At 71.8% G+C, this 57,252-nt stretch carries 51 protein-coding genes and 1 pseudogene (2 of these 52 only partly in view); 29 read left to right on the top strand and 23 right to left on the bottom strand.

The features are described from left to right. Positions 1-364, bottom strand: partial view of a CGNR zinc finger domain-containing protein gene (locus tag F4554_RS05055; RefSeq protein WP_179786294.1) — the 5' portion only. The gene continues 170 nt to the left of window position 1, outside the view; the window shows 364 of its 534 coding nt (coding positions 1-364); the start codon lies at positions 362-364; the stop codon falls past the left edge of the window. 86 nt (positions 365-450) lie between these two features. Between F4554_RS05055 and F4554_RS05060 the strand changes: the two genes are divergently transcribed. The 4 genes from F4554_RS05060 (at position 451) to F4554_RS05075 (ending at position 3,301) form a co-directional block, all read left to right on the top strand. Continuing rightward, on the top strand, positions 451-606 hold the full coding sequence (locus F4554_RS05060; RefSeq protein WP_179786295.1) for a hypothetical protein: 156 nt from the start codon (positions 451-453) through the stop codon (positions 604-606). A 10-nt stretch (positions 607-616) separates the two neighbouring features. Next, positions 617-1,063, top strand: coding sequence for a CBS domain-containing protein (locus tag F4554_RS05065; RefSeq protein WP_179786296.1), 447 nt, complete (start codon positions 617-619; stop codon positions 1,061-1,063). Beyond that, positions 1,060-2,343: an ArsB/NhaD family transporter gene (locus F4554_RS05070; RefSeq protein WP_179786297.1), complete on the top strand. Its 1,284-nt coding sequence runs from the start codon at positions 1,060-1,062 to the stop codon at positions 2,341-2,343. The genes F4554_RS05065 and F4554_RS05070 overlap by 4 nt, the downstream gene beginning before the upstream one ends. Positions 2,344-2,422: 79 nt before the next feature. Further along, positions 2,423-3,301, top strand: coding sequence for an HAD-IIA family hydrolase (locus tag F4554_RS05075; RefSeq protein WP_179786298.1), 879 nt, complete (start codon positions 2,423-2,425; stop codon positions 3,299-3,301). Positions 3,302-3,311: 10 nt separating this feature from the next. Here F4554_RS05075 and F4554_RS05080 read toward each other — a convergent pair whose 3' ends face one another. Together F4554_RS05080 and F4554_RS05085 are read right to left on the bottom strand one after the other, a co-directional pair. After that, entirely contained in the window at positions 3,312-4,262 is a 951-nt protein-coding gene (locus F4554_RS05080) for a DUF3152 domain-containing protein (RefSeq protein WP_179786299.1), read from the bottom strand. A gap of 66 nt (positions 4,263-4,328) precedes the next feature. Then, positions 4,329-6,611 (bottom strand): helicase-associated domain-containing protein, encoded by a 2,283-nt coding sequence (locus F4554_RS05085; protein ID WP_179786300.1) that lies wholly within the window; start codon positions 6,609-6,611, stop codon positions 4,329-4,331. A gap of 365 nt (positions 6,612-6,976) precedes the next feature. Between F4554_RS05085 and F4554_RS05090 the strand changes: the two genes are divergently transcribed. From F4554_RS05090 to F4554_RS05110, 5 genes are all read left to right on the top strand, one after another. Beyond that, the gene (locus F4554_RS05090; protein WP_179786301.1) at positions 6,977-8,143 is read left to right on the top strand and encodes a lysylphosphatidylglycerol synthase domain-containing protein; all 1,167 of its coding nucleotides are present in this window, start codon (positions 6,977-6,979) and stop codon (positions 8,141-8,143) included. Positions 8,144-8,244: 101 nt separating this feature from the next. Continuing rightward, positions 8,245-8,751 (top strand): type 1 glutamine amidotransferase domain-containing protein, encoded by a 507-nt coding sequence (locus F4554_RS05095; RefSeq protein ID WP_179786302.1) that lies wholly within the window; start codon positions 8,245-8,247, stop codon positions 8,749-8,751. A 110-nt stretch (positions 8,752-8,861) separates the two neighbouring features. Next, the gene (locus F4554_RS05100; protein ID WP_179786303.1) at positions 8,862-9,743 is read left to right on the top strand and encodes an META domain-containing protein; all 882 of its coding nucleotides are present in this window, start codon (positions 8,862-8,864) and stop codon (positions 9,741-9,743) included. A gap of 131 nt (positions 9,744-9,874) precedes the next feature. After that, positions 9,875-11,317 (top strand): ATP-dependent sacrificial sulfur transferase LarE, encoded by a 1,443-nt coding sequence (gene larE / locus F4554_RS05105; protein WP_337795879.1) that lies wholly within the window; start codon positions 9,875-9,877, stop codon positions 11,315-11,317. A 180-nt stretch (positions 11,318-11,497) separates the two neighbouring features. Then, positions 11,498-11,881, top strand: a complete 384-nt coding sequence (locus F4554_RS05110; RefSeq protein ID WP_179786304.1) for a cold shock domain-containing protein — start codon at positions 11,498-11,500, stop codon at positions 11,879-11,881. 20 nt (positions 11,882-11,901) lie between these two features. On the opposite strand, the gene F4554_RS05115 is transcribed toward F4554_RS05110, so the two are convergent. After that, entirely contained in the window at positions 11,902-13,593 is a 1,692-nt protein-coding gene (locus F4554_RS05115) for an MFS transporter (protein ID WP_337795880.1), read from the bottom strand. 143 nt (positions 13,594-13,736) lie between these two features. Here F4554_RS05115 and F4554_RS05120 point away from each other — a divergent pair, with 143 nt between their 5' ends. Next, entirely contained in the window at positions 13,737-14,543 is an 807-nt protein-coding gene (locus F4554_RS05120; protein ID WP_179786305.1) for a DUF3027 domain-containing protein, read from the top strand. Here the strand turns inward: F4554_RS05120 and F4554_RS05125 are convergent. Then, positions 14,519-14,860 (bottom strand): DUF2530 domain-containing protein, encoded by a 342-nt coding sequence (locus F4554_RS05125; RefSeq protein WP_337795881.1) that lies wholly within the window; start codon positions 14,858-14,860, stop codon positions 14,519-14,521. The genes F4554_RS05120 and F4554_RS05125 overlap by 25 nt on opposite strands. Positions 14,861-15,021: 161 nt before the next feature. Here F4554_RS05125 and F4554_RS05130 point away from each other — a divergent pair, with 161 nt between their 5' ends. From F4554_RS05130 to F4554_RS05155, 6 genes are all read left to right on the top strand, one after another. Continuing rightward, entirely contained in the window at positions 15,022-16,563 is a 1,542-nt protein-coding gene (locus F4554_RS05130) for an NCS2 family permease (protein ID WP_179786307.1), read from the top strand. A gap of 76 nt (positions 16,564-16,639) precedes the next feature. Then, complete coding sequence (locus tag F4554_RS05135) at positions 16,640-17,413, top strand: SDR family NAD(P)-dependent oxidoreductase (protein ID WP_179786308.1); 774 nt, start codon at positions 16,640-16,642, stop codon at positions 17,411-17,413. Between the two features lie 164 nt (positions 17,414-17,577). After that, positions 17,578-18,024 (top strand): MarR family winged helix-turn-helix transcriptional regulator, encoded by a 447-nt coding sequence (locus tag F4554_RS05140; RefSeq protein ID WP_202889154.1) that lies wholly within the window; start codon positions 17,578-17,580, stop codon positions 18,022-18,024. Continuing rightward, complete coding sequence (locus F4554_RS05145) at positions 18,021-19,757, top strand: MFS transporter (RefSeq protein ID WP_337795882.1); 1,737 nt, start codon at positions 18,021-18,023, stop codon at positions 19,755-19,757. Before F4554_RS05140 ends, F4554_RS05145 begins: the two co-directional genes overlap by 4 nt. A gap of 43 nt (positions 19,758-19,800) precedes the next feature. Further along, positions 19,801-20,406, top strand: a complete 606-nt coding sequence (gene thpR, locus F4554_RS05150; RefSeq protein ID WP_179786309.1) for an RNA 2',3'-cyclic phosphodiesterase — start codon at positions 19,801-19,803, stop codon at positions 20,404-20,406. A 219-nt stretch (positions 20,407-20,625) separates the two neighbouring features. Further along, a complete protein-coding gene (locus F4554_RS05155) occupies positions 20,626-22,215 on the top strand; it encodes a molybdopterin-dependent oxidoreductase (RefSeq protein ID WP_238341224.1) in 1,590 nt (529 codons plus the stop codon). 44 nt (positions 22,216-22,259) lie between these two features. Here F4554_RS05155 and map read toward each other — a convergent pair whose 3' ends face one another. After that, complete coding sequence (gene map, locus F4554_RS05160) at positions 22,260-23,030, bottom strand: type I methionyl aminopeptidase (RefSeq protein WP_179786310.1); 771 nt, start codon at positions 23,028-23,030, stop codon at positions 22,260-22,262. Between the two features lie 50 nt (positions 23,031-23,080). On the opposite strand from map, the gene F4554_RS05165 reads away from it, so the two are divergent. Beyond that, the gene (locus tag F4554_RS05165) at positions 23,081-23,395 is read left to right on the top strand and encodes a helix-turn-helix domain-containing protein (protein WP_179786311.1); all 315 of its coding nucleotides are present in this window, start codon (positions 23,081-23,083) and stop codon (positions 23,393-23,395) included. 43 nt (positions 23,396-23,438) lie between these two features. On the opposite strand, the gene F4554_RS33475 is transcribed toward F4554_RS05165, so the two are convergent. Together F4554_RS33475 and F4554_RS05175 are read right to left on the bottom strand one after the other, a co-directional pair. Beyond that, complete coding sequence (locus F4554_RS33475; protein ID WP_337795883.1) at positions 23,439-24,542, bottom strand: DMT family transporter; 1,104 nt, start codon at positions 24,540-24,542, stop codon at positions 23,439-23,441. Between the two features lie 78 nt (positions 24,543-24,620). Next, positions 24,621-25,256: a YesL family protein gene (locus F4554_RS05175; RefSeq protein ID WP_179786312.1), complete on the bottom strand. Its 636-nt coding sequence runs from the start codon at positions 25,254-25,256 to the stop codon at positions 24,621-24,623. A gap of 328 nt (positions 25,257-25,584) precedes the next feature. On the opposite strand from F4554_RS05175, the gene F4554_RS05180 reads away from it, so the two are divergent. Beyond that, positions 25,585-27,279 (top strand): hypothetical protein, encoded by a 1,695-nt coding sequence (locus F4554_RS05180; protein ID WP_179786313.1) that lies wholly within the window; start codon positions 25,585-25,587, stop codon positions 27,277-27,279. Between the two features lie 34 nt (positions 27,280-27,313). Here the strand turns inward: F4554_RS05180 and serC are convergent, their stop codons facing one another. Both serC and F4554_RS05190 read right to left on the bottom strand, forming a co-directional pair. After that, positions 27,314-28,459, bottom strand: a complete 1,146-nt coding sequence (serC, locus tag F4554_RS05185) for a phosphoserine transaminase (protein WP_179786314.1) — start codon at positions 28,457-28,459, stop codon at positions 27,314-27,316. Between the two features lie 128 nt (positions 28,460-28,587). Further along, the gene (locus F4554_RS05190; protein WP_179786315.1) at positions 28,588-29,232 is read right to left on the bottom strand and encodes a class I SAM-dependent methyltransferase; all 645 of its coding nucleotides are present in this window, start codon (positions 29,230-29,232) and stop codon (positions 28,588-28,590) included. A 46-nt stretch (positions 29,233-29,278) separates the two neighbouring features. Between F4554_RS05190 and pdxH the strand changes: the two genes are divergently transcribed. Continuing rightward, on the top strand, positions 29,279-30,388 hold the full coding sequence (pdxH, locus tag F4554_RS33480; protein WP_179786316.1) for a pyridoxamine 5'-phosphate oxidase: 1,110 nt from the start codon (positions 29,279-29,281) through the stop codon (positions 30,386-30,388). A 339-nt stretch (positions 30,389-30,727) separates the two neighbouring features. Here pdxH and F4554_RS05200 read toward each other — a convergent pair whose 3' ends face one another. Continuing rightward, complete coding sequence (locus F4554_RS05200) at positions 30,728-31,573, bottom strand: metallophosphoesterase family protein (RefSeq protein WP_179786317.1); 846 nt, start codon at positions 31,571-31,573, stop codon at positions 30,728-30,730. A gap of 65 nt (positions 31,574-31,638) precedes the next feature. Then, a complete protein-coding gene (locus F4554_RS05205) occupies positions 31,639-32,427 on the bottom strand; it encodes a DeoR/GlpR family DNA-binding transcription regulator (RefSeq protein WP_179786318.1) in 789 nt (262 codons plus the stop codon). A gap of 272 nt (positions 32,428-32,699) precedes the next feature. Between F4554_RS05205 and F4554_RS05210 the strand changes: the two genes are divergently transcribed. The 4 genes from F4554_RS05210 to F4554_RS05225 all read left to right on the top strand — a co-directional run bounded on the left by F4554_RS05210 (position 32,700) and on the right by F4554_RS05225 (position 36,703). After that, positions 32,700-33,605, top strand: coding sequence for an SIS domain-containing protein (locus F4554_RS05210; RefSeq protein ID WP_179786319.1), 906 nt, complete (start codon positions 32,700-32,702; stop codon positions 33,603-33,605). Further along, a complete protein-coding gene (locus tag F4554_RS05215; RefSeq protein ID WP_337795884.1) occupies positions 33,602-34,600 on the top strand; it encodes an ROK family protein in 999 nt (332 codons plus the stop codon). Before F4554_RS05210 ends, F4554_RS05215 begins: the two co-directional genes overlap by 4 nt. Before the next feature lie 89 nt (positions 34,601-34,689). Continuing rightward, the gene (nagA, locus tag F4554_RS05220) at positions 34,690-35,850 is read left to right on the top strand and encodes an N-acetylglucosamine-6-phosphate deacetylase (RefSeq protein ID WP_337795885.1); all 1,161 of its coding nucleotides are present in this window, start codon (positions 34,690-34,692) and stop codon (positions 35,848-35,850) included. A gap of 16 nt (positions 35,851-35,866) precedes the next feature. Then, positions 35,867-36,703 (top strand): class II fructose-bisphosphate aldolase, encoded by an 837-nt coding sequence (locus tag F4554_RS05225; RefSeq protein WP_179786321.1) that lies wholly within the window; start codon positions 35,867-35,869, stop codon positions 36,701-36,703. A 90-nt stretch (positions 36,704-36,793) separates the two neighbouring features. On the opposite strand, the gene F4554_RS05230 is transcribed toward F4554_RS05225, so the two are convergent. The 8 genes and pseudogenes from F4554_RS05230 to ngcE form a co-directional block, all read right to left on the bottom strand. Then, positions 36,794-37,120 (bottom strand): HNH endonuclease, encoded by a 327-nt coding sequence (locus F4554_RS05230; RefSeq protein WP_179785435.1) that lies wholly within the window; start codon positions 37,118-37,120, stop codon positions 36,794-36,796. A 790-nt stretch (positions 37,121-37,910) separates the two neighbouring features. Continuing rightward, positions 37,911-38,711 (bottom strand): annotated as a pseudogene (locus F4554_RS33955) (DUF222 domain-containing protein); the annotation flags it as partial. 384 nt (positions 38,712-39,095) lie between these two features. Further along, positions 39,096-39,962, bottom strand: a complete 867-nt coding sequence (locus F4554_RS05240; protein WP_179786322.1) for a TIM barrel protein — start codon at positions 39,960-39,962, stop codon at positions 39,096-39,098. After that, a complete protein-coding gene (locus F4554_RS05245) occupies positions 39,959-41,134 on the bottom strand; it encodes a dihydrodipicolinate synthase family protein (protein WP_179786323.1) in 1,176 nt (391 codons plus the stop codon). Before F4554_RS05245 ends, F4554_RS05240 begins: the two co-directional genes overlap by 4 nt. Then, positions 41,131-42,288, bottom strand: a complete 1,158-nt coding sequence (locus tag F4554_RS05250) for a Gfo/Idh/MocA family protein (protein WP_179786324.1) — start codon at positions 42,286-42,288, stop codon at positions 41,131-41,133. The genes F4554_RS05245 and F4554_RS05250 overlap by 4 nt, the downstream gene beginning before the upstream one ends. A 235-nt stretch (positions 42,289-42,523) precedes the next feature. Next, positions 42,524-43,474: a carbohydrate ABC transporter permease gene (locus tag F4554_RS05255; RefSeq protein WP_179786325.1), complete on the bottom strand. Its 951-nt coding sequence runs from the start codon at positions 43,472-43,474 to the stop codon at positions 42,524-42,526. A gap of 17 nt (positions 43,475-43,491) precedes the next feature. Beyond that, positions 43,492-44,412 (bottom strand): carbohydrate ABC transporter permease, encoded by a 921-nt coding sequence (locus tag F4554_RS05260; protein WP_179786326.1) that lies wholly within the window; start codon positions 44,410-44,412, stop codon positions 43,492-43,494. Positions 44,413-44,467: 55 nt separating this feature from the next. Beyond that, positions 44,468-45,907, bottom strand: coding sequence for an N-acetylglucosamine/diacetylchitobiose ABC transporter substrate-binding protein (gene ngcE / locus F4554_RS05265; RefSeq protein WP_179786327.1), 1,440 nt, complete (start codon positions 45,905-45,907; stop codon positions 44,468-44,470). 438 nt (positions 45,908-46,345) lie between these two features. Between ngcE and F4554_RS05270 the strand changes: the two genes are divergently transcribed. The 4 genes from F4554_RS05270 to F4554_RS05285 all read left to right on the top strand — a co-directional run bounded on the left by F4554_RS05270 (position 46,346) and on the right by F4554_RS05285 (position 50,624). Next, positions 46,346-47,380 (top strand): LacI family DNA-binding transcriptional regulator, encoded by a 1,035-nt coding sequence (locus tag F4554_RS05270; RefSeq protein ID WP_179786328.1) that lies wholly within the window; start codon positions 46,346-46,348, stop codon positions 47,378-47,380. 137 nt (positions 47,381-47,517) lie between these two features. Continuing rightward, positions 47,518-48,534 (top strand): hydroxyacid dehydrogenase, encoded by a 1,017-nt coding sequence (locus F4554_RS05275; protein ID WP_179786329.1) that lies wholly within the window; start codon positions 47,518-47,520, stop codon positions 48,532-48,534. 421 nt (positions 48,535-48,955) lie between these two features. Further along, positions 48,956-49,711 (top strand): iron-dependent transcriptional repressor DtxR, encoded by a 756-nt coding sequence (locus F4554_RS05280; protein WP_179786330.1) that lies wholly within the window; start codon positions 48,956-48,958, stop codon positions 49,709-49,711. 118 nt (positions 49,712-49,829) lie between these two features. Continuing rightward, positions 49,830-50,624, top strand: coding sequence for a methyltransferase domain-containing protein (locus F4554_RS05285; protein WP_179786331.1), 795 nt, complete (start codon positions 49,830-49,832; stop codon positions 50,622-50,624). Between the two features lie 130 nt (positions 50,625-50,754). Here F4554_RS05285 and F4554_RS05290 read toward each other — a convergent pair whose 3' ends face one another. Beyond that, entirely contained in the window at positions 50,755-51,819 is a 1,065-nt protein-coding gene (locus F4554_RS05290) for a LacI family DNA-binding transcriptional regulator (protein WP_179786332.1), read from the bottom strand. 233 nt (positions 51,820-52,052) lie between these two features. On the opposite strand from F4554_RS05290, the gene F4554_RS05295 reads away from it, so the two are divergent. After that, positions 52,053-55,280: a family 78 glycoside hydrolase catalytic domain gene (locus F4554_RS05295; RefSeq protein WP_179786333.1), complete on the top strand. Its 3,228-nt coding sequence runs from the start codon at positions 52,053-52,055 to the stop codon at positions 55,278-55,280. A gap of 106 nt (positions 55,281-55,386) precedes the next feature. Here the strand turns inward: F4554_RS05295 and F4554_RS05300 are convergent, their stop codons facing one another. Continuing rightward, positions 55,387-55,698, bottom strand: a complete 312-nt coding sequence (locus F4554_RS05300; RefSeq protein ID WP_330831710.1) for a winged helix-turn-helix domain-containing protein — start codon at positions 55,696-55,698, stop codon at positions 55,387-55,389. A gap of 313 nt (positions 55,699-56,011) precedes the next feature. Here F4554_RS05300 and F4554_RS05305 point away from each other — a divergent pair, with 313 nt between their 5' ends. Next, on the top strand, positions 56,012-56,803 hold the full coding sequence (locus F4554_RS05305; protein WP_179786334.1) for an aminoglycoside 6-adenylyltransferase: 792 nt from the start codon (positions 56,012-56,014) through the stop codon (positions 56,801-56,803). On the opposite strand, the gene F4554_RS05310 is transcribed toward F4554_RS05305, so the two are convergent. Further along, positions 56,736-57,252 carry the 3' portion of a methylenetetrahydrofolate reductase gene (locus F4554_RS05310; protein ID WP_179786335.1) on the bottom strand. 362 nt of this gene lie beyond the right edge of the window, so only the last 517 of its 879 coding nucleotides appear in the window; the start codon falls outside the window, past its right edge — the gene reads right to left on this strand; it ends in the stop codon at positions 56,736-56,738. The two genes, F4554_RS05305 and F4554_RS05310, sit on opposite strands and share 68 nt — an antisense overlap.

Genomic DNA, 57,252 nt, shown 5'->3' on the forward strand with positions numbered 1-57,252 from the left:
CCACGGTCGACAGCCCCATCAGCCCTTCTGTGGCGAGGGTTTCGGCCACCGAGGACCGGCGTTCGGCGACGTGCAGGTGCAGCCCCTGCCCGCCGTGCCCGGTGATGAACGGCGACACCGGGTGGCGGGCGAGGAGCTCGTTCAGCCGCTCGACCACCCGGTCCGCGCTCTCGCCGGCCTCCGGGGCCTCGGCGAACACCGGCCGCAGGTCGCGCCGCAGCCGGCGCAGGACGCGGACGTCGGCGGCGCTGACGCGTTCGGCCAGCCAGGGCCGGTCGGCGAGCTGCGCCCGCACGTCGTCCTCGTCCTCCAGCGACGCGTTGACCATCGTCGCCGCCCGCTCGGCGTAACGGAGAAAGTCCACTTGTGCACCTTACTCCACGCCTCCACTGTGTAATTGTCACAAGTCGTCCATGACTATTACTTCCGTCCAGAACGCGAGGAACGGCCATGGAAAACGACCGCGCGAGCTACCGAGCTCGCCGACGCGGTGGGGAACGCGACGCGATCTTCGCCGCCAGTCCGCTGACGACACTGACGACACCGCCGGCACCTCGGCCGGGCCGTACGGGCAACGACGGTGACCGGGGCGCCGGGTACGGGTAGCGTGCGGGGCATGCTGGCCCGTGATCTGGTCGAGGACTATCCGTCGGTGCACGTCGACGCCGACGCCCTGGAGGCCGCCCGGCTGATGGGCGAGCACCGGCTGCCCGGGCTGGTGGTGACCGGCGACGGCGGCCGCCCGATCGCCGTACTCCCCGCCTCGCAGGTGGTGCGGTTCGTCATCCCCGGGTACGTCCAGGAGGATCCCTCGCTTGCCCGGGTCCTGGACGAGCGGGCGGCCGACCGGATCGTCAACGAGTTGGCCGGCCGCCGGGTCGGAGACCTGTTGCCGCCGCGGACCAAGGACCTCCCGGTGCTGCACGGTGATGACACGGTGCTGGAGCTCGCGGCGGTGATGGCCCGGCTGCGCTGCCCGCTGGTCGCCATCGTCGACGACGACACGGTGCTGGGCGTGGTCACGGCGTCCAGGCTGCTGTCGTTGTCCCTGCACGCCACATGAGCCTGTGGATCGCGGTCGCCGCGTTCGTCGTCGCCTACACCCTGATCGCCACCGAACGAGTTCCCCGGCTGGCCGCTGCCCTCGGCGGGGCGGGTGTCGTACTGGCCCTGGGGATCGTGGGCGCGCACGACGTCTTCTACTCGCCGGACAGCGGTATCGACTGGAACGTCGTGTTCCTGCTCCTCGGCATGATGATCATCGTCGGGGTGCTCCGCCAGACCGGCATCTTCGAGTTCCTCGCCATCTGGGCGGCCAAACGCGCGCGTGGGCGGCCCTACCGCGTCCTGGTGCTGCTGTGCCTGCTCACCGCGCTGGCCTCGGCGTTGCTGGACAACGTGACGACGGTCCTGCTGGTCGCGCCGGTCACGTTGCTGGTGTGCCAGCGGATCGGCGTACGCCCCGAACCCTTTCTGGTCGCGGAGGTGCTCGCCTCCAACATCGGCGGCACGTCGACGCTGGTCGGTGACCCGCCGAACATCATCATCGCCAGCCGCGCCGGCCTGTCGTTCAACGACTTCCTCGCCAACCTGGCGCCGTTCATCGCGGTCCTGCTGGTGGTGTTCGTCGGGCTGTGCAGGTGGCTGTTCCGGCACGCGTTCGAGGCCGACCCCGAACGCGTGGCCGAGGTGATGTCGCTGTCCGAACGCGAGGCGATCAACGACGTCCCGCTGCTGCGCCGCTCGCTCGTGGTGCTCGCGGGCGTCCTGCTCGGATTCGTACTCCATCCCGTCCTGCACGTCGAACCCTCCATCGTCGCGCTGCTCGGTGCCGGGGTGCTCGTGCTTGTCAGCGGACTCTCGTCGGGCAGTTATCTGGAGGAGGTCGAGTGGGAGACGCTGGTCTTCTTCATGGGCCTGTTCGTCATGGTCGGTGCCCTGGTGAAGGTCGGCGTGATCGACACCATCGCGCACTGGCTGGCGGAGGCGACCGGCGGGAAGCCGGCGCTGGCGATCGGCGTACTCCTGGTCGGGTCGGCGCTGTTGTCGGCGATCGTCGACAACATCCCGTTCGTGGCGACGATGGCGCCGGTGGTGGCCGAGCTCACCGGGCCGCACGGCCCGCTCGCCGGGCAGACCGGCCTGTGGTGGGCGCTCGCGCTGGGCGCGGACCTGGGCGGGAACGCCACCGCGGTCGGGGCCAGCGCGAACGTCGTCGCCCTCGGAATCGCCAAGCGCAACGGCTTCCCGATCAGCTTCTGGGAGTTCACGAAGTACGGCGCGCTGGTCGCCGCGGTCTCGGTCGCGCTGGCGCTGCCGTACCTCCTGCTCCGCTACACCTGAGCGCCTGAGACGTCGCGGGGCGGCCCGCGGACCGGCCGTCGTGCGGCCGGGGGAGGTGCGCGTGCCAGGCTTGGCCGTGATGAACGAGACCCCGACCCCCGACTCCGCGGCCGTGCCCGATCCGGCGGCCGGCCTCGAGGCTGCCGCCGCACCCGAGCGGTGCCGTGCGGTGATCTGCGACCTGGACGGCACCGTCTACCTGTCCGGCCGGCCGGTGCCGGGCGCGGTGGAGGCGCTCGCCCGGCTGCGCGCGGACGGCGTGCGGGTGCTGTTCGTCTCCAACAACCCGCTGCGCGACCCCGGGTCGTACGCAGAACGCCTCACCGGTCTCGGCATCCCGGCAACCACCGACGACGTCCTCACCTCCGGTGTGGTGATGGGGCGCTGGCTCGCCGAGGAGACCCCCGGCGCGAAGGTCTACCTGCTCGGTGAGGAGAGCCTGCGCCGCGAGCTCACCGCCGCCGGTGCGGTGCTGGTGGACACCGGCGACCAGGCCGAGGTGGTGGTGGCGTCGTTCGACCGGACGTTCCGGTACGAGACCTGGCTGGAGGCGTTCAACGCGCTGCGGGCCGGGGCGCGGTTCGTGGCCACCAACCCCGACCCGACCTGCCCGGTCGAGGGCGGCGAGGTACCCGACTGCGGCGGCGTCATCGCGGCCCTGGAGACGACCACCGGACGCCGGGTGGAGGCGGTGGCCGGCAAACCGTCGCCACTCATGCTGACCGCGGCGCTGGAACGCCTCGGCTGCTCCCCCGCGGAGGTCGTGGTGGTCGGCGACCGGCCGGGCACCGACATCGAACTCGGCCGGCGCGGCGGCGTGGCGACGGCACTGGTGCTCACCGGCATCACCGACCAGGCGGCCGCCGCGGCACTGCGGCCGGCGCCGACGTTCGTCCTGGACAGCATCGCCGAGCTGCCGGACGCGCTGCTCGGCCAGAACGCCCAGGACACGCCCTAGAAGCCGGGGCTCACAACTCCGAGGGCAGCGGCCAGGAGTTGGCTTCGCAGGCGCCGACGCTCTTGGTCTGCTGCATCATCACCGGAGCCGGCCTGCCGGGGCCCGGGCAGGTTGCGTGGCTCTCGCCGAGCGCGTGCCCGACCTCGTGGTTGACGACGTACCGGCGGTACTTCAGGACGTCTCCGTGGAACGCCGGCACGCCACCCGCCCACCGGCGGGCGTTGATCGCCACGTGGTCGCCCATCCGGCAGGAGAGTTCTCCGCCGGTGCCCAGCGGCGCGCAGAGCTTGTCCGTGGTGTCCGGTGACGCGATGACGATGCGCAGGTCGTAGTTCTTGCCGGCGACGCGTTCGAACCTCGCCCGGCCCGCGGCGGCCCAGCTGCGCCGGTCGGCGAGTGTCGCGTCGACGACGCGGGCGACGTCGACCGGGCGCCAGGGCAGCGAGTCCTCGACCTCGACCCGGTAACGCACGACCCGGCCGGTTCCGAACGGCTCGGTGTGTCCCGGCGCGGCTGCCAGCACACCCGACCCGTGTTTGGCGATGGCCGACGGGCTCGACGGGTCCCCGGGTGCCGGCCGCACGGTCGCCGACGGAGACGTACGTCCGTCGCTGCGGGAGATCCGGTCCGGGGCACCGCGCAGTGCCGACCGGACCCCTTCCGACGCCGCGTTGCCGTCCGCGTCACCGGAGTCGGCCGCGTCGCCGGAACCAGCCGCGTCGCCGGAACCAGCCGCGTCGCCGGAACCGGCCGCGTTGCCGTGGCCGGCGCGCTCGCCGCCGGCCCGGTCCGCCGCGTCGAGCATCCGCGCGGCGGCGTCCCGGTCGAACGGATTCGTCGGCGCCAGGCCGCGCAGGCCGGCGATCAGGGCGACCGCGACCACCGAGGCCGACACGAGCACGGTGAGTGATCGCCGAAGTCGTCGGCGTCGCTGACGTCGCCACTCCTTACGACTGACCATCAACTCCGGCTCCCCTTCGTTCGAACCGTGGGGAACCCTAGTCGACCTCTGCCCGGCGCCGGCCGACTAGTCGACCGGAGCCGCACCGGTGATGCGGTGCAACGCGAACGTGCGCGCCTCACCGGCAGCATGGTCGTACGCCGTGAGCCAGCCACCATCGATGCGTACTGGATCGACGATGCGGTCCAGGGCACCCCCCTGCTGGTCGACATACCCCATCCACACCGACCAGCCACCTGCCAGTGCGGCCCGGAGGACGTCGACGGCCTCACCGGAGGGCGTCCGCCGTAACTGTCCGACAGCCGCACCCGCCGGCCGGGACGCGCGCGCCCGGTCACCGGCCCGGACGGCCCGGACTGCCGCGGCCAGCACCTCGGGTTCTGGCGTACGCGAACCCGCCGTGACCGGAGTGCGCTGCGGGGTTTCTGCCGTACGCCCGACCCGGGTCTCGCTGAGCATCAGCGCACCGTCGGCGGTTTCGGGAACGGGTGAGAAGCCGAGCGAGCGGAGCTCGTCGACCAGGGCCCGCACGGGTTGCCGGGCCACCACCACGGTCGGCGCGATCCGGCGCAGTCCCAGGGCGGCCGTACGACGGTCGGCGAGCACGGCGTCCAGCAGCGCCGGGTCGTCGCAGCGCAGGTAGGCCGTCGCGGATCCGGCTCGCAGGTGACCGTGCCGGCGGGCGACGTCGTCGACGAGGTAGGACAGCGGCTGTGGCACCGGGGTCGCGGAATGATGGGCGAGGAGCTCGTGGAGTTCGGCGGCGGTCCGGCCGGCGTCCAGGGCACGGCGTACGGAGGTTTCGGTGAAGCGGTAGACGGTGGCGCCGCCGTGCGACTCCGCGTCCGCCATCGCTGCCAGCGACCTGGCGAGGTCCGGGCGCAGCGGTCCGGGTGCGATGGCGGTGAGGTCGGCCTGCAGGAGTACGTGGTCGACGGGTTCGGGAAGGTGCGGGCCGAGTTCGGCGGCGGCCGCCTCCTCGCCGGACGCGGCACCGGATGCGGCACCTGAGGTCAGCGCCCGCCCGTGGCCGGCCAGCGCGCCGAGCCCGGTGACGCCCCACGCCGACGCCTCCTCCAGCGTCCAGGCGACGAGCTGCTCCACGAACGCGGTCATCCGCCGGGGCCGCCGCCAGCGCACCCACGCGGTCACGGCTTCCGTGCTCGGCGCCGTACCCGCGTCGGGTTCGGCCAGCGCGGCGAGCACCAACCGGCGGATGCCGGGGGCGACGGAGCGTTCCAGCTCGGCCGACAGCGCCTGCCGCGGCCGGTCGCGTTCGTCCCGGCTGCCGACCAGGGCGGGTACGCGCGGGGAGTCCAGCCAGGCCGTGGCCAGCCGGGCCCAGCGGTGCTCGGTGTCCAGGGCGAGCCAGGTGTCGTACGCCGGCGTCGGCAGCCAGGAGTCGTCCTCGCCGACGGCCACCAGACCGGCCGCGAACGCCGTCTCCAGCAGCAGCGCCGCGCTGGGCTCGGGTACGCCGAGGACGCCGGCGGTGCGCCGCAGGTCGCGAACACCGAGGCCTCCCGCGCGCAGCACCGGCGGCGGGTCCGCGCCCCAGGCGTCCAGCAGTTGCTCGACCTGTCGTACGACCTCAAGGGTGGTGCCGGCCGCGGTGCGGTCGACCAGCGCGGGGTCGCGAGCCGTGCCGTCCAACGTGGGCGGGGTCAGCTGTTCGATCGGGTAGAGCCGGCCACCGCGCAGGTGCAGGCCGACCTCGCGCGGCAACACCACCGACCGTGCGTCCGCCGCGCCGAGCAGGCCGCGGGCACGCAACCGCTCGACGGGAGTACGCGCGGTCTCCGCCGTGACGGGCCGGTCGGCGGCGGTCACGATCCCGACGGGCGGCCCGGCGGCGAGTCGTTCGGCGACCGCCCGGGCTTCCGGCCCCGCCTCGGCCAGCAACGCGGCGATCCGCTCGTCGTCGGCGAGGTCGGCCGTGTCCGCGGGCGGGCCGAGGCCGGCGGGGTAGGGGCCGAGCAGGTCCGCGAGCGCGACGGGCACTTCCAGCGCGTCCTTGGGACCCCACACCAGGGCGAGCCCGCGCAGCTGCGCCAACGTCGCCTTGACACGGGCGTCGGTCAGGCCGACCAGCCCGCGGACCGAGGCCTCGGAGGCCGGCCGGGGAAGTACGACGAACGCCTCGAGCACCGCGAGTGCCCGCCGGTCGAGCTGGTCCAGCGTGCGGGCCAGCGAGCTGCGGGTGGTCGAACGGGACGCGAGCTGCGCCAGGTCGGACGGCAGCGGCGTCATCAGGTCGGGTCGGTTGCGGAACAGCTCCGCGAGCGCGTCGTCGTCGAACCCGCGCAACGTCTCGGGTAGCGTCGCGGGGCGCGAGGTGGATCTGGGCATCACCTCAACCGTAGAGCGCGGCGCAAGCTGGTCGCGTTCGGTGTGGCGTACGGCACCCCCGGCCGTCCCTTCGGCCGACGATCGACCCCGCACGCCCTACTCAGGTCGTAGCAAGGTCCCGACCAACGGGCGACGTCTCGGACGGGTTTCGACCGGCAGGATCGAGGCTGTGGATGATCGGCACCCCGCGTACGGACCCTGGGCCCCCCTGAGCAACCCGCCAGGGTCACGCGCGGTCGTTCCCTGATGTGGGCCGGCCGCTCCGGGCGGCAGCCTGGAACCAGCCCGACGTCCGTCCGAGCCGCACGAATCACCCGGTCCGTGCCGATGATCGACATCCGTCCCGTTCAGGTAGGAGATGACCGGTGACCACTCTCGCCCCGGTGCCCGTCCCGGCCCGCGCGACCTCACGTGCCCCGGGCACGGACGCGCGGCCGCGTCGTGACCTGCCCGCGGGCCGGGTCGCGGTGGCGGACCGGACGGAGACGCCGCTTCGCCCGTCCACGCTGACGCCCGCACCCACCGCCGTCGGCCCCTCCACCGCCGCCCCCTCCACGGCGGTCCCTTCGACCGCCGCGCCGGAACGCCGGCCCGGAATCCGGTTCTCCTGGCAGCCGCGCCAGGTCCTGCTGCTGGCAGCCGTGGTGGCGCTCGTGAGTGTGCTGGCCTACGACAACCGGCACGCGATCGACCTAGGACTGTGGCGTTCGCAGCTGAACCTCTGGTGGGCGGGCCTCGCGGTGTTCGGCGTGGTCGTCACCCTCGCCGGCAACGCGTGGAACCTCATGGGCGCGAGTCCGGTGCGGCTGCGTTTCGGCGCGACGTTCGGTGCCCAGCTGGCCGGCTCGCTGGTCCGGATCGTGTCGCCGGCCGCGGTCGGCTCGGCCGCGGTCAACGTGCAGTACCTCCGCCGCGCCGGCGTCGGCACCTCCGCCTCGGTCGGCACCGTCTCGGTGGCCCAGAGCGTGCAGGTGCTGCTGGCGCTGTTCCTGCTCCCACCGGTGGCGTACGCCGCCAACACCGACGTCGACCTCCTGCGCGGGGACGTGGCGCGGTTCGCCCCCTACGTCGTCGCCGGCCTGGCCGTCCTCGTCGCGGCCGGCGTCGTGCTCCTGCGCCGGTCGGCCCGGCTCACCCGCCGGGTGCGCGCGCTGGTGAAGGAGCTCACCAGGTCGCTGCGCACGATGGCCGCCCATCCGCTGCGGGCGCTGGTCAGCCTGGCCGGTGCCGTACTCATCTCCGCCGGTCTGATCACCGCCCTGTGGGCGTCGGTGCACGCGTTCGGCGGCCACCTCGGGGTCCTCACCGTCGCCGCCGTACTCCTCCTCGGCACCAGTGCCGGCAACGCCGTACCGGTGCCGGGTGGCCTCGGTACCGTCGACGCCGCCCTGGCCGCCGCGCTCGCCGCGACCGGCGTGGGCCTCGCGGTGGCGCTGCCCGCGGTCGCGTTGTTCCGCCTGGTCACGTTGTGGCTGCTGCTGCCGGCGGGAGCGGTGAGTGTCGGCGTGATGCGCCGGCGCGGACTGCTGTGAAAACGTCATCGGGGTCAGCTCGAACGGATGTGCGTGCGGGCGGACCCGTCGGGTAGGAAGGACGGGTACCGACCCGTTTTCCGAGCACGGAAGGAGCACCCATGGCGAAGGTCGCGTTCCTCCTCGCCGACGTCTTCGAGGACTCGGAGTTCCAGCAGCCCTACGACGCGGTCCGCGACGCCGGGCACGAGGCGGTCGTGGTGGGCAAGGAGTCCGGCAAGCAGGTCACCGGCAAGAAGGGCTCCAAGGTCAGGATCGACAAGGGCTCGGGCGAGGTGCGTGCCGACGAGTTCGACGCGGTCGTCGTACCCGGCGGCTACTCCCCGGACAAGGTGCGCACCGACGAGGCGTCGGTCGCCATCACCCGCGGCGTGCACGAGGCCGGCAAGCCGGTGGCGGCGATCTGTCACGCGGGCTGGGTGCTGGCCGAGGCCGACATCGTGCGCGGGCGCACGGTGACGTCGGTCGCCTCCATCCGTACCGACCTCAAGAACGCCGGCGCCACCTGGGTCGACCAGGAAGTCGTGGAGGACGGCAACCTCATCACCTCCCGTACGCCGGACGACCTGCCGGCGTTCTGCGCGGCGCTGCTGAAGCAGTTGCCCTGATGTCGCCGGCCTGATGCAACTGGCCTGACGCAACTGGCCCGACCCGACGCGAACACGTCGAACGCCCCGTCCCGGGCAACCCGGGGCGGGGCTTTCGCCGTCCGTACGACATGAACCCCAGGCGCTCCGCCGCCCGCATCCCCGGCATCCCCGGTGCGCGTGGTCGTGTCGGCTCTCCCGGGTTTCCCCTCGTCGCGCTGGCCCTGCTGGCCCTACTGGCCCTGGCCGGCTGCGGCAGGTCGACCAGCGCGACCACCTCGACGGCCGACGAGCCGACCGGCCACACGTACCTCTCCACCGGCGTGACCGAGGCGGGCACGCCACACGCGCTCGCGCCCGGCACCCGCATCCGGCTGGAGTTCACCGACGACGGCCGGATCCTCGCCGACGCCGGCTGCTCGTCCATGGGAGGTGAGGCCTCGCTGGGGAACGGGCGGGTCCGCATCGTCGGCGGGCTGTCCGGCACCGACATCGGATGCGACGCGGCCCGCTACGCACAGGACGACTGGCTGACCGACTTCCTGAGTGCCGAGCCGTCGTGGCGGGTCAGCGGGCACCGGCTCGTCCTGACCGCCGACCGGCCGCGCGAACACACCCGGCTGGTGTTACTCGACCGCGAGGTCGCCGACCCGGCCCGCCCCCTGCTGGGCACTCGCTGGGACGTGACGACGCTGGTCGACGGCGACATCGCGTCCGCGAGTGCCAGGCCGACCGGCGCCTACCTGGTCTTCTCCGAGGACGAGGACGAGATGATCGGGTCGACCGGATGCAACGGCATGGGCGGGCGGGTGACCCACACGGGTACGCGGCTGTCGTTCGAGCCGGTCCTGTCCGAGCTCAAGGGTTGCCGCGGTGAACCGGCCCGCGTCGAGCACCACGTCCTCGGCGTGCTCGACGGAGAGGTGACCTACCACATCGAGGGCGACCGGCTCACCCTCGACGGACCCGACGGCAAGGGGCTGGTGCTCACCGCGCACTCCGCCGGCCGCTGACGATCGACCACCGACCGCCCACCGACCGACCGACCACGGGTACTCGTGAATCGGCGGGGTCCGACGGTCCGGTTGTGGTCGTACAACGGGTGGAAGGTCGGCTACCGTCCGAAAGCCCGTAGGGTCAAGGGGTGGCTCCGGATACGTTCGTCGTCGGTTTCGACCTGGACATGACCCTGATCGACTCCCGCCCTGGGATCGCCGCGGTGTGGGACGCGGTGTCCGCGCGCACGGGCGTCGTCGTCGACAGCGCGCTGGCGGTGAGCCGGCTCGGCCCACCGCTGGAGTACGAAGCGGGACTGTGGTTTCCGCCCGAGCAGGTGCCCGACGTCGTCGCGCTGTATCGCAGCCTCTACCCCGAGACCGCGGTCGGCGCCGCCTCCCTGATGCCGGGTGCGGCCGAGGCGATCGCCGCCGTACGCCGGCACGGCGGCCGCGTGCTGGTCGTCACCGCGAAGAACACCGACCACGCGAAGCTGCACGTCGAGCATTTCGGGCTCGAGGTCGACGAAGTCATCGGCGGCGTGTGGGCGGAGCAGAAGGGCGAGGTGCTGCGCGAACACGGTGCGGCCATCTACGCCGGCGACCACCTCGGTGACGTGCGGGGTGCCCGCACCGCCGGGGCCCTCGCGCTCGGTGTCGCCACCGGCCCCGTGCCGGCGGAGGAGTTGCGCGCGGCCGGTGCCGACGTGGTGCTCGCCGACCTGGCCGACTTCCCGTACTGGCTGGAGGACCACCTGCTCGAGCAGCGGCTGACGGACCTCGACGCCCAGCTCGCGGGCCTGGGTTCGCTGCTGGTGGCGTTCTCCGGCGGTGCCGACTCGGCGTTCCTGCTGGCCGCCGCGGTCCGCGCGCTCGGACCGGAGAAGGTCGCCGCCGCGACCGCGGTGTCGCCGTCCCTGCCGGACGCCGAGCTCGACCCGGCGCGGGAGTTCGCCCGGTCGCTCGGGGTCGAGCACCACACGCCGCACACCGACGAGATGGCCCGCGACGGATACCGCGCCAACGCGGGGGACCGCTGCTACTTCTGCAAGGCGGAGCTGGTGGAGGTGCTCGGCCCGCTGGCCGAGCGGCTCGGGCTCACCCACATCGCCACCGGCACCAACGCCGACGACGCGCGGGCCGGATTCCGCCCGGGCATCCGGGCGGCCGCCGAGCGGGGCGCGGTCACGCCGTTGCGCGACGCCGGCTTCACCAAGGAACAGGTACGCGAGGCCTCCCGGCGGTGGGGGCTGCCCACCTGGGACAAGCCGGCCGCGGCCTGCCTGTCCAGCCGGATCGCGTACGGGCTCTCGATCACGCCGGCCCGGCTGGCGCGGGTCGAACAGGCCGAGGTGGCGCTGCGGGCGGTCCTGACCGACGCCGGTACGCCGTTTCGCAACCTGCGGGTCCGCGACGTCGGCGACACCGCCCGGATCGAGGTCGATCCCGACCTCGTCGACCAGGTGGCCGGGATGGAGGAGGCGGTCGAGGCCGTGCTCGCGGCCGGGTTCGACGTTGCCGAGGTCGACCCGAAGGGCTTCCGTTCCGGTGCGATGAACGAGCTGCTGCCCGATCCCGCGCGCTACCGCTGAGCGAGCCGGGACCGGCACCGAGCAGCCGGTACCGGCGAAGCTGATCTAAGTAGTGGAGTGCGGGGGCCGCGGCGTCTAGGCTGGGAGTGGCCTCCGTATGACGGGGGCCACTGTCATGGACGGGCGCGGGCATGGTCCGCGTTCTACGCAACCTTCGGGTTCAGCACGAGCGAGGTCGATGTGCCGGCTGGCAAGGTGAAGTGGTACGACGCGGACAAGGGCTTCGGCTTCCTCACCAAGGACGGTGGCGGTGACGTCTACGTCCGGGCAAGCGCCCTGCCCGCGGGGGTCACCGCGCTCAAGGCCGGTCAGCGGGTGGAGTTCGGCATCGTCGAGGGCCGCAAGGGCGACCAGGCTCTGTCGGTGCGGTTGCTGGAGTCCCCGCCGAGCGTCTCCAAGGCGATGCGCAAGTCGCCGGACGAGATGGTGCTGATCGTGGAGGACCTGATCCGGCTGCTCGACGGCCTGGAGACCACCTATCGCCGTGACCGTCACCCGGACCCGCGTACGTCCAAGAAGGTGTCCACAGTGCTGCGCGCGCTGGCCGACGAGCTGGAGCTCTGACCGGTTCGTCGAGCGCGGCGTCAGCGGTCGGCCGGGGTCGGCGTCCGCGGCGTCTCCGCCGGTGTCGGTGCCGACCCGCGTGGTGTCCGCAGTACGACAACCAGCCCGGCCGCCAGCCCGGCGGCGCACAGGCCGAGCCCGAGCTGGGGGATCAGCGGGAGCACGATCCCGATGCCGCCGCCGACCACCCAGGCCAGCTGGATCAGCGTCTCCGAACGCGCGAAGACGCTGGTCCGCACACTCTCGGGCACCTCGTGCTGGATAAGCGCGTCCAGTGACAGCTTGCCCGCCTGCTGCGCGAAGCCGGCGGCGAACGCCAGCACCGCGACGGTCAGCAGCCCGTAGAAGGTCGCGGCCAGGGCGGCCACCACGGCCGTGACGCCGAGCAGCACCGACACCACGAGTTCTGGCCGCCGGGCCCTGGCCAGCGCACCCAGTGCCGTACCCACCAGGTTGCCGGCACCGGCCGCGCCGACCACGGCGCCCACCTGCATGGTCGCCGACCAGCCGGGCAGCGGTACCTCCCGCAGCAGGAACGCCATGAACATCAGCAGGAAGCCCGACAGCACGCGGAACGCGACGTTCGCCCGCAGCGCGAGCCCGATGCTGGGGGAGATACCGCGCAGCCGGCGGCCGATGTCGGCGATCCGGACGTCCTCCTCGCCCTCGGCAGAGTCCACCCGGGCAGGCAGCAGGATGGCCGCGACGGTGCCCGCGGCGAAGACCACGAATGCGAACCGCAGCGGCCACTGCGGACCGAAGTACGCCAGCCCGCCCGCGGCCGCGCCGACGACGCCCGCGCCGATGCTGCCGGCGAGCGAGATCCGCGAGTTGGCGGTGACCAGCGCGACGCCGCCCGGCAGCAGCCGTGGCACCGCCGCCGCCCGGGTCACGTTGTGCGCCTTGGACGCGATCAGGCAGCCGAACACCAGTGGATACAGCCACAGCGCGCCGGTGGCGACACCGCCCGCCATCACCCAGCAGAAGAACGCCCGGACCGCCATCGTCGACCCGATCGCCCACCGGCGGCCCCGGCGGAAGCGGTCCAGGAACGGCCCGATCAGCGGTGCGACGACGGCGAACGGTGCCATCGTGATGAGCAGGTAGAGCGCCACCCGGCCGCGGGCCTCACCCGACGGCACGGCGAAGAAGAGCGTGCCGGCCAGCCCGATGGCCATCGCCGCGTCGCCGCCGGCGTGGAAGGCGTTCAGTTCGATGAGCTTGGCCAGCCCGGACTCGCCCATGCCCTGGGCGTGGGTCATCCGGCGGACCCGGCGGACGCCGGCGCCGCCCGCCCGTCGCGCACCCCGGCCGGCACCGGCGCCGGCCGCACCGACGGCGCCGGCGGTGCGGGTGAGCCCGTTCCGGACGGCGCGGGCGCGCGACCTCCGGAGCGTGGGGTCCGGGTCGGTCCGCGGCTGCGCGGATCCGTTCGGTGCGGATCCGTTCGGGGTGGACTCGTCCCGGCTGAACTCGTTCGGGGTGGACTCGTCCCGGGTGGAACCGTTCGGGGTGGATCCGTCCCGGCCCGCCGGCTGCTCGTCGAGTGGGCGGGTACGCGGCGGCCGGTCGGGACCGCCGTCGTGACCGGCCCCGGCGGGCTGGTCGACGCCGCCGTCGCCGGCACCGGGGGAGTCCGGGGTCGCCCGCTGCCCCGCGCGGCGGCCGGGCGGTCCGAGCGGCCGGCCCGGCGGGCGATCACGTGGTTCCACCGTCACATCCTCCCCCGGTCGCCGCGCCGGCGTCTCGTCCTCCCCCTGCTGCGACCGGACCGGAGGCGGACCCGGAAGGGCTGTTTCCGGCGGGGACGCGGCACCCGGCGAGGACCAAGGGGGAGCGTGCAAGAATCGCTGTCGTGAGTACCACCACCCGTCGACTTTCCCGGACCGCACGGATCGACGCCGTGTGCGCGGGTGCCGTGGAGTTGGCGCGAGCCGCCGCCCGCGAGGTCGCGGAAGGAGGCGAGGTCGGCTCCTACCTCGGCTGCGAGGCCGAGGGCGAGCGGGTCGTCACCCACTACTTCGCCGCCGATCATCGCGGCTACGTCGGCTGGCGCTGGGCGGTCTGCGTGGCCCGGGCGGCCCGGGCCAAGGTCGCGACCGTCGATGAGGTCGTACTCATCCCCGGTCCGGAAGCGATCACCGCGCCCGCCTGGGTCCCGTGGTCGCAGCGGGTGCAGGCCGGTGACCTGGGCCCGGGAGACATTCTGCCGACGGCGCCGGGCGACTTCCGCCTGGTGCCCGGTTACCTCGGCCCGGACGACTCCGAGGCCGCCGACTCGCTCCGCGTCCTCAACCAGGAAGTCGGCCTCGGCCGGGTCCGGGTGCTGTCGGTGGAAGGACGCGACGACGCCGCCGACCGCTGGTACGCCGGACCGCAGGGACCGGAGGACCCGATCGCGCAGGCGGCCCCGGCGGCCTGCTCCACGTGCGCGTTCCTGGTCCCGCTGTCCGGGCCGCTGGGCACGGTCTTCGGGGTGTGCACCAACGAGTTCTCTCCCAGCGATGCCCAGGTGGTGGCGTTCGACCACGGCTGCGGTGCGCACTCCGAGATCCAGGCGCCCACCCCCGCGTCGGCCGAGCCGATCGGGATGGCGTCGCACGTGCTCGACACCCTGGGCTACGACGACCTGGAGTATCAGCCCCGCCGCTCCGGCCGCTGAGCCGGCCGGGGCTGCTGCCCCTGCGAGTCCTGCGCCATCCGGTCGCGGCGATACCGGCAGTACGCCAGTCCGACCAGCCCCAGCACGATCCCGGTGACGCACGTCCACAGCCACCAGTCCATGCCGGCTCCGCGCAGCCGGGACGCGAACGGCAGCAGGCCCAGCAGGGCGACCGTCCAGACCAGGATGCCGACGGAGACCGTGCGCACGCCGTCGACGTCGAGCGGGTGCACCTCGCTGGCGAGCAGTCGCCCGCGGGCGGGCCGGCCGGACTCGTCCGTGGCTGTTTCGTCCGGGGTAGGTTCGTCCGGGTTCACACGCCGAGCGTAACCCGGGTGTTGCATGCGTAGGACATCATCCGTGGTTGGGGGCACCTGCGCGTCGGCCGAAGGGTCGGCGTCTGGCATGCTGCCGCCGGATCCCCAGGGCGCGCGCCGCGCGGGCGCAGGCTGCCCTCATCGCAAGAAAGGTGCCTTCGATGGCCGATGCGGCATCCGACACGGTCTCCACTGACAAGGGTGACAAGGGTGACAGAGGCGGCAGAGGCGGCAGAGGCGACAGAGGCGACAGCGGTTCGACGAACGGGATCGATCGCTTCTTCCGGATCAGCGAGCGCGGCTCGACGGTCGGCCGGGAGGTCCGCGGCGGGCTGGTGACGTTCTTCGCGATGGCGTACATCATCGCGCTGAACCCACTGATCATCGGCACCGTCAAGGACGCGAGCGGGCAGTTCCTCGGCGGCGGCACCTCGCCGAACATCGCGATGGTGGCGGCCGCGACCGCACTGGTCGCGGGGGTGGTCACGATCCTGATGGGCCTGGTCGCCAACTACCCGCTGGCGCTGGCGACCGGCCTCGGCCTGAACGCCTTCCTCGCGTTCGGCGTCGCGTCCTCGATGACCTGGGCGGACGCGATGGGGCTCATCGTGCTCGAGGGCCTGGTCATCCTGGTGCTGGTGCTCACCGGCTTCCGCAAGGCGGTGTTCCACGCCGTGCCCCGCGAACTCAAGACCGCGATCAGCGTCGGCATCGGGCTCTTCATCGCGCTGATCGGCTTCGTCGACGCCGGCCTGGTACGGCGTACCGCCGCGCCTCCGGTGCCGGTGCAGTTCGGCATCGACGGCTCCCTCGGCGGCTGGCCCGTGCTGGTGTTCGTGGTGGGCCTGCTGGCGATCACGATCATGGTGGTCCGCAAGGTGCGCGGCGCCATCCTGTACGGCATCCTCGGCGCCACCGTGCTGGCAATCGTGATCGAGGCGATCGCGAAGGTCGGCGCCGCCGGGCCCGGTTACGCGACCAACCCCAGGGGCTGGGGCCTGAACGTCCCGCGGCTGCCCGACCACTGGATCCAGGTGCCCGACTTCGGCCTGCTCGGCAAGTTCAGCCTGCTCGGGTCGTTCGAGCGCATCGGCATCGTGGCCGCGGTCCTGCTCATCTTCACCCTGATGGTCGCCGACTTCTTCGACACGATGGGCACGATGACCGCGATCGGCTCCGAGGCGGGGCTGCTCGACAAGGACGGCGTACCCCCGAACTCCCAGCGGATCCTCGTGGTCGACTCGGTGGCCGCGGCCGCCGGAGGTGCCGCGTCGGTGTCGTCGGCCACGTCCTACATCGAGTCCGCGGCCGGCGTCGGTGAGGGCGCGCGTACCGGGCTGGCCAGCGTCGTCACCGGTGTGTGCTTCCTGCTCGCCACGGCCTTCGCGCCGATCGTCGAGATCATTCCGTACGAGGCGGCCACGCCGGCTCTGGTCGTCGTCGGGTTCTTGATGATGACCCAGGTCACCGAGATCTCCTGGGACAAGTACGACATCGCGATCCCGGCGTTCCTCACCATCGTGCTGATGCCGTTCACGTACTCGATCAGCGTCGGCATCGGTGCGGGCTTCGTGTCGTACGTCGTGTTGCGCGCCGCCCGCGGCAAGGCGCGGGAGATCCACCCGCTGCTGTGGGTGGTCGCGCTGCTGTTCGTCGTCTACTTCGCGATCGACCCGATCAAGCAGGTGCTCGGCGTCTCCTGAGGTCCGCGCCGGAGCCTGGGCCGGACAACCCAGGTCCGGTCCAGCGCGAACCGGGAGCTTACGGGACACTGTGCCCATGCCGGGTTACGTGGAAGGTCTGTTCTCGCTGCACGGTCGGGTGGCGCTGGTCACCGGTGGAAGTTCCGGGATCGGAGCCGCGATCGCCACGGCCCTGGCCAGGGCCGGTGCCGACGTAGTGCTGGTCGCCCGGCGCGAGCCCCCACTGCTGGAGACGGTGGCGGCCCTGCGCCGGGCCGGTTGCCAGGCCGCGCACGTGCAGGCCGACCTCGGAGTCCGTGCCGAGGTGTTCCGGGCCGCCGACGAGGCGGTTGCGGTGTTCGGGGAGCCCGACATCGTGGTGCACGCGGCCGGAGTCAACCTCCGCCCGCCGCTGACCGAGCTCACCCCGGCCGACTGGGACCGCACGCTGGCGGTCAACCTCGACGCTGCGTTCCTGCTCGGCCAGCGGTTCGGCCCGGCGATGGCCGCCAGGGGGTGGGGCCGGATCATCAACGTCGGATCGCAGCAGTCGATCCGGGCGTTCGGCAACAGCGGTGGGTACGGCGTGTCCAAGGCCGGAGTGCTCGCCCTCACCCGGTCCCAGGCGGAGGCCTGGTCGGCGCAGGGGGTGCGGTGCAACGCGATCGTTCCGGGCTTCGTCCGCACTCCGCTCACCGAGGCCGTGATGAACGACCCCGAGCGCGAACACGCACTGGCCGCCCGGACGATGGTCGGCCGCAACGGCGAGCCCGGCGACTTCGCGGGAGTCTCGGTGTTCCTCGCCAGTGACGCCGCGGACTACGTCACGGGGCAGGCGATCTTCGTCGACGGCGGCTTCTCCGTCACCTGATCATCCCTGCACAAAGCGGTCACGGCGCTTCCGTCCACAATGTGGGAACGCAACCACATCCACGCTGGGAGAGCGCTTGCCCAGGGCGGAATCCCTTATCTGCAATGCGGGAATGATCGGCGTCGGGTGGTCGTTAGCAAAGGTAATGAGGTACGCTAACTTTCATGCCGTCATCAACCTTGCCCGTGAAGTCTGACGCGGGCCTCGCAAGTGTGTTGCGTATATCGGTGATGCGGTTGTCCCGTCGGCTGCGCAACCAGCGCGCCGCCGACCACCAGCTCACGGCGAACCAGCTCGGTGTGATGTCCACCGTCAACCGTCACGGCGCGTTGACGATCGGTGAGATCGCTGCCTTGGAAAAGGTGCGGCCCCCGTCGACCACCCGCACGGTGAGCTCGCTGGAAGCCCTCGGTCTCGCGGTGCGTGAGGCGCACCCCACCGACGGGCGCCAGGTGGTGGTCCGGCTGGCCGACGAAGGACGACGCATCCTCGCCGACGACCGCAAGCGACGCGACGCGTGGCTCGCCCGTCGTCTGCGCGAACTGTCCCCCGACGAGAGAGAGATCCTGCGCCAGGCGGCGCCGATCTTGGAAAGGCTGGCCGCAGCGTGATCGAGACGTTCCGATCCCTCCGGAACCGCAACTACCGTCTCTACGCAGCCGGCTCGGCAGTCTCCAACATCGGCACCTGGCTGCAGCGGGTCGCCCAGGACTGGCTCGTGCTCGAGCTCACCCACAACAGCGGCACCGCCCTCGGCATCACCACCGGTCTGCAGTTCCTTCCGTTCCTGCTGGTCGCGCCCTTCGGCGGACTCATCGCCGACCGCTTCTCCAAGCGCAAGGTGCTGCAGTGCACCCAGGTCGCGATGGGCGTCACCGCCGCCGCGCTGGCACTGCTGGACCTCACCGGCGTCGTCACCGTGTGGCACGTCTACCTCATCGCGTTCCTGTTCGGCGTCGCCAGCGCGGTCGACAACCCCGCGCGGCAGTCGTTCGTCGTGGAGATGGTGGGCAAGGACGACCTGGCCAACGCCGTCGGCCTGAACTCCGCGTCGTTCAACGGCGCCCGGGTCATCGGTCCCGCGGTGGCCGGTTTCCTCATCGTCCTGGTCGGCACCGGCTGGGTGATCCTGATCAACGCGATCACCTACAGTGCGACCGTCTTCGCCCTGGCCCGGATGCGTTCGTCGGAGCTCAACTCGGCCCCACACGTCCCGCGCAGGCCCGGCATGCTGCGCGACGGCGTTCGCTACGTACGCGGGCGGCCCGACCTGATGCTCGTGTTGTGGGTCGTCTTCTTCGTCGGCTGCTTCGGCCTCAACTTCCAGATGACCAGCGCCCTGATGGCCACCGAAGTGTTCGGCAAGGGTGCCGGCGAGTACGGCGTTCTCGGCTCGATCGTCGCGGTCGGTGCCGTGATCGGCGCCCTGCGCGCCGCCCGCACCGGACGGCCGCGGTTGCGCATCGTTCTCGTCGCCGCGGTGATCTTCGGGATCCTGGAGGCGCTGAACGGCCTGGCGCCGACCTACCTCACCTTCGCCCTCATGCTGCCGTTCCTCGGGTTCGCGCAGCTGACCATGATCACCTCCGCGAACGCGATGATGCAGCTGTCGGTCAGCCCGGAGATGCGTGGTCGGGTGATCTCCCTCTACAGCATGGTGTTCATCGGCAGCACCCCGTTCGGCGCGCCGATCGTGGGCTGGGTCGGCCAGACCTTCGGCGCCCGGTGGACTCTCATCGGCGGTGGTCTGATCAGCCTGTTCGGCACCCTTGGCGCCGCGCTGATCCTGACCCACCGGCAGGGACTGGTGATGCGGGCGCACCTGCGTCCGCGGCCGCACCTGCACATCTGGTGGACCCAGGACCGGCCTGAGGCGACCGGTGCCGCCGGGTTGCCGGCCGACGCCGCCGGGCCGGCGGGGAGCGCCAAGGAAGAGGTGGTCACCCAGGAACGCCCGATCGACGCCGAGCCGGTGGAGTCCGGGCCGGTGGAGGCCGAGCCTGTGGGCGTACGCACCGGGTCGAGCGGACCGGACGGCCGGGACGATCTGCGCGGCGAGGGCAGTACGCCGGACGCCGGCCAGAACGCGCGCCACGACGACAGTGCTCGGCGGGGGAGCCGGTCCGGACATGTATCCGGCCAGGACCGGCGCAGCTCGGGCGTACCGGCCCAACCGGCGGTGCGCCGCACCCCGGCGCTGGTCGGTGAGAGAGTGCCGGCATGGAGTTCGATCGCCACCACCCGTTGCTCGGGCCCGACCCCACAGGCCGTACGGCCGGGGCGGACGCGGGTCTCGGCGCGCCAGTCCCGGCACGGCGAGGCCGGACGGTCCTCGGCTCTGTAGTCCTGGCGGTTCATGTAGTCCACGTAGTTCGTGCGGTGAGCTGATGCGGTTGTTCGTCGCGGTGGTCCCACCGGCCGCGGTGCTCGACGACCTGGCCGGCGAGCTCGCCCTGGTGCGCGAGCGGTTGGCGTCGGACGGGCCGGCCGACAACTACCGCTGGTCGCTGCGGGCGCAGTGGCACCTCACCCTGGCCTTCCTGGGTGAGGTGCCCGACTCCGCCCGCACCGACCTCCATCGCCGCCTGGGGCGGGCCGCCGGACGGTGCCCGCCGCTGCGGCTTCGGGTCGCCGGTGGCGGGGGCTTCGGCTCGGTCCGCCGGGCCCGGGTCCTGTGGGCCGGGATCGACGGTGACCTGCGCCCGTTGCGGGAGCTGGCGGGTTCGGTGTCGGCAGCCGCCCGCCGCTGCGGACTGGACGTACGTGAGGGGCGGTTCAGGCCCCATCTGACCCTCGCCCGGCTGCGTGAGCCGGCCGACGTACGGGAGGTGACAGCCGCGCTGGCCGACTACGCGGGTCCGGAGTGGATCGCCGACCGGCTCGAACTCGTGGCCTCCCACCTCGGTCAGGGCGAGGGCCGGCACTCGCGGTACGAGACCGTCGCCGACTGGCCGCTCACCGGCGGGGCCGACCCCAAGAGCGCGGAGAGGTAGCCTCCCAGACGTGCATCCTCGGTACCGGCGGCTGGTGATCCCCGGCGTGCTCCTGCTCCTGGTGGCGATCGTCGTCGTGGCGGCGGTCAGCCGGGGCTGAGCCGTGACGCCCCGAACCGCTCCGGTGGTTCTGCTCCGAGGGTCACGGAATCCGAACTCTTCCACTCCGGACCTCACCCCGCGCTGGCCAGACAGGGCGGGCGGGGTGAGGATTCGAGGATGGGGATGACGAACTCCCGGCCCGGCTTTCGCGCGTGGGCGGCGGGCGCGGGTGTCGTGGCGGCCGGCGCGGGCCTGGCCCTCGCCCAGCTCGCGGCCGGCCTGATCGCCGAGCCCAGGTCCGTGCCCGTGGTGGCGGTGGGTGCGGCGTTCATCGACGTGATCCCGGCGTCCGTCCGCGAGTTCGGTATCCGGACACTCGGCACCGCCGACAAGCCCGTACTCGTCACCGGCATCGTGGTGCTCGTCGTGGCACTCGGTGCGCTGGCCGGCCTGGCCGGAGGTTGGCGCCGCCCACTGGGCTGGCTGGTCTTCGGTGTGCTCGGCCTGGTCGGCGTGCTGGCCGCGGCCAGTCGCCCGGACGCGGGAACGGCCGCGGTCGTTCCGTCGGTGCTCGCCGCGCTCACGGCCGGCGGCGTCCTCGCCTGGGCGTTGCGTGCCGTCGAACGAACCGCGGAGCGGGCCGAGGCGGGGAGAGCCGAAGGGGTACGGGGCGAGCCGGGCGCGGGTTCGGTGGCAGCACACGCGCCGGGTCGGCGGGACCTGTTGCTGCGTGGGGGGCTGGTCGTCGCCGGTTCCCTGGTCGCGGCCGGTGCGGGCTCCCTGCTGCTGCGCCGGCGAGGGGCGGTGGCCGACGCGCGGGCGTCGTTCCCGGTGCCGCGTCCGCCCACCACAGCCGTACCCGCCGGGGCCGATCTGCACATCCGCGACCTGACTCCGTGGCGTACCGCGAACGACGTCTTCTACCGCATCGACACCGCGCTGTCGGTGCCCGTGGTCGACCCGGCGACCTGGCGGCTGCGGATCCACGGCATGGTCGACCGTCCGCTGGACCTCACCGTCGCCGACCTGCGCAGCCGGCGGATCGTGCACCGCTGGGTGACGCTCACCTGCGTGAGCAACGAGGTCGGCGGGGACCTCGCCGGCAACGCCCTGTGGACCGGCGTACTCCTCGACGACCTGCTGAAGGAGGCCCGCGTCCGTCCGGGTGCGGACGCGGTGAAGTCGACGTCGGCGGACGGCTGGACGTGTGGCACGCCGTTGTCGGCGCTCACCGACGGCCGGTCGGCGATGCTGGCGTTCGGCATGAACGGCGCGCCGCTGCCGCTGGAGCACGGCTTCCCGGTGCGGATGGTGGTGCCCGGCCTGTACGGCTACGTCTCGGCCACCAAGTGGGTGGTCGACATCGAGGTGACGACGTTCGACCGGTTCCAGGCGTACTGGACGACCCGCGGCTGGTCGGCTCAGGGACCGATCAAGACCGCCTCCCGGATCGACGTACCCGCGTCCGGCGCGAACGTGCCGGCGGGAACGGTGACCGTCGCGGGGGTGGCCTGGGCCCAGCACCGCGGCGTGTCCCGGGTCGAGGTCCGGGCCGGCGGCGGGGCATGGCAGGTCGCGCGGCTGGCCGGGCAGCCGACGAAGGACTCCTGGCGGCAGTGGACCTGGACCTGGCAGGCGCCGAAGGGTACGCACCGGCTGCAGGTGCGGGCGTTCGACGGCACCGGGCAGGTGCAGACCGCGGCGGTCGCCCCGCCCGCGCCGAACGGCGCCAGCGGCTACCACACCATCGACGTCACGGTGGGCTGAGTCGGCTGGGCCGGCTGGGTCGGCTGGGTCGAGGAGCGCAGCGGTCAGGGCAGGGTGAGCACAACCGGGCCGTCCTCGGTGATCGCCACGCTGTGCTCCACGTGCGCGGCCCGGCTGCGGTCGTCGGTGCACAGCGCCCAGCCGTCCCGTGCGGCGTGGTAGCCGTCGTGGCCGCCGGAGATGAACATCGGCTCGATCGCGATCACCAGGCCGGGCCGCAGGGGAAAGCCGCGTCCGGGCCGGCCCTCGTTCGGAACTGACGGCGGCTCGTGCATCTGCCGGCCGATCCCGTGCCCGCCGAAGTCGGCGGGAATGCCGTACCCGGCGTCCCGGCCGATCCGCCCGATGGCGTGGGAGACGTCGCCGATCCGGTTGCCGGGCGTGGCGGCGGCGATGCCCGCGTCCAGGGCGGCCCGGGCGGTCTCGATCAGCTTCTCGTCGGCGGGATCGGCGGCCGCCCCCACCACCAGGCTGGTGGCCGCGTCGCCGTGGAAGCCGTCGAGCTCGGCGCCGAAGTCGATGCTCAGCAGGTCGCCGTCGGCGAGGCGGTAGTCGTCCGGGATCCCGTGCACGATCACGTCGTTCACCGAGGTGATCAGGACGGCAGGGAAGGGCGTGGGCGCGAAGTGCGGGTGGTAGTCGAGGAACGACGAACGCGCGCCGGCCGCGGCGAGCACGCCCCGGGCCACCTCGTCCAGGTCGCGGAGGGGGACGCCGGGCACGGCAGCCTGCGCGCAGGCAGCCAGCGCCTTTGCGACGACCCGGCCGGCGGCCCGCATCGCGGCGATCTCGTTCGCGGTCTTGAGTTCGACCATGGTGGGACCACTCCTTGGCCAATAGGAATACCGGTATTAGTATCACGCCTGTGGTACGCCAGCCGTTGAGCCCCGAGGAGCGCGAGCGCGGTCTGCGCCTCGGCGCGTCTCTGCGACACGCGCGTGGCTCCCGCAGCATGGTCGACGTCGCCGCCAGGGCCGGGGTCTCGGTGGAGACCCTCCGCAAGATCGAGACCGGGCGGATCCCCACCCCCGCGTTCTTCACCGTGGTCGCGCTGGCGGACGCGGTGGGTCTCCCGGTCGCGGACCTGTGTGAGCTTGCCGCGTCCCCGGAAACGTCCCCGGAGGCGTCGCCGACGACGACCTCCCGGCGCCCGGTCGCGCCGGCCGGGACGCCTACCTAGGGTCTCCTGGCTCGTCCGTCCGCGTAGCCCGTCGCGGCGCGGGTCAGCTGCTGGTCGCGGGGGTGCGCCTGCGAGCCGGCACGGCGGCGATGCCCACCGCCACCAGGGTGAGCAGGGTCCCGGTGATGGTGGTGACGGTCAGGTGCGCCGAGCTCGTGGGCAACGCCGCGTCCAGAACCAGCGCGCCGACGAGCTGTCCGGCCACCGAGGTCAGGCCGAGCAGGAGTACGCCGGTGATCTTCACGACGTACGCCGCCAGGCTGATGAACACGATCCCGAACAACCCGCCGACGTACAGCACCGGGTTGGTGGGCCACGCGGTCGGCATCCCGCGCAACCCGACGTCCACCGCGGCGGCGACCAGCAGTGCGGCCGTACCGACACCGAAGTTGGTCAGCGCGGCCACCAGCGCGGCGTGCAGGCCGTTGCCGTTGGTGCCCGTGGGCTTCGAGCCGGACAGTTGCGAGCCGGAGGGCGGACCGGCGGCGGCCCGCGCCACCCGGCCGTTCACCGCCTGCTGCCACGCGGTGCCCACCCCGGCCAGCGCGGGCAGGATCGCCAGCGCCGCGGTCGACGGCGTACCCAACTGGTGGGCGACGGTGAGTACGACCGCGCCGAGCGCCAGCATCGCGCCGACCATCCGTCGCGTCGTCACCGGCTGACGGCCCCCCGGACCCAGCCCGAGCCGGTCGACGACCAGGCTGCTGCCGGCCTGCCCGGCGACCACCGCCACGGTGAACACGGCCACGCCGACCAGGCCGACGGTCGCGGACTGGGTGACCACGAGGTACGCGCCGCAGACGCCGCCGAGCACCTGCCACGGCCGCAACGCCCATTGGGACTCGGGCGCGGTGGCACGGCCATCCCGCGCCTCCCGCCCGGCGCGCACGGCGGCCACCACCGAGCGCAGCCCGGACCGCATGCCCGGGACCAGCGCGGCGATGATCACCAGTACGACGAGTCCGGAACCGAACGACCAGGTGGCGGCCACGATCCCGTCATGGAGTTCCGAGCCGAGCTGGCCGTTCACCCGCGACTGGCAGGCGAGGAGGACACCGATCGCGAACGTGATCGCGATGCCCGCGGCGAGCTGGGCCGGCGGGGTGTGCTGATCGGTCCCGGTGGGGGAATTGCGCGTCTGGGTCACACCCCATCCTCTGTCGACCGGCCGCCGACCGGGCACGCCGCCCCCGCGCCTAGCCCGGTTGTGACCAGCCGGCCGTGACTAGCCTGCCGCGACCGGTCCGGTGCGTTCGGACCCGCGGGCGACCGCGTCCTGACGAGCCGCGAAGCGGCGGAACACCCGCCGGACCAGGCGGCTGATCACCCAGGTGAAGAAACCCGCGATCGCCGGCACCACCGCGGGCACGGTGATCACCAGCAACGCCGCCAGCAGCAACAGGAACAGGCTGAGCAGCGTCGTCAACGGATGCGCCGCCGCGAACAACGCGCTGTTGCGCAGCACCCGCCTCCATGGCGCGGGATAGGTGATCATCACCGGGAACAGGAAGACCAGGGTGCCGCCGACGGCGAGGATCCCGACGATCGCGGCGACCATGACCACGGCCCGCAGCGGCGCGTCGGTGGCCCGCAGGCCGTACAGCAGGTCGATCGTCAGCAACGCCCCGGCGACGGCGGCTCCGAACCCCAGGCCCAGGCTCTGCCGCAGATGACTCCGGAAGCCGCCCCAGAACGTCGACCACACCGCCGGCGGCCCGTCCTCGCCCCACTCCATCATCACCGCGGCGAGACCGGCCGTGCCCGGACCGAGGGTCACCAACGGAACGGCGGTGAGCACCCACAGCAACCCCGCGACCACCATGGTGAACAGGGCCTCGAGGGGTCTGGTGAGGATCTGCATCCGATCGTTCCTCCGGCGGGCTTGATGAGCGATCACCAACCCTACGGCCCGATCACCGACCGCGGACAGGTCGGCGGGCGGTGAATACCGGACGCGGCTTCCGTGGCGTCCCCATGGGTCCGGATCACGGGCCGGGGGAGATGGTCGACAATGGCGCGATGCCGGGCCGGGTGCATGCGCTCCGGGCCCGCCCCCGAACCCTTCGTGAAAGGCAGACGGTAGTGCGCACCGACGGTCTGACCGCCACGTTCCGAAGACTTGTGGGCCACCAGGTTGATGTGATGGAGTTCGTCGCTTCCGAGCACGACCTGCTGGAGGTACGACGGACGTGAGGGCGCATCCCGCACTCGACGGTCACCGGCCGGACCGACTCCGCCAGGCGGGCCGGCCGGTGCCCCGCCGCCTCGCCGCGGCGTTCGCTGCGCTGCTGCTCGGCGCGGTGGTGGTTCCGGCGCACGCGACCCCGTCGTACGCCGCCCCGGCGGATCCGGCCAAGGAACGCAGGCTGTTCAGCATCGGCGACTCCCGGATCACCGAGTCCAGCGGCCTCGCGGCGAGCGCGGTGCACCGCGGCTACTTCTACACCCACAACGACTCCGGCGACGCCCCTCGGGTCTTCCTGCTCGACCCGCGCGGGCAGGTGGCCGGCACGATCTCGCTCCGGACCGCGGAGAACGTCGACTGGGAGGCCATCGCGCCCGGCCCGGACCGGCGCATCTGGGTGGGGGACATCGGGGACAACACGCGCGTTCGTGACCGGATCACGGTCTACCGCTTCCGCGAGCCGGACTCGCCGGTCGACCAGCCGGTGGAGTGGAGCCGCTTCCGGTTCAGGTACCCCGACGGCGCGCACGACGCGGAGGCGCTGCTGGTCGACCCGCGTACCGCCCGGGTCTACGTCGTGACCAAGGACGCCAACGGCGGCGCGATCTACGCGGCACCGTCCACCCTCGTCGCCGGGACCACCGCCAACCTCACCAAGGTCGCCGACGCTCCACCGATGGTCACCGACGGTGCGTTCCTTCCGGACGGCTCGGCGATCGTGCTGCGGACGTACGCCGACGTGCGCGTGCTGCGCTGGCCCGGCGGCAAGCCCGAACGCACGATCTCGCTGAGCCGGCCGCAGCGGCAGGGCGAGTCCCTCGCCGTCGGCGCCGACGGGAAGCAGTTGTTCCTGGGCAGCGAGGGCGCCAACTCGGCGGTGTACGAGATGCCGTTCGCCGCGGCCGCGCCCGTTCCCTCGCGCCGAGGTCAGAACGCGACCCCGTCGCCCAGTCCGACCCCGACCGCGCAGGCGCCCACGTCCACCGGCAGTGACGGCTCCCTGCTGAGCGGTCTGCCGCGCTGGATCCTGCTCCTGGTGATCGCGGCCGCGCTGCTGTCCGGGCTCGCGGCGTACCCCGCCTCGCGCCGGCGACGGCGACCGGCTCCGGACCGAGGGTCGCGCCGCCCGCCGGTACCGGCCAGCCTGCCGACGGCCGATCCGGGTTCGGAGCCGCGGACGCAGGCGTACGCCCGCCCGCCCGGGTCGGTACAGGCGGCGGGATACGGCGACGTGGGCCGGGGACCGATCTGGCCGGCGGAGCCGCCCGAGGACCAGAGCAGGCGGCGACGTGCCGACGGGCCGGACCCGTGGTCAGCTGAGCATCCGGACCCGCGGTCAGCTCAGCATTCGGCCCAGCAGTCGGCCCAGTACGCAGGGCAGGACGACACTCCGCTTCCGTGGGAGGACGAGGACTGGCGGCGAGAGCGCGGGAACGACGTACCGCCACCCCGCCCGGCCGACCGGCCGCGGTCCTCCGGGCCGCCGCGCTCGTCTGGCCCGCCTGGTTCGCCCCACCCGTCGGGATCGGGCGGTTCGGCCGGTCGACGTGCCCGGCCACCCGCGGCCCGGCCGCCCGCCGAGAACGACTGGCCCGACGAGCCGGCCGCAAGCCCGCCGCAGAGGGGGGACGAACCCGGTCGGGGGCGGCGTCGCCGACCGCTGTACCGCGACGAGGACCGCGACTCCGAAGGGCCGTGATCCCGACGGGCCAGTGCCCGACAAGCCGCGCCGCTCAGCCGGCGCGGAGTTGCTCCACCACGTAGTCGACGCAGCCGGTCAGCGCCTCCACGTCGGAGGGCTCGACCGCCGGGAACATCGCCACCCGCAGCTGGTTGCGGCCGAGTTTGCGGTAGGGCTCGACGTCCACGACACCGTTGGCCCGGAGCACCTTCGCCACCGCCGAGGCGTCCACCGCGTCGTCGAAGTCGATGGTGCCGACGACCAGCGACCGGGCGTTCGGGTCGACCACGAACGGTGTGGCGTACTCCGACTTCTCCGCCCAGGTGTAGAGCCGGCTCGAGGAGTCGGTCGTACGGTCGACCGCACCGGCCAGCCCGCCGAGGCCCAGCAGCCAGTCCAGCTGCTCCGCGAGCAGCACGAGTGTGGCGATGGCGGGGGTGTTGTACGTCTGGTCCTTGCGCGAGTTGTCGATCGCGGTCGGCAGGTCGAGGAACGTCGGGACGTACCGGCCGGTCGCGGCGATCTCGTCCACCCGGGCCAGCGCTCGCGGCGACATCACCGCGAGCCACAGCCCGCCGTCGGAGGCGAAGCACTTCTGCGGCGCGAAGTAGTAGACGTCGGCCTCGTTGATGTCGACCGGTAGGCCGCCCGCGCCGGAGGTGGCGTCGACGAGGACCAGCGCGTCGTCGTCGGCGCCGGGCACGCGGCGCACCGGTGCCATCACCCCGGTGGAGGTCTCGTTGTGCGGCCAGGCGTACGCGTCGATCCCGGCCTCGGCCGTGGGGGAGGCGAGCGTGCCCGGCTCCGCACGGACGACCGTGGGCTTGCCCAGGAACGGCGCCCCGTCGGTCACCGACGCGAACTTCGCGGAGAACTCACCGAACGACAGGTGCTGCGCCCGGTCGCGGACGAGGTTGTGTGCCGCGATGTCCCAGAACGCCGTGCTGCCGCCGTTGCCCAGTACGACCTCGTAGCCGTCGGGAAGCTCGAACAGCGCGGCGATGCCCTCGCGTACCCGCCGGACGAGCTTGCGGACCGGCGCTTGCCGGTGGGACGTGCCGAGCAACGAGGCGGCCGGACCGGCGAGGGTGGCCAGCGCCTCGGGGCGGACCTTCGACGGGCCGGAGCCGAACCGGCCGTCGCCGGGCAGCCGGTCGGACGGGATGGTGATGCGTGCGGGATCGAGGGCGTCAGCCACGGTGCCACCTCTGCGGACGGGCGGGGAGCGGGACAAACGGGTCACCCAGACGTCTGTGTCCGGCTCCCGCCATTGTGTCAGCCGGGCGGTCGCGGCCGGCGGCGCCCGGCCATGGCTGGTTGGTACGGCTAGCCGGGCTCCGACGGGGCGCGGTGGGCCAGCCACGCCACCAGGCGGTCGCCCCGGTGCAGCTCGGCTGCCCCGAACGCCGTCCGCATGCTCGCCAGGATCCGGTCGAGTACGTCGTCGGGCAGCAGGATCCGGCGGGCGACGAACCTCGGCCGGCTGCCACCGTGCCAGGCGACCACGGCCCGGCCGCCAGGCCGCAGTACCCGTCGCAGCTCCCGCATCCCGGCGTCCAGGTCGGACCACATCGGCACGTTGTTCACCGAGACGACCGCGTCGAGGGTGCCGTCGGGCATGCCGGTGTGTTCGGCCGTACCTACCCGCAGATCGGCCAGGCCGGCGTCGACAGCGGCGGCGTTGCGACGACGCGCCTGGGCAGCCATCTGCGGCGAGGGGTCGACACCGGTGAGGCGGGCGCCCGCGGCCAGGGTCCGCTCCACCAGAACCCCGGGCCCGAACCCGACCTCCAGGACGTGCTCGCCGGGGCGGGCGGCGAGCAGGGTGCTCGCCTCGCTCTGCTCGTCGCCGTTCAGCCGGCCCATCAGCCAGCCCTGCAGCGACCCGATGCGGCCGGTGGGCAACGCGAATCCGGTCAGCGGCTTGTCCAGCAGCCAGGAACGCGGCGCCCCACGAGTGTGCTCGCTCATGGTGTCCACCGTTGCACTTCAAGCGCGCTTGAAGTCAATATCGGACATGGACACACCCCGGCTTCCGGTTCCGATCGGCGAGGCGGCCCGCCGGTGCGGTGTCGCCACGTCGACCTTGCGGTACTACGAGGAACGCGCGCTGGTCTCCCCGTCCCGCCGGTCCGGCGGGCGCCGGTGGTACGGCCAGGAGGACCTCCGCCGGATCGTGGTCGTCCAACTCGCGCAGCGACTGGCCGAGTCCCTGGACGCGTGGATCGCGCGTGGCGTCCCTGGGTCGGTTCCCGGCAGCGGACTAGCCTCGGGACTCATGGACGCACACGACGAAACGGGTGGAACGCGCCGCGGTCCGCGGTCCGCCGGTGATGAGCCGCCGTTCCGGCCCGAGCCGCCCCTGGGCGCGGAGCCGCCGTTCGGTTCGGAGCCGCCGTTCGGTAGCGAACCGGCCTCGTTCGAAGGTGCAGCGCACCGGAGTGCACAGTCACCGCAGCTGCCGTCGGCTGCCCGGCTGGCCGAGCTGCGTCGTCGTTACGGACGCGCTGAACTCGTGGAGAGCGAGATCCCCGGCGATCCGCTCGTGCTGTTCCACACCTGGTTGGCCGACGCGCTGGCCGAGGGGGTGCCCGAGCCGAACGCGATGGTGGTCGCCACCGTCGGCGTGGACGGCCTCCCGTCGGCGCGGACCGTACTCCTCAAGGGCCTCGACGAGCGCGGCTTCGTCTTCTACACCAACTACGGCTCGGCCAAGGCCGCCGACCTGGACGCCCACCCGAACGCCGCGCTGGTCTTTCCCTGGCACGCGATGGAACGCCAGGTCCGGGTTACCGGCTCGGCCGGTCGGGTGACCCGGGAGGAGTCGGCCGCGTACTTCGCCAGCCGGCCGCTGGAGAGCAGGCTGGGCGCGTGGGCGAGCCCGCAGTCCCAGGTGGTCGCCGACCGGGAGAGCCTGGACCGGGCGTACGCCGAGACGGCCGAGCGGTTCGCCGTCACCGAGGACGTGCCGATTCCGGACTTCTGGGGCGGATATCGCGTACGCCCCGAGGTGGTGGAGTTCTGGCAGGGCCGGCATGGCCGGATGCACGACCGGATTCGGTATCGGCGTACGGAAGGTACGGAACGTACGGGAGAGCGATGGATCGTGGAGCGGCTGGCGCCCTGAGCGCCTGACGCGGCCCGAATGATTCCGGGCATGGGACGACCCGCGGGCTTTTTGTGCTGGAGGGACTGGTTCCAGCGCCCGCGGGTCGGGTGGCTGCCCTGAAATTCGCCGACCGCCATCCGGTGCACACACACGCGTTGGCGCGGGCACCCTCAGGACGAGCCGGTGATCGGCAGTCAGTCCTTACTAAGGGGACAGCGGCTAGCGGACAGCCACCTCACGAGTCCCAAAGCTATGCATGCGTTGGACCACCTCCTTCCTCGTGTACGCCCGACCGTACGCGGTGCCGGCGCAACAGACAACAAGGTTTCCCCCCAGACGTCACCAGATGAGACGGCTTCACCAGGCAAGGCGGCCGGAGCGTTCGGCGCCGGTGCCGAGGGAGAACTCCCCGGAAAGGTTGGGGTCCATGGTGTGCCAGAACCCCAGCGGCCCCGCACCCAGCGCCGTGGCGTAGGTGAGTCCGGCCGGGTCCACGTCGTAGACGCGGTAGGTGCTCGCGCCCTGGCCGAGCGAGCCCGCGGTCACCTGGGTGCAGTGCGGCGCGAGCTGTCGTACGGACGTGACGTGCACGTGGCCGCACGCGTACAGGCGGACGTTCTGGTGCCGGCGGACCAGGTCGAGCAGCGCCGCGCCGGTGTGCGGCACGAACGCCTCCGACCCGAACTCCTCGTGTGGCTTGGGGTCCCGGGTCGGTACGAGCGGGTAGTGGCCGACCAGGATCACCGGCCGGGTGTCGGCGGCGAGCGTCTCCGCCAGCCGGGGGAGTACGCCGTCGGGGTCGTCCTCGCGCACCCCGACGCCGACGACCCGCAGCTCGCCCAGGTCGCGTACCTCCAGCGGGTCGGTGCGGAAGGTGCGGCCGTACCCAGTCTGTGCGTACGGCACGTCCTCGTACGCCTCCTGCACGGGACTGCGCTCGCCGCGGTCCGGGCTCGGCCCGAGATCGTGGTTGCCGGGCACGGTGAGGTACGGGACGTCCAGGGAGTCCAGCCATTCCCGGGCGAGGGCGAGGTGCTCTGGCCGGGAGCTGCCGTAGGTGGTCAGGTCGCCGGAGACGATCATCAGCTCGGCGCCGACGCGCCGCAGCGGGTCCCGGTCGCGGTCGAGGGAGGCCATCAGCCCGGGCAGGCGTTCTTCCGGCGCGGGCTCGACGTGCAGGTCGGAGATGTGCAGGATGCGCATGGCCCGACTTTCCCAGACCTCACGCGGACCGCTCACCGCCGGTCTCGGACCCCGTCTGGCCAGTCTCAGACGCGCATCACCTGGACGCCGGACTCCTCGAACTTCGCCACCGCGTCGTCGCCCACGCCGACGTCGGTGATCAGCATGTCGATCTCGTCCGGGCGCCGGATCCGGGCGAACGCCTGACCGCCGATCTTGGAGCTGTCGGCGACCACGACCACCCGCCGGGCGCGCGAGGCCATCAGCTTGTTGATGTCCGCCTCGCCCTCGTGGTGTGCGCTCGCGCCGTACAGCGGGTCGACCGCGTCCGCGCCGAGGATGGCGAGGTCGAGGCTCACGCCCTCCAGGATGTGGGTGGCCAGCGGGCCGGCGAGTTCGTACGACTGTGGCCGGGCGACGCCGCCGGTGACGACGATCTTGACGTGCGGGCGGACGGTGAGCTCGTTGGCGATGTTGACGGCGTTGGTGACGATGGTGATCGCCCGGCGTCCCTCGTTCGGTGACCGCAGGTCGGTGCGGGTGGCGATGGCGCGGGCCACCTCGGTGGCGGTGGTGCCGCCGTTGATGCCGATCACCATGCCTACCGCCACGAGGTCGGCCGCGGCCTGCCCGATCCGCTGCTTCTCGGTGGCCTGGCGGGCGGTTTTGTAGCGCAGAGGGAGGTCGTAGGCGACGCTGTGCGCGACCGCTCCGCCCCGGGTACGGGTGAGGAACTGCTGCTGGGCGAGGTGGTCGAGGTCGCGCCGGATGGTGGCGGTGGAGACGCCGAGTTCGTCGGCAAGGGTCTCGACGTCGATCCGGCCGCGTTCGGCGACGAGCTCGAGAATCGCGTTGAGCCGCTCGTAGCGGTTCATGGGCATCGCCTCTGTTCGGGACCGGCTCTTCGGTGGCTGCTTCGGGGCTGTTCGAAGCTGCGCGTGTGGTAGGAGAACCGATCATAGAGTGCCCGGAGGTTGCAAGGCTGGTGCTTGAACGCACATCCGGGAACAATCGCCCCGAGCAGGACCCGCAGGACTCCCGCGTCGGTGATCTTGCACGGGAGTGCTCATTTATGGCTGAAAGCATGCACAAATGGGCGTTCCATGCCCTATGCTGCGGGCAGCCGATTTCGCGGAAGGGACCAGGCATGGAATTCGTGACCGAGGAGATCGCCAGCCAACCCGGGTGCTGGCGGCGTGCCGTCGCGCTCGCCGAGTCCGCCGCGGCGGTGCTGCCCCGCCCGGGCGAGCGGGTCGCCGTGCTCGGCTGCGGCACGTCGTGGTTCATGGCCCAGGCGTACGCCAGCCTGCGGGAAGGCTCGGGCCAGGGTGAGACCGACGCGTTCACCGCCACCGAGCTGCCCGCCGACCGGCGCTACGACCGGGTGGTCACGATCACGCGTTCGGGCACCACGACCGAGGTGCTCGCCGCACTGACCCGGCTGCACGGCCGGGTGCCCACGGTCTCCCTGACCGCGGACCCGAACACCCCGGTGATGGAGCGCTCCGACGAGACCGTCGTCCTCGACTTCGCCGACGAGCGGTCGGTCGTCCAGACCCGGTTCGCCACCTCCGTACTCGCCCTCCTGCGCACCCACCTCGGCGCCGACCTCACCGGCGCGATCGCCGACGCCGAGACCACGGTGACCGAGCCGCTCCCGGTCGGCGCGACCGAACGCCGGCAGTTCACCTACCTTGGCACCGGCTGGACGATCGGGCTGGCCAACGAGGCCGCCCTGAAGATGCGCGAGGCATCCTTGTCGTGGACCGAGGCCTACCCCGCGATGGAGTACCGCCACGGTCCGATGAGCATCACCGACGGCTCGTCGGTGGTGTGGTTCCTCGGCACGCCGCCCAACGGTCTGCTGGACGAGGTGGAGAAGTTCGGCGCGCTGGTGGTCTGCGAGCCGGCGCGTGACCCGATGGCGGAGCTGATCCGGATCCAGCGACTGGCCGTGGAGATCGGTGCGGGCAAGGGACTCGACCCCGACCGCCCGCGCAACCTCACCAGGTCGGTCGTCCTGGACACCGCGAGCGACTCGGGCAAGGCGTGACCGACTCCGCTCCGCGTACCGGCCCGGCCGTGCGCGGCTGCGTCGCGGCGCTCGACGTCGGCGGCACCTCCATGAAGGGTGCCCTGGTCGACGCCGATCGCCGGGTACGCGCGCGGATGAGCTTCCCCACCCCCGTCGCCGACGGGCCGGACGCCGTGGTCGACCAGATCGGCACCGCGCTGGAGGCGCTGGCCGCGCGGGCACCCGAGACCGGACTGGACGCGCCGGTGGCAGCCGGCCTGGTCGTGCCCGGCATCGTGGACGAGGCCCGCGGGGTTGCCGTCGTGGCGGCAAACATCGGCTGGCAGGACGCACCCCTCGTGGCCACGCTGCAGGACCGGCTCGGCATCCCCGTCGCGCTCGGCCATGACGTACGCGGCGGCGGGCTGGCCGAGGGTGTTCTCGGCGCCGGTGCCGGCGCGCAGGACGTACTGTTCGTCGCCCTGGGCACCGGGATCGCCGCCAGCTGCATCGTGGACGGCCGGCCGCTGGTGGCCGGAGGCTATGCCGGCGAGGTCGGGCACGTCGTCGTCGAACCCGACGGCGAGCCGTGCGGCTGCGGCGGCCGAGGGTGCCTGGAGCGCGTCGCGTCGGCAGCCGCCGTGGCTCGCCGCTACACCGCCCGCACCGGTACGCCGGTGTCCGGAGCGGCCGACGTCGCTCTTCGGGTCCGCGACGGCGACCCCGACGCCCTGGCTGTCTGGGACGAGGCCGTCGCCGCGCTGGTGACGGTCCTGCACACGGCCGTCACCCTGCTCGGGCCGGAGGTCGTCATCATCGGCGGCGGCCTGGCCGAGGCCGAGGACCTCCTGCTCGACCCGCTGCGGCGCGGACTGGAGGAGCGGCTGACGTTCCAGCGGCGGCCGAGGCTGGTCCGGGCCGCGCTGGGTGATCAGGCAGGATGTCTGGGTGCGGCCCTGCTGGCCGAACGCACCACGCCGGCCACGCTGAGCCCGCCCGCCACGCCGACCCTGCCGACCATGCCGGCCGGCTGAGCCGGACCAACCAACCTGACTCCACCAACCTGACTCCACCAACCGACCCGACTCCAACCCGACTCCACCCTGACGCGACGGAGGAGCCCGTGACGCTGCTGGCCAACGCCAAGGTCGTGACACCGGAGGAGGTGCACGAGCCCGGCTGGGTGGAGGTGGACGGCGAGCGGATCGTCGCCGTCGGTACCGGAACACCGGACCGGCCCGTCGACGTGGACCTGTCCGGCCGGACCGTCGTACCCGGTTTCGTCGACACCCACGTGCACGGTGGCGGAGGCGGGTCGTACCTCCGGGCCGACCCGGAGGTGACCGCCCGGGTGGCGGCGTTCCACCGGGCGCACGGCACGACCACGACGTTCGCCAGCCTGATCTCCACGACCGCGCAGGAGCTGGAACGCCAGGTCGCCGCGCTGTCCGACCTCGTGCTCGACGGCGTGGTCGCCGGCATGCACCTGGAGGGCCCGTGGATCAGCGAGATCCGCCGCGGTGCGCACGACCCGGCGTACCTTCGGCCGGCCGATCCCGCCGAACTCGACCGGTTGCTCCGCCTGGGCAGGGGCACGGTGTCGATGGTGACCTTGGCACCGGAGCTGCCGGGCGGGCTCGACGCCGTACGTCAGGTGTCCGACGCGGGTGTGGTTGTCGCGGTCGGGCACAGCGACGCCGACTACGCCACCGTGATCGCCGCCGTCGACGCCGGAGCGCGGGTTGCCACGCACCTGTTCAACGGCATGCCGCCGCTGCACCACCGGGCACCGGGGCCGGTGGGTGCCCTGCTGGAGGACCCGCGGGTGACGGTGGAGCTGATCGCCGACGGCATGCACGTACACCCCGGCGTGATCGCGGTGGCGGCCCGCTCGGCCGGGCCGGGCCGGGTGTCACTGGTCACCGACGCGATGGACGCCGCCGGGATGCCCGACGGGATCTACGACCTCGGCGGACAGTCCGTGCGCGTCGACCACGGGCTGGTGAAGTTGGTCCACGGCGACTCGATTGCGGGCAGCACTCTGACCATGGACGCGGCGTTCCGGCTGGCGGTCCGCGAGGCCGGCTTCGACCTGCGCGACGCGGCGCGGATGGCGGCCACCACACCGGCAGCGACGTTCGGTCTGGCCGACGTGGGTGCTCTGGCGCCGGGACTGTTCGCCGACCTGGTGGTCCTGGACGACGACCTACGGACGGCCGCGGTGATGCGGCGCGGCAGCTGGGTGTCGCGCGAGCCGGCCTCCGACGAGCTGTTTTCCCACTGACGAAGGAGAATCTGCGATGCCGCTGGTGTCGACCGGACAGATCGTAGGCGACGCGGCGCGCGCCGGCCGCGGTGTCGGCGCGTTCAACGTGATCCAGCTCGAGCACGCGCAAGCGCTGGTTGACGGTGCCGAACGTGCGGGCGCGCCGGTGATCCTGCAGATCAGCGAGAACGCCGTGAAGTATCACCGCGCGCTGGAGCCGATCGGGCTGGCCACGCTCGCGGTCGCACGGACCGCGTCTGTGCCGGTGGCGGTCCACCTCGACCACGCCACCCGGCCCGAACTCGTGCGCGAGGCAGTCGCGCTCGGCTTCGGTTCGGTGATGTACGACGCGTCGGTCCTGCCGTACGACGAGAACGTCGAGGCCACAAGGAATGTGGTCGAACACTGCCACGCGGCCGGGGTGTTCGTGGAGGCCGAGCTCGGCGAGGTCGGCGGTAAGGACGGCGTGCACGCGCCAGGTGCGCGGACCGACCCGAACCAGGCCGCTGCTTTCGTGGAGTCCACCGGGATCGACGCGCTCGCCATCGCGGTGGGCACCTCGCACGCGATGCTGGAGAAGACCGCGTCGCTCGACCTCGACCTGATCGCCGCCAACCGCAAGGCGGTCCCGGTGCCGCTGGTGCTGCACGGCTCGTCCGGGGTGCCCGACGCCGACCTGACCCGGGCGGTGGAGGCTGGGATGACGAAGGTCAACATCGCCACCTCGCTGAACCAGGCGTTCACCGGTGCGGTGCGCGACTATCTCGCGGCAAATCCGAAGGTTGTGGACACCCGCAAGTACCTCGCGCCGGGACGCGACGCGGTGGCAGCCGAGGTCGCCCGCCTGCTGGGTGTTCTTCGCGCAGCCTGAGCCGATCCGTCAGTCGGGCGGGCCCGCCGGGCGGTCCCGCGCCCGATGCCCGAGGTCGGTGTCGGTGCCGATGTTGCGTGAGTGTCGGCCTCATGGTCGTTGCACTTTCTGGTGCGGGTCCACCCACTCCGGTGGGATGTACTCGGGGTGGCCGTGGGCGCCCATCCGCACTGTCCAGCCTTTGTGGTGGACGAACGTGTGATGCGACTTGCACAACAGCACGCCGTTGGCGAGGTCTGTCGGGCCGAAGTCGTCCCAGGCCATCATGTGGTGGGCGACGCAGCGTCGCTCGGGGACCTGGCAGCCAGGGAAGTGACAGTGGCTTCCGTCGCGGATGGCGAGGGCTCGGCGTTGGGGTTCGGTGAAGAACCGGTCGGCCATCCCGACGTCGAGGATCTCCCCGTTGCCGCCGAGCACCACCGGGATGATGTTGGGCGTCGCACGCCATCCTGCGGATCGTGGCCACCGACAGCGGTTCGCCGCGCAGGCCGAGGATCCGGGCCGACCCGCCACCGCCGCTCTTCTGGCAGCCGTCGTGGGGGTCGGTGGCAGCCTCCGGCCCCGCCGCACCCTCCTCGACTTCAGGATCGGCTTCGGTTTCCGGATCGGCTTCGGGTCTTCGGCCGGATCCGGTAGCGGTGTTCGGTTGTGGGAGTTGCCCGGGTTCTCGCGGTTCGGGGATCCGGTCCGTGACCCCGCCCGGATGGTGCGGGTCGGGTGGTCGTTTCTCCTTGACTGATTGAGCGTTCTGGTCAGTCGTCGTGTCGGCGTCAGTCTGGCGAAGGACGTCAGAACGGGCCGGGCCGGTGGGACCACCGGAGTCAGGCATCGCATCCGGGTCGGCGACGTCGCTACCAGTCCGGGCCTCGCGCTTTGTGTCGTTCGCGTCCGCGCTGCGGGCGGACTTCTTGGGCTCGGTGTCCCCGGTGCCATTGCCGCGGGCGGGCTTCGTGGGCTTGGAGTCCTCAGCCTTGGTGCCCGTGGTGCCGCCGGTGTCGCTGGTGCTCGTGTTCTGCTGTCGGGCCTTGCGCTGGGCCTGGCGTTTGGCGTCGGGGGTTTGGCAGGTGCAGGGCATGGGGCGGACGGGGTTGAGGTCGTCGATGGTGCCGAACCCGAGGCCGTTCATCAGCTGCTGCAGTCCGATGAGCACGGTGACGCAGTCTCGGCCGCGTCCGCGGTTGGGGGAGGCTTCCCACTCGGCCATCCTGGCGACCAGTTCGGCGAACGCGTCCCCACGCTTTTGGTCCAGAGGCCGTTCGTCGGGGTCGGGGCGGGTGTCGGAGGCGATGAGTCCTTCGATGATCTTGCGGAGTTGTTCCATCTCCAGCACCGGCAACTTGATCACCACGGTCTCGGAGCCGGGAATGCCGTTGGGCAGGTACTTCAGGGACCGTTTGCGTTCGGCGGCGCGTTCGTCCTTGGCCAGCTGCTCTCCCAGTCGGCGTTCCCACTCCTCCGGCGCGAGCACCTGCAGCAGGTGCCGTCCCAGCACCCGCACGTCGTCGGGGTTCCGCCGCTTCGACTCTTCGATCAGGTAATTCTCCGCCTCGTGGAGTTGGCCGGGGCTGATGTAGGCGGGCAGGTCCTTGATCGCGAACGCGATCACCTGCGCATGCCGAAACGACAACTCCCCACGGGCAAGAGCCCGCGCGGTCAGGGTCACCGTGCGGTCCAGATCCCTGGCCAGCATCACCGCCGCACCGGCGTCCCCGCTCGACATCCGCTGGGTGTTGCGTAGCCACACTCGGGTGGTCGCCGCGCCGGTCGTCTTACCGACGTCGCAGGCTTCGGCTCTGGCCACCATCGCCAGTTTCAGCGCGTCCATCATCGCCTCGTCGACCTGGTACAGGTCGAACAGACGGCCGAGCTTCTCTGGGCGAAGCGAGAGCATCGGCGCGGCCAGGGCGTCGCCGAGGATGGTGCGGACCTGGACCAACGCAGCCTCCAGCCGCTGCTCGGCGTCGGTGTCGCCGTCCCAGCCCGGAAGTTCCTGCGTCTTCGAATGCATGTTCGAAGTCTAGTGGCCACCGCCGACAGGAGATCCGTTGTCCACAAGGCGACCCGATGCACAACCCGATCCGCCACCTGTGGACAAAAACCTGGCGCCGCCCTCGTGGGCTTCGTACGGACGCCCCTGGCGGTCGCCGTAAATCATGGGGGAGTTCAGGCGGGGACTACGCCATGATGGCCCGCATGAACGATCACGGCAGGCCGGTCGCCTGGGTCATCGTGACCGGCCACGAACCACAGGAGCCGGGAACCGGCAGCAGGGTCGCCCACCTGTTTCCGTGGCACCTTGCCTGAGAGGCGGCTCGCGACGCCCACGCGCGCCACGGGGTACACCCGACGTAACCCCGACCGTTACGGCACTTCGGGGCCCTGACGGTACGACTCAGAGCACGAGGTCGGCGTACCGCTGGATCATCGTGGTGAGCACCTCGTCGGGGTCGGCGGCCCACACGTCGGCGTTGAAGATCTCCACCTCGATGTCGCCGGAGTAGCCGGCCGCGTCGACCGCCTCCCGGAACGGTCGGAAGTCGATCACGCCGTCGCCCATCATCCCCCTGGCCAGCAGCGCGTCCGCGGGGATGGGCAGGTTGAAGTCGCACACCTGGAACGACGCGATCCGCGCACCGGCGCGGGCGATCTGGGTCCAGACCTCCGGGTCCCACCACAGATGGAAGGTGTCCACGACGACGCCGACCTGTTCGACCGGGAACTGCTCGGCGAGGTCGAGTGCCTGCGCCAGGGTGGACAGCACAGCACGGTCCGCGCAGTACATCGGGTGCAGGGGTTCGAGTGCCAGCCGTACGCCACGCTCACCGGCGTACGGAGCGAGTTCGGCGACCGCCTCGGCCACCCGCTCCCGCGCGGCGGGGAGGTTTCGCGACCCGTCCGGTAGCCCGCCCACCACCAGCACCAGGCAGGGTGCACCCAGCGCCGCGGCCTCGTCGACTGCGAGCCGGTTGTCGTCAAGCGCGCGTTGACGCACAGCCGGCTCCGAGGCCGTGAGGAAGCCGCCCCGGCACAGCGAGGAGACCCGAAGGCCCGCGTCGCGTACGAGCTTGGCCGCGCGTTCAACCCCGATGTCCTGCACGGGTTCGCGCCACAGGCCGATGGCGGGGATTCCCTTGCGTACGCAGCCGGCGACCGCCTGCGCGACACCCCAGCTGTTCGTCGTCTTCTGGTTGAGGGACAACCGTGTCAGGTCGGGCTTGACAGGGCTCTCGACGTCGCGGTCGACGGGGCTGGTGCTCACGTGGCGACTCCGTGCAGGGCAAGGAAGGTTCGCATCCGGGCGACGGCGAGGTCCGGGTCGGGCAGCAGGCCCGCCTGGTCGGCGAGGCGGAACGCCTCCGCCAGGTGGGGAACGCTGCGTGCGCTCTGCAGCCCGCCCACCATCGCGAACGCGTCCTGGTGGCCGGAAAGCCAGGCCAGGAAGCAGATTCCGGTCTTGTAGTAGTACGTCGGAGTGCCGAACAGATGCCGCGACAGCGGGACCGTCGGCTCGAACGCCTCGTCGTAGGCGGCGGTGTCACCGGCGTCCAGCGCGGCCAGCGCGGTCGCGGCGGCCGGCGCGATGGCCGCGAAGATCCCGAGCAGCGCGTCGGAGCCGGAGGCGATCAGGCCGGGGTAGTTGAAGTCGTCCCCGGTGTAGAGGCGTACACCCGTCGGCAGGCCCGACCGCACCGCGATCTCGTGGTCGGCGTCCAGCAAGGAGACCTTGACACCATCGACCACGTCCGCGTGGTCGCGCACCAGTGAAAGGAACGTCTCCGTCGCGGCGGAGACGTCGGCCGAACCCCAGTAGCCGGTCAGCGCGGGGTCGAACATCGGTCCCAGCCAGTGCAGGATCGCCGGGCCGCGTACCTGGCCGAGCAGCCGGTCGTAGACCTTGCGGTAGTCGTCGGCGTCCCGGGCGACGGCAGCCAGGTGCCGGCTGGCCATCAGGATGGGCTGAGCCCCGGCGTCCTCGACCACGGCGAGCTGTTCCTCGTACGCCGCGACCACCTCGTCCAGGCTCGGCGACCCGGAGGGGCCCGAAGCCCCGAGGGCCGGTAGCTGGTCGGTGCCGGCGCCGCAGGCGACCCGCCCGCCACAGGCCACGGCCTCGGCGGCGCTGCGCCGGATCAGCTCGGACGTGGTGTCCCAGGTGAGGCCCATGCCGCGCTGCGCAGTGTCCATCGCGTCGGCGACACCGAGGCCGTGCGCCCACAGGTGCCGGCGGAAGGCCAGGGTCGCGTCCCAGTCCAGCCGGGCCGGCGCGCCCGGGGTGTTGTCGGCGAACGGGTCGGCCACCACGTGCGCGGCGGCGAAGGCGACCCGGGAGGTGAAGCCCTCGCTTCGCCGGACCCACTGTCGCGGTGCCGCCAGCTCGTACGGACGGGTCGATCCGTCCGCCTGGGGGAGGTTCAACCGCAGGCCGGTCATACGCCGACCTCCGGCACCTCGATCCGCCGGCCCTCGCGGGACGACTGGATGCCGAGCTCGGCGAGCTGAACGCCCCGGGCCGCGGCCAGGAAGTCGTACGGGAACGGCGCGGCGTCCTCCTCCAGCACGTGCCGCAGGAACTGCTCCCACTCCGCCTTGAAACCGTTGTCGTACACCTCGTTGTCCGGCACCGGCTGCCACTGCTCGCGGAACGGCTCGGTCACCGGCAGGTCGGGATTCCACACCGGCATCGGCGTGGTCGAGCGGTGCTGGATCCGGCAGTTACGCAGCCCGGCGACCGCGCTGCCCTCGGTGCCGTCGACCTGGAACTCCACGAGCTCGTCGCGGTAGACGCGCACCGCCCAGGAGGAGTTGAGCTGGGCGATGGTGCCGTCCTCCAGCTCGAAGATCGCGTACGCCGCGTCGTCGGCGGTGGCGTCGTAGGCCCGGCCCCGCTCGTCCCACCGCTGCGGGATGTGGGTCACCGAACGGGCGGTGACGGCGCGGACCCGGCCGGCGATCGACTCCAGGACGTAGTTCCAGTGGCAGAACATGTCCAGGGTGATCCCGCCGCCGTCCTCGGCGCGGTAGTTCCAGCTCGGGCGCTGCGCACGCTGCCAGTCACCCTCGAACACCCAGTAGCCGAACTCTCCGCGTACGGACAGGATCCGGCCGAAGAAGCCACCCTCGATCAGCCGCCGGAGCTTGCGCAGGCCGGGGAGGAAGACCTTGTCCATGACGACGCCGTTCTTCACCCCGGCCTCGCGGGCGGCCCGGACGAGTTCGAGAGCGCCGGCCACCGTGTCCGACGTCGGCTTCTCGCAGTAGACGTGCCGGCCGGCGGCGATCGCGGCGAGCACCGACTTCTCCCGGGCGCGGGTCGTCTGGGCGTCGAAGTAGATCAGGGTGGAGGAGTCGGACAGGGCGGTGTCGAGGTCGGTGGTCCAGCGGGTCAGGCCGTGGCGGTCGGCGATGTCGCGCAGCTTCTGCTCGGAGCGGCCGACCAGGAGGGGGTCGGGAACGACGCGGGTGCCGTCGCCGAGCTCGATGCCGCCCTGGTCCCGGATGGCGAGGATCGACCGCACCAGGTGCTGGTTGTACCCCATCCGGCCGGTCACGCCGTTCATGACGACCCCGACTTCACGCACGGCCATCGGTTCCTCCCGCTGAACGAAACCTGCTCTGGGAAACGTGGTGGAAAACGCTTTCCAGCGAGCCTAGCCGAGCCGGTCGACCGGGAGCAAGCCCGGCAACGGACACTGCCGAACCAGGCCGGGCAGGTCGGGCAAGGCAGGACAGATCCGGCAATCAGGCAATCAGGCAAGAACCGGGCAGGTCAGGTCAGGCAAGGGCCGGGCAAGGTCGGGCAGATCGTCCCGCCGCCCGGGACTACTTCAGGGCGCCCGCGGTGAGACCTTCCTCGACCCGTCGCTGGAACACGACGTAGACCACGAGGACCGGGATCATCGCGATCACCAGTCCCGCGAACATCTGTGCCAGCGACGTCGAGCTGGATTCATAGCGCGTACGCAGCGCGAGGTCGGCCAGACCCTGAGTCAACAGGAAGTTGCTCCGCTCGTTGTCCTTCGGCGTGTTGAGCACCAGTGGGAGGAGGTACTGGTTCCACTGGCCGAGGAAGTTGAACACCCCGATGCTGATCAGCCCCGGCTTGGCCAGCGGCAACATGATCGAGAAGAACGTACGGAAGTGCCCGGCGCCGTCGATGAACGCCGACTCGGCGAGCTCGTTCGGCAGCGACTGGAAGAACGCGGTGAGGAAGAACACCGAGAACGGCAGCGAGAACGCCACGTAGACGATGATCAGGCCGGGCAGGGTCTGCTGCAGGCCGAGGTTCTGGGTGACCTTGGTGAGCGGAACGATCGCGAGGAACAGCGGGAAGGTCATGCCGACCAGGAACAGGTAGTAGATAGCCCTGCTGCCCGGAAAGGCGTACCTCGCCAGCACGTAGGCGGCCATCGACGACAACAGCAGGGTGAAGAAGACCCCGCACACCACGACGATCACGGTGTTGAGGAAGAACCGGCCGATGTTCGCGGTCTGCCAGGCCTCGACGTAGGTGGACAGCTGCGGCGTGGCGGGCAGCCCGAACGGGCTGTCGTAGATCTCCTTGTTGGTCTTCAGCGAGGAGATCAGCACCCACGCCATCGGCAGGATCACCAGCAACGCCCAGGCGGCCAGGAAGATCTGCGGGATGCCGTCGCCGAGCAGCCGGGCTCCGCGGAAGGCGGGTGCCGGCAACTGCGGCGAGGGCGGCGTGGACCGGTCCGCGCCGGGAACGCCGTCAGCTCCGGTGGCGGTGGGCGTGGGGAGACTCGTCATGGAGGTCGTCTTTCGGTTCAGTACTCGAGGCGTTCCCGGCGGGTGATCCGGAACGTCACCACCGCCAGCAGGAGCGAGAAGATCAACAACATGGTCGCCATCGCCGAGGCGTACCCGAACTGCGAGTTGAGCGCGAACGCCGTACGGAACAACTGCGTGGCCATCACGTCCGCGCCGAAGTCAGCCGACACGCCGTTGCGCGCCATCACCGACAACAGCGCGAACATGTCCAGCGTCCCCACGCCGATGTAGACCAGCGACACCTGGACGTGCCCCCACAGCAGCGGCAGCGTGAGGTGGCGGAACATCCGCGGCCGGGTGGCGCCGTCGATGGCGGCCGCCTCGAAGAGCTCACGCGGGATCTGCTGCATCCCGGCGATGAACAACACCATGTAGAAACCGACCGCGGACCAGATCGCCGCGAACATGATCGCCCACAGAATGAAGCCCTGGTTGCCGAGCGGGCCGTTGGGGACGATCGACAGCAGGTCGATGTGGAAGAACGAGAGCGTCTGCTGGAGCAGGCCGCCCTGGGTGCTGTAGATGAACTGGAACAGGATGGCCACGATCACCACCGGGATGACCTGGGGGAAGAAGTAGACCACCCGGTAGAAGCGGGACCCGAACAACCCCTCCCGGGCCCCGCCCGTCCCACCGCGGGTGAGCAGCGTCGCGAACACCAGCGCCAGCGCCAGCGTGACCAGCGGGACGACCAGCAACAGCTTCACGTTGTTGAGCACCGCGTGCCACCACGCGGAGTCCTGGATCAGCGCGGTGTAGTTGGCCAGTCCGACGTACTTGAACTCCGGCGTGAACCCCGTCCAGTCGGTGAACGAGATCTGGATCCCCTGCGCGAACGGCGAGAGGACGAAGACCACGTACAGCGCCAGTGGTGGAGTGAGGAACGTGATGATGAACGGCACACGGCCCTTGCGCATCGCTTGCTGTCCCTGCCTTCTCGTCGCTTCTCGTCGCTTGTTGTCGCCCTTCGGCTCAGCGCTTGAACTTCTTGATGTTCGACTTCTTCACCTGGTCAGCCTTGCGCTGCACCCGGTCGACGAACCCCTTGGCGTCCAGCTTGCTGGTGAGCAGCACGCCGACCGCGGCCTCGGCCTCCTCGGTCAGCGGGCGATACCACGTGCCGTACGTCGGGGTGTCGAGCCGGTCGACCTTCTGGGCCGCATCCAGCGCGGCGAGGGACGACTTGAGCACGGGGTCCTGCGCCTGGGCCTCGTGCGCGCCCTTGACCACCGTCAGCGTGTAGGTCAGCTCGGCGAACTTCTGCGCGCCCTCCTTGGACAACATGATGCGGAGGTACTCCAGGCCGCCGGGGACGTTCTTGGCCTTGGACGGGACGATGAAGTTCTCACCCGGCGCGTTCGGAATCGCCTCGTACGGGAACTTGTCGCTGTCGTCCAGGGACGGCGTGGGCGCGATCGTCATCTCGAAGTCGCCCGGCACCTGCGACTTCATCTCGCTCTTCAGCCACGACCCGCAGGGGATGATGGCGGCCTTGCGCTGCAGCCACGCGGCCTGCGCCTGGGTGTGGCTGAGCGAGGCGGTGCCGGGAAGGATGTAGCCCTTCGACTTCAGCTCGAAGAACGCCTCGGCGACGTCGAGCACGGCCTGCTGCTGCCAGGCGCCGTCCTCGAGGTTGTCGATGTTCTTCAGCACCTCCTTGCCGCCGTGCTTCTGCACCATCGCGTTGAAGACGGTGAGCATGTAGGCGGGGTACTGCCCCTGGTAGGTCCACAGCGGGACGCCCTTGGCCTTGGTCTTCGCACCGAGCGCCATCAGCTCGTCCCACGTCTTCGGCGTCTCCCACTGGTTGTCGCGGAAGAGCTTGGCGTCGTGCCACAGACCGTTGATGTTGAAGGCGTACGGCAGGCCGTAGACCTTCCCGTCGAACGTCAGCGGGTCGAAGGTGCCCTCGACCACGGTGTCCTTGACCTTCTTGCCCGCCATGTCCCACGAGGGCGCCTCGAGCAGGTCGGCCAGCTCGGTCAGCTGGCCCTGGTTGACCAGGGTGGCGGTGTCGAGGTCCTGCGCGCCGGAGTTGTCGATGACGTCGGGCGGGTTGCCGTTGACGAAGCGGGGCTGCAACTGCGCGGTGATCTCCTGGGTGCCCAGGTGGTCGACCTTCGCCTGCGGGTAGCGCTTCTGGTACATCTTCTCGTGGTACTTCGCGTACTCGTCGCTGAAGCCGCCCTTGAAGATGACGACGTCGAGCGGCGCCTTCGGGTCGACACCGAAGGGGTTCTTCGCGTCCGTCTTGCCGTTGGACTTCGGCTTGGTGGCGCTGCCTCCGCCGCCACCTCCGCCGGTCGCGCAGGCGCCGAGTACGGACGAGCCTCCGGCCGCGGCGGCGAGCGCGGCCGCGCGGCGCAGGAACTGTCGGCGGTCCAGGCCGGCGAACGGGCGGTGCTCGGTCATCGTTCCTCCTGCTCACGTCGTGCGATGCGTCAGTACGTCGGTACGTCGGTACGTCGATGCGTCGATGCGTCGGTATGTCAGGCGATGCGTCGTTACGTCAGTGCCGCGGTGCGTCGGTGCGTCGTTACGTGGTGCGGTGCCGGCCCCGGCGGAGTCCGGGAGGGGGGCCGAGGAGTGGCCGTCGTGACGGTCGGTCACGGTCGCCGACTGATTGTGGAGTGCGAGCACTGTAGTGCGGCTCCGAGCACGCCAACAAGGGTTTACGACAAGCCGACACGTAAAGGTAATTTTCCTGCGCCGGCTGGCTCGCCGGTGCGTCTGCCTGCCCGCTCACGCGGTCGATCCGGCATGCTGGACCGCGTACGTCGGACCAGACCGGTGTACGCCGGCGTACACCGACGTACGCCGGAACGAACTGCGGGTGGAGACACGGAACACATGAGCTTTCCCACGGTGGTCACTCTCGGCGACGTCGCCCGGCGGGCCGGGGTGTCGCTGGCGACCGCGTCGCGGGTGCTCAACGGCAGCACCCGGCGGGTCAACGAGGACCTTCGGGTGGTGGTGCTGAAGGCGGCGCAGGAGCTGGGTTACACGCCCAACCTGCACGCCCAGGCGGTCGCGCGCGGGACGAGTTCGACCGTCGGGCTGGTCATGCACGACATCGCCGACCCGTACTTCTCCGCGATCGCCTCCGGGGTGATGCGAGTCGCCGACGAGCGCGGCCTGATCGTGACGCTGGGCACCACGTCGCGCAACCCCAACCGCGAGCTGCAGTACGTCGCGATGATGCGGGCGCAGCGTGCCCGGGCGGTGATCCTCGCCGGCACCCGCACCGCCGACAAGGAACAGACCGAACGGCTGGCCGCGGAAGTTACGGCGTTCCGGCGTTCCGGCGGCCGGGTGGCGTGTGTCAGCCAGCACAAGCTGCCCGCCGACACGGTGCTCCCGGAGAACCGCGCGGGGGCGCGGGAGCTGGCGGTGAAGCTGGCCGAGCTCGGGCACCGGCGGTTCGGCGTACTCGCCGGTCCGCGCCCGCTGCTGACCGCGCGCGACCGGCTGTCGGGGTTCAGGGCCGGCCTGGCCGAGAAGGGCCTGGAGCTCGCGCCGGACGCGGTGGTCGAAGGACCCTTCACCCGCGACGGCGGTTACCAGGCGGCGCGCGAGCTGATGGCCCGCGGGCTCGGCGTCACCTGCGTCTTCGCGGTGAACGACGTGATGGCGGTCGGCGCGATGGCCGCCTGCCGCCACGAGGGCGTCGACGTTCCGCGTGACCTCTCCATCGCCGGCTTCGACGACATCCAGACGTTGCGCGACCTGGTCCCGCCGCTGACCACGGTCCGGCTGCCGCTGGAGGAGATGGGTGTGCGCGCCGCGGAGCTGGCGCTGGAGCTCGACGCTCCGGAGAAGGACCGGCTGGTGCGCGTACGCGGCGAGGTCGTGCTCCGGGAGAGCACCCGCAAAGTCCGCGGCTGACCGCTCGGCCCGCTCTGCCCCCTCGGACTGTTCGGACTGTTCGGTACGAAGGTGTTCCGGCGCTCGCGCCGAACGCGGCCACCACCGCCCTCGCGAGCCTTGGGAAGCGCTTACCCACGCCCGCTACGCTGCCCCACATGGTCCAAGCGCACCGTCCCGCCGTGGTCCTCGCGATGTCCCCGGCCAACCTGCACCGCCTGCTCGACGACCACCAACGCCGGCGCATCGCGACGCTCGCGGACGTGGACCTCGACCTCGTTCTGGACGAGTACCGCAGTGCGCGCGCCCGGGCCGCGCTCGGCCGTGCGCAGGTGCTGCTCACCTGCTGGGGCGCTCCGCCCGTCGACGCCGAGGCGGTCTCCGCCGCGCCCGGGTTGGCCGCCGTCGTGCACGGCGCCGGCTCGATCAAGAGCCTGGTCACCCAGGCCGCCTGGGACCACGGCGTCCGGGTGTCCTCGGCGGTCGCCGCGAACGCCGTACCGGTCGCGGAGTACACCGTGGCCATGGTGGTGCTGGCCGGCAAGCGGGCGTTCCCGATCCAGGCGGCCTACCGCGCGGACGCGCGGCGACAGGACTGGGCGGCCCGGTTCCCCGGGCTCGGCAACTACCGCACCACCGTCGGGATCGTCGGCGCCTCGCACGTCGGCCGACGGGTGCTGGACCTGCTCGCGGTGTACGACATGGACGTCCTGCTCGCCGACCCCACCCTGACCGCGGCGCAGGCGTCCGGCCTCGGTGCCCGGCTGGTCGACCTGGACGAGCTCGCCGCCGGTTCGGACGTGGTGAGCATCCACGCGCCGGACGTACCCGCGACGTACCACATGTTCGACGCCCGCAGGCTGGCCCTGATGCCGGACGGCGCGACGCTGATCAACACCGCGCGCGGCCGCCTGGTGGACACCGACGCGCTCACCGCGGAGGCGGTGAGCGGGCGGCTGTCCGCGGTGCTCGACGTCACCGACCCGGAGCCGCTGCCCGCCGGTTCGCCGCTGTTCGGGTTGCCGAACGTCGTGCTGACCCCGCACATCGCCGGGTCGCTGGGCAACGAGGTCCACCGGATGGGCGCGCTCGCGGTGGACGAGGTCGAACGCTTCGCCCGGGGCGAGGACTTCGCGCACCCGGTCGACCCCGCGCGGCTGGAGCTGCTGGCCTGAGCGGACGAAGGGATAGGCTCCCGGGCATGGGACGAGGATCGCGAGCGAAGGTTCGTTGGACGAAGGAACGCACCCGCCGCAAGCGCGAGCGGGACCGGCGCAAGGCACAGGAGAGAGGCGAGGCGCGCAAGAGCGGGTGACCGCGATGCCGTCGCCCGCGGGGGTTCGCCGTGCGGCCGGGGCCATCCCCGGCGGCACGGCGATCTCCCGCCTCCGCATCTTCTTCGGCCAGTCCGTTCCCGCCCGGGAGCGGTACGGCGTGTGTGGGCGTCTTTCGGCCTATGATGCCGAGCCCGAGCGTCGATAGCCCGCTACGACGGTTACGGCGCACCTGCCAGCCTTTCGCCCGTTTTGACCGCGGCCAGGTCCGGACGTCGCCGCGTATCCTTTGGGCAGGCAGACCTAAGAAGGAGCACGCGGCGTGAGCCACAGCGATCTGATCGACACCACGGAGATGTATCTCCGCACCGTGTACGAGCTGGAGGAGGAGGGCATCGTCCCCCTCCGTGCCCGGATCGCCGAACGCCTGCACCAGTCCGGCCCCACGGTCAGCCAGACGGTTGCCCGGATGGAGCGTGACGGACTGCTCACCGTCCAGGGCGACCGGCACCTGGAGCTGTCGCCGAAGGGCCGGGCGCTGGCCACCCGGGTGATGCGCAAGCACCGGCTCGCCGAACGCCTGCTGGTCGACGTGATCGGGCTCGACTGGGAGCTGGTGCACGTCGAGGCCTGCCGCTGGGAGCACGTGATCTCCGACGACGTCGAACGCCGCCTGGTGTCGATCCTCGGCGAGCCGACGGTCTCGCCCTACGGCAACCCCATCCCCGGTCTTTCCGAGCTCGGCTACACCGGCGCGGTGGAGGACTTCCTGTCCGAGGTGGAGTCGCTGGAGCAGGTGGTCGCCAAGGCCGGGCCCGGCGAGGAGACCAAGGTGGTCGTACGCCGGATCAGCGAGCCGCTGCAGACCACGCCGGAGCTGATGGAGGTGCTGCGCCGGGCGGGCGCGCTACCGGGACAGACGGTGAGCGTGGCGGCCGGACCGGACAGCGTCCTGATCCGGGGCGGCGACGGCGACGACGTGGGTGGCGTGGGTGGCGACGGGTCGGCGCGGATCGCCGGAGCGACCGCCGAGATCGCCCGCCAGCACGCCGGCCACATCTTCGTCCGGCGCCTCTAGGGCCCCTGGGACCTGTCCCGGGAACCTGTCCTGGGACGGCCGCGGCACCGGACCCCGGGCCCGGGTCCTATCCTCGACCTGCCCTGCCCCCGTCCTCCGCGAAGGAGGCTGACCCGCCGTGACGTCTGACTGGCCGGGCTATCTCGACGACTTCCACGTCCGCCACGCCGGTGTCACCGAGGACCTGCTGCGCCGTTGCCACGCCGGCGACCTGACACCGTACGGCTGGGTGTTACGGCCGGTCGCGGGCCGGGGACGTCGCGTTCTGGACGTCGCGTGCGGCAGTGGCGCGGTGGCCGGTGAGCTGCACCTGGAGCAGTACCACCGGGAGGGCATCGAGGAGCCCCTGGTCGTCGGGGTCGACCGGTCGCCGCGGGAGGTGGAGATCGCCCGTGAGCGCCACCACGCCCAGGTGCTGTGTGCCGACGCCACCAGGCTGCCGTTCACCGACGGCGGGTTCGACGCCGTGGTGTGCTCGATGAGCCTGATGGTGGTGCAGCCGTTGCAGGAGGCGCTGGCGGAGATCGCTCGGGTGCTGCGACCGGGCGGGATGCTGTCGGCGACCGTGCCGGCCGCGGTGCCGTTGCGGGCGAGCGACCTGCTCGTCCTCGGGCCGCTCACGGCCAGGCTGCGCACGCCGCCGCGTTTCCCGGGCTGGGCCGAACTCGGCGACCTGGGCGACCTGCTGGAAGGCGCCGGCCTGCACGTCGTCGAGGACGCACGCGAGCGCTTCGTGTTCTCCGTACTGGACGCTGCCGACGCCGAGTTGCTGGTCACCGCGTTGTACCTGCCGGAGCTGTCGGCGGAGCGGCGGGCCGCGGCGATCGGCTGGCTCACCGAACGGGCGCGCGGTCGTTCTGCCGGAGTGGACGTCGCCATCCCGATTCGTCGGGTGCTGGCGATGCGCCGCTGAGACCCTGAACCGCGGGAAAGACCCTGACCGCGTACGCCGCGTACGCCGCGTACGCCGTGGACCGGTGACCGGTGACCGGTGACCGCGCAAGCGTGGGTTGACACCGTGCACCGCTGTCAACCTGTGCTTGTCAACGCGGTCGGTGTGGACCGCTGGACTCCCGGATGACAAGCTCGGGCTGGAACAACACCTGCTCGTGCTTGTGCTGCCCACGTGTCACGGCTTCGGCGAGGAGCAGGTCGGCGGCGGCCCGGCCGATCTGGTAGCGCGGCTGGCGGATGGACGTCAGCGGCGTGGTGAGCACGGCCGCGAACTCCACGTCGTCGTACCCCACCACCGCCATGTCGTCCGGCACGCCGAGACCGCGCTTGCGCAGCCCGCGGAGCACGCCGAGCGCGGTCAGGTCGTTGACGCAGACGATCGCGGTGACGCCGTCGGCCTGGTCGAGCACCTGGGTGAGGGCCCGCTCGCCACCGTCGGCGTTGAGCGCGCTGACGGTCACCTCCACCAGCGAACCGGACAGGGTGAGACCGGCCGCCTTCAGTGCCTTCCGTACGCCCTTGCGCCGATCCGCGCACTGCCGGATCTTCGTGGGCCCGTTGACGAACGCGATCCGCCGGTGCCCCAGCGAGATCAGGTGGGCTGCGGCGAGCTCACCGCCGCGTACGTCGTCCACTCCGACCGAGCACATCGTGCCGCCGTCGCTGTGGTCGAGAAGTACGACGGCGGTGCCACGGGCGCGGGCCTGGTCCAGCCAGGTGAGGTCCTCCTCCGCGGGACTGACCAGGACGCCCTGCACGCCTTGTTCCTCCAGCAGCCGGAGGTAGCGAAGCTCGCGTTCGTTGCTCTCGTCGGAGCTGGCCAGGATGAGGATGTGGTCGTCCTCGGCGAGGCGGTCCTCGATGCCGCGTGCGACGTCGGTGAAGAACGGGTTGGCGATGTCGAGAACGATCGCCCCGACCGCACGACTGGTGCCGGCGCGAAGCTGGCGGGCCGAACCGTTGCGGACGAAGCCGAGTGTCGCGATGGCGTCCTCGACCTTGCGCCGGGTTTCCTCGGCCACCAGTGCGGGTTTGTTCAGCACGTTCGAAACGGTCCCGACGGACACGCCGGCGAGTTCGGCCACGTCCCGAATACCCCGGCGACGCGCGGCGCTGTGAGGCGTACGACCCACACTTTCGACAATCGCCGCCATGAATCCCTCCCACAGTAAGGCCCGCCCCGGAAAGGCATTCCCCGGAACCGGCCATGAAACGCACCCGCCGGGCCGGCCGCGAAGGTGCGTCCGAACCGCCGGGCTACTGCCCACATACGAACCAGGCTTGGGATCCAGCATAGGAGCCCTTGACAGTCCGCTGCGCCGACAATAGCGTCACTCGCGCGAATCTTGAAAGGTTTCACCGCCCAATTCAACGGACGGACTGTGACGTGAACGAAACCACCGGACCGCTTCGGCCGTACGATCTTCGGACAGAAACCGCGAAATCCCCCCTTGGCCTGGACGAGCCCACGCCGCTTCTGGCCTGGGAACTGACCGGAAACGGCCGGAGCAGAGCGCAGCGCGCTTACCGCGTCCGGCTTTTCCCGGCCGCGGCCGGAACGGAACCCCTCGCGGATGGTGCCGACGCGCACCCGGCGGTCGTGTGGGACTCCGGTGAGGTGATCTCGGCCCGGTCGACCGGCGTGGCGTACGCCGGTCCGGTACTGGCCGCTCGTGAGCGCTACGCCTGGGCGGTGCGGGTGACCGACGAAGCCGGGCGTGACTCGGGATGGAGCGAGCCGGCGGAGTTCGAGATGGGCTTGCTGGCCGAGGCCGACTGGCAGGCGGACGGCGTCGGCACGCGGTGGATCGGCGCGCCCGGTGAGGACGGCCTCGCCGACGCGGTGTCACTGGACTACGCCGGCCGGCCGCACCGGATCGAACGCGTGTGGCTTCCCGGCGACCTGTCCGCGGCCGCGCGCACCGGCTACTTCAGGACGCGGTTCGAGGTGCCGGCCGGGTTCGGTGCCGAGCGGGTACGACTGCTGGCCGACGCGGAGGAGGCCAGGGTCCGAGTCCACTGCAACGGACGCGAGGTCGCCGCTGACGGCAGCCCGATCGCGGTCGACACGATCCGTACGGGCACGAACGTTCTCGCGGTCGAGGTCGTGGGCAACCCGACAGCAGACGCAGGCCCCGATGGCACGCCGGGGTTGGTGGTGCGGCTCGACCTCGAGTCCGGCGACAAGCACGTCGTGGTGACCAGCGACGACAGCTGGCAGTGCTCCCCGGCCGCCGGCGACGGCTGGGAGACGGCCGACAGCGACGACTCGGGCTGGCAGCTGGCCCAGGCGTTCGGCCTGCACGGCGTCGCGCCGCACGGTCGTTCACCCCTCAGCTACCGCCCAAGTCCCTACCTGCGCAAGGAGTTCCGGACCGGCGCACCCGTTCGCCGCGCCCGTCTCTACGCCACCGCGCTCGGGGTGTACGAAGCGCGGCTGAACGGCGAGCGGGTGGGCGACCGCCGGTTCGCGCCGGGCTGGACCGACTACGCCCGACGCGTGCCGTACCAGACCTACGACGTGACCGACCTGGTTCGGTCCGGCGACAACGTCCTCGCGGGCGTGCTCGCCGACGGGTGGTACACCGGCAACGTCTGCTGGTTCGGTCCGTTCCACTACGGCCGGCACCGTGCCTTCCGCGCCCGGCTCGAGGTCGAGCACACCGACGGCACGCGCACCGTCGTGGCCACCGACGAGTCCTGGCGAGTTGGTGAAGGTGCGACGAGGTACGCCGACCTGCAGAACGGCGAGGTCGTCGACGCCCGGTTGGAGCCGGCCGGCTGGGACCTGCCCGGCTTCGACGACTCCGCCTGGCCGAACGCGGTCGCCGGCTCGCCCACGCACGGTCCGCTCGAAGCCGAGGTCGCCCCGCCGATCCGTGTCAAGGAGACCTTGCCCGCGGTCACCGTCACCTCGCCCCGGCCCGGGGTGCACCTGGTCGACTTCGGCCAGAACCTCGTCGGCTGGGTCCGGTTGCGCGTACGCGGGCAGGCGGGCACCAGGCTGCAGCTGCGGCACGCGGAGGTGCTCGACCACCGCGGCGAGCTCTACGTCGAGGCGCTGCGCGAGGCCCGGGCCACCGACGAATATTTCCTGCGCGGCGACGCCGACGGCGAGGTGTTCGAACCCCGCTTCACGGTGCACGGTTTCCGGTACGCCGAGATAGTCGGGCTGCCTGGCGACCTCGACCCGGCCGACGTGCAGGCGAAGGTCGTGTTCGCCGACATGGAGCAGATCGGCACGTTCGAGTGTTCCGACCCACGGCTCAACCAGCTGCAGCACAACATCGTCTGGGGGCAGCGCGGCAACTTCCTCAGCGTTCCTACCGACTGCCCGCAGCGGGACGAGCGGCTCGGCTGGACCGGTGACGCGCAGGTCTTCGCCTCCACCGCGGCGTACAACTACGACGTCCGTTCGTTCCTGCGCAAGTGGCTGCGCGACCTGCGCGACGGCCAGCAGCCCGACGGCGGCGTGCCCCACGTCGCGCCGGACGTGCTGTCGTCACAGTCGTTCCTGATGGGCGGCGACGGGCGCGCGGCCGCGGGTGCCGCCGGATGGGGCGACGCGGTCGAGATCGTTCCGTGGGAGCTGCTGCGTGCGTACGGCGACCACCGGGTGGTCGAGGAGAACCTCGCCGCGGTCGGTTCCTGGCTGGACTACCTCGAGTCGCACAGCACAGACCTGGTGCGGCCGGCCGAGGGGTTCGCGGACTGGCTGGCGCCGACGCCGACCCCGGCCGACCTGGTGGCCACCGCGTTCTTCGCCTACGCCGCCCGGGTCGCCGGTCGGCTGGCCGCCGAGCTCGACCGAGCCGACGAGGCTGCCCGGTGGGAGAAGCTGTACGAGCAGGTGCGGGCGGCGTTCCGGGCCCGCTACGTGCGCGGCGGCGGGCGGGTGGAGTCCGGCACCCAGACGTCGTACGTGCTCGCGTTGCACTTCGGGCTGCTCGAACCCGCGGAGGAGCCGCAGGCCGCGCGGCACCTGGTGGAGGAGATCGCCTCCCGCAACTGGCATCTCGCCACCGGCTTCCTGGGCACTCCCTACCTGCTGCCGGTGCTGTCGCGGTTCGGCTTCGAGGACGTCGCGTTCCGGCTGCTCACCCAGGACACCTTCCCGTCCTGGCTCTACCCCGTCGTGCACGGCGACGCCACCACGATGTGGGAGCGCTGGGACTCATGGAGCGACTCGCGCGGCTTCCAGGACCCGGGCATGACGTCGTTCAACCACTACGCCTACGGCGCGGTCGGGGAGTGGATCTACCAGACGCTCGGCGGGATCGCGCCCGGCGAGCCGGGCTACCGGACGGTGGTGGTCCGGCCGCGAGCCGGCGGCGACGTCAGCTGGGCACGGGCGTCCCTGCGGACGCCGTACGGCAAGGTGTCGACGCGCTGGCGGCAGACGCCGGAGGGAGCGTTCACCCTCGAGGTCACGCTGCCCCCGAACGTCATCGGCGAGGTCTGGCTGCCGACGGCGGACGCGTCCGGGGTGACCGAGGGCGGTGGGCCGCTCGCCGCGGCGGACGGCGTGGCGGTGGAGCGGAGCACCGACGGCGCGGAGACGCTGGTCCGGGTGGGGTCGGGCTCGTACACCTTCCAGGTGCCGGCCACGACCTGAAGAACCCGCGACGGAGATCGGCCGACCGCGCACCGGCCGGAGTGGGCGCCCCGCGCTTCCGGACGACCTGGGCGCCCACCCCGGTCAGTGCACGGTCAGGGCACGGTCAGCGGACGGCAGCGCCCCGGGGCCGGCGCAGCGTGTAACCCACGCCGCGCACGGTGTGGATCAGCGGCGGGTCCTGCTTGTCGATCTTGCGGCGCAGGTAACTGATGTAGGACTCGACGATGCGGCTGTCTCCGCCTGCCTGGTAGTCCCACACCCGGTCCAGGATCTGGGTCTTGCTCACCACCTTCTCCGCGTTGATCAGCAGGTAGCGGAGCAGGTTGAACTCGGTGGGGGAGAGCCTGACGCTGACGCCGCTGCGGCGAACCTCGTGGGCGTGCTCGTCGAGTTCCAGGTCACAGTAGGTCAACACCGGCGGTCCTCAGGGGTCGGAATCTGGGCGGCTGGCTACGCCGGGAGCTTCGCCGGTCAACCTGAGAGCGACCTGTGATTTAGTCCAAGAGCAGGGAAGGTTTCCGCAAGCAGGACCCGCCGAAACGGGACGTCCCCGGTCGGTACGCCCGGAAACGGCCTGGGCAGGATGGGAACCGACCCGTGGCGACGGCGCGTCGTAACGCTGCGCGAAGACGTCGGCACGCCAGGACATCGCGGCGACGCCCGAAGCGAGTAGGTGTCCTGGGCCTGCCCCGGCGGCGGGCGGAGTACGACGACAAGGAGGCGCGCTCATGCGCAGCTGGCATTCGGACGCGCTGAACGACATCGCCGCGGCGGCCGCGGCGGACCGCTCGGTCACCCAGGCCTGGGTGTACGGCTCGGGGGCGAGTGGTGACCTCGACGAGTGGAGCGACCTCGACGTCGGCCTGGTGGTCTCCGGTGAGGACCCGCACAAGATCGCGGCACCGGACTGGCTCGCGTTCCTGGGCCCGATCTGGACCTTCCAGTGCGCCGACCGGGACGGCGGCGCACTGGTCCGGGCGGTGTTCCGTGACGGGCGGCGGGTCGACCTCAGTGCCGTCGACGACCCGGACGTGCTGCCGGCCGACCGGCGGCGGATCGACCTGACCGTGACCGACGCGGATCGCGTGGCCCACGCGGGTGCCGGTTCGGACGAGGCGGAGCTGCCCGCCCTGGTGCACCAGTTCCGGTTCACCGCCGCGCTCGCCGTGGTCAAGGACGCCCGTGACGACCTGCTGATCGGCGGCCACCTCGCGCTCGAGCTGCCGCGGCTGTGCCTGGTCCTCGCCATGCTCCTGCGCGACCGGGCGGAGAAGACCGCGCACCACCGGTTCGGCGGGGCCGGCAACGAGGTCTGGGACCACGTCCTCGACCTGATGCCCGAGCAGGACTCCGGCCGGGACAGCGTGCTCGACCTGGTGGACGCCTCGGCGGGCCTCTTCGACGACCTCGCCGCGCGGGTGTGGCCCGACTACGTGCCCGACTGGTCGGGGCTCACCGTGCTGCTGGACCGGGCCCGGGACCGCTGTCTTGTGGAAGGGCCGGTCTCCGCCCGGCTCTGACGCCCTCCGTCAGGCCCGAGCTCCCGGATTTCCCGAATCCGCGCCGCGTGAGCTCCTCGGCCATCGGGCGGAAGCGCACGCCGGTGACGAGGTGCACGCCGTCGAAGGCGCCGCTGTCCCGGATCCGCTCGACCTGTTCGCACGCCGCCTCGACGCCGGCCTGACGGTCCTGCCCGACCCGGCGGATCAGCTCCTCGGGGATGTCGAGGTCGGGGATGCTCGCCGCGAGCCGGCGGGCCATCGCCTCGCTGGAGAGCACAAGCACCCCGGCGTACACCGGGCAGTCCGGCCCGTGCGCCTCCCGCCAGCGCACCTGCTCGGCCACGTCGAAACCCACCTGCGCGAACACGAAGTCCGCCGCCCGCTTCCACGCCGGCAGCGGGCCCGGCCCGGCGGCGACGCCTGCGCGGAACCCGCCGGCCCGTAGCTCCGGCTCCTCGGCGAACCGC

This window comes from Actinopolymorpha rutila (assembly GCF_013407855.1).
Lineage (GTDB): Bacteria > Actinomycetota > Actinomycetes > Propionibacteriales > Actinopolymorphaceae > Actinopolymorpha > Actinopolymorpha rutila.

What these genes read in the sequence shown, in the direction of transcription:
- F4554_RS05060 (WP_179786295.1), top strand. Translation starts at nt 451, where the DNA reads ATGGAAAACGACCGCGCGAGCTACCGAGCTCGCCGACGCGGTGGGGAA.
- F4554_RS05065 (WP_179786296.1), top strand. Translation starts at nt 617, where the DNA reads ATGCTGGCCCGTGATCTGGTCGAGGACTATCCGTCGGTGCACGTCGAC.
- F4554_RS05070 (WP_179786297.1), top strand. Translation starts at nt 1,060, where the DNA reads ATGAGCCTGTGGATCGCGGTCGCCGCGTTCGTCGTCGCCTACACCCTG.
- F4554_RS05075 (WP_179786298.1), top strand. Translation starts at nt 2,423, where the DNA reads ATGAACGAGACCCCGACCCCCGACTCCGCGGCCGTGCCCGATCCGGCG.
- F4554_RS05080 (WP_179786299.1), bottom strand. Translation starts at nt 4,262, where the DNA reads ATGGTCAGTCGTAAGGAGTGGCGACGTCAGCGACGCCGACGACTTCGG.
- F4554_RS05085 (WP_179786300.1), bottom strand. Translation starts at nt 6,611, where the DNA reads ATGCCCAGATCCACCTCGCGCCCCGCGACGCTACCCGAGACGTTGCGC.
- F4554_RS05095 (WP_179786302.1), top strand. Translation starts at nt 8,245, where the DNA reads ATGGCGAAGGTCGCGTTCCTCCTCGCCGACGTCTTCGAGGACTCGGAG.
- F4554_RS05100 (WP_179786303.1), top strand. Translation starts at nt 8,862, where the DNA reads ATGAACCCCAGGCGCTCCGCCGCCCGCATCCCCGGCATCCCCGGTGCG.
- F4554_RS05130 (WP_179786307.1), top strand. Translation starts at nt 15,022, where the DNA reads ATGGCCGATGCGGCATCCGACACGGTCTCCACTGACAAGGGTGACAAG.
- F4554_RS05135 (WP_179786308.1), top strand. Translation starts at nt 16,640, where the DNA reads ATGCCGGGTTACGTGGAAGGTCTGTTCTCGCTGCACGGTCGGGTGGCG.
- F4554_RS05140 (WP_202889154.1), top strand. Translation starts at nt 17,578, where the DNA reads ATGCCGTCATCAACCTTGCCCGTGAAGTCTGACGCGGGCCTCGCAAGT.
- thpR (WP_179786309.1), top strand. Translation starts at nt 19,801, where the DNA reads ATGCGGTTGTTCGTCGCGGTGGTCCCACCGGCCGCGGTGCTCGACGAC.
- F4554_RS05155 (WP_238341224.1), top strand. Translation starts at nt 20,626, where the DNA reads ATGGGGATGACGAACTCCCGGCCCGGCTTTCGCGCGTGGGCGGCGGGC.
- map (WP_179786310.1), bottom strand. Translation starts at nt 23,030, where the DNA reads ATGGTCGAACTCAAGACCGCGAACGAGATCGCCGCGATGCGGGCCGCC.
- F4554_RS05175 (WP_179786312.1), bottom strand. Translation starts at nt 25,256, where the DNA reads ATGCAGATCCTCACCAGACCCCTCGAGGCCCTGTTCACCATGGTGGTC.
- F4554_RS05190 (WP_179786315.1), bottom strand. Translation starts at nt 29,232, where the DNA reads ATGAGCGAGCACACTCGTGGGGCGCCGCGTTCCTGGCTGCTGGACAAG.
- pdxH (WP_179786316.1), top strand. Translation starts at nt 29,279, where the DNA reads ATGGACACACCCCGGCTTCCGGTTCCGATCGGCGAGGCGGCCCGCCGG.
- F4554_RS05200 (WP_179786317.1), bottom strand. Translation starts at nt 31,573, where the DNA reads ATGCGCATCCTGCACATCTCCGACCTGCACGTCGAGCCCGCGCCGGAA.
- F4554_RS05205 (WP_179786318.1), bottom strand. Translation starts at nt 32,427, where the DNA reads ATGAACCGCTACGAGCGGCTCAACGCGATTCTCGAGCTCGTCGCCGAA.
- F4554_RS05210 (WP_179786319.1), top strand. Translation starts at nt 32,700, where the DNA reads ATGGAATTCGTGACCGAGGAGATCGCCAGCCAACCCGGGTGCTGGCGG.
- F4554_RS05225 (WP_179786321.1), top strand. Translation starts at nt 35,867, where the DNA reads ATGCCGCTGGTGTCGACCGGACAGATCGTAGGCGACGCGGCGCGCGCC.
- F4554_RS05245 (WP_179786323.1), bottom strand. Translation starts at nt 41,134, where the DNA reads ATGACCGGCCTGCGGTTGAACCTCCCCCAGGCGGACGGATCGACCCGT.
- F4554_RS05250 (WP_179786324.1), bottom strand. Translation starts at nt 42,288, where the DNA reads ATGGCCGTGCGTGAAGTCGGGGTCGTCATGAACGGCGTGACCGGCCGG.
- F4554_RS05255 (WP_179786325.1), bottom strand. Translation starts at nt 43,474, where the DNA reads ATGACGAGTCTCCCCACGCCCACCGCCACCGGAGCTGACGGCGTTCCC.
- F4554_RS05260 (WP_179786326.1), bottom strand. Translation starts at nt 44,412, where the DNA reads ATGCGCAAGGGCCGTGTGCCGTTCATCATCACGTTCCTCACTCCACCA.
- ngcE (WP_179786327.1), bottom strand. Translation starts at nt 45,907, where the DNA reads ATGACCGAGCACCGCCCGTTCGCCGGCCTGGACCGCCGACAGTTCCTG.
- F4554_RS05270 (WP_179786328.1), top strand. Translation starts at nt 46,346, where the DNA reads ATGAGCTTTCCCACGGTGGTCACTCTCGGCGACGTCGCCCGGCGGGCC.
- F4554_RS05275 (WP_179786329.1), top strand. Translation starts at nt 47,518, where the DNA reads ATGGTCCAAGCGCACCGTCCCGCCGTGGTCCTCGCGATGTCCCCGGCC.
- F4554_RS05290 (WP_179786332.1), bottom strand. Translation starts at nt 51,819, where the DNA reads ATGGCGGCGATTGTCGAAAGTGTGGGTCGTACGCCTCACAGCGCCGCG.
- F4554_RS05305 (WP_179786334.1), top strand. Translation starts at nt 56,012, where the DNA reads ATGCGCAGCTGGCATTCGGACGCGCTGAACGACATCGCCGCGGCGGCC.